Raw genomic sequence first — 57,671 nt, 5'->3', positions numbered from 1 at the left:
TAGAATCAGGTCTCGTACTTGAAGTAAATCGTGGGAAAAGAAAAAACTATATAGCAGCTCATCCACACACTATTCAAGATATTCATAGTGCTCAAAACGCTGAGCAAGAATCGAATATAGAAAAACTCGTTGAACAATTTTCTACTCAGGACAACAAACCAAGAGTGATATATAGAGAATGAAAAAAATGAGTTGCTGCTGTATTTTCTGATATAGTACATACTCTTGAGGCTTGAGAAGTATTTTATAGAGTAAGTTCTGAAAAAGACGTCGCTATTGCAAGTTCATATCTCCCAAAAGATTATCGTAGTAAAAGAGACGCAAAACAACTTGAGAGATATGTTATCATGTCAGATTCGGGAGCAAAGCAAAAACTTCCACGTCTTGAGAGAGAGCTCATCACTATTCCACCAGAATTTGACGACTTCGCAGATAATGTATCACTTACATTATATGGAAACAAAATAGCATATATCGATTTCACTACTGAAACTAGTATCATCATCGAACACAAAGCCCTTGCAGATTTTCACCAAAAAATGTTTCGAATGTTGTATGTAAGTTTACGAAATTAAAAATTAGCTCTTTTATATAAATCATGTTAAAGTAGAAGTAATATTTTCATAAATAAATAGTAATGAACAAAACTCCAGAGAATCAAAATTCAAGTGAAACATTATTGACCAATCAAGTTGCCAGAACTGCGGTTCAAATACTTTCAAATTTACTACTTATCAGAGGAGTTTCAGAAGAAAAGTACGAGTTAATATCAGGACATCTCTCTGATGATCAAATAGAAGTACTCTGAGAAGATATACTAGCTTCTGAAAAAATGACTACTGATAAAATTATGCTTGTGGCTTTTGATATGACCGTTGAAGAAATAAATCTTTACACTCCAAAAGTTATAGAAAGCTCAAGTGATGTTGAGCTTTCTAGACTCTGTGGGTTAGGTCAACAAGTGCAAAATAGGGATTCTAATGGAAAATTAAGTGAAATTACTCTCTGAAAAATGTGACCATTTTCTAATGATTTTTTAAGAAATGAGACAAAATTACAGGAAAGACAATTTTAATTTAATAAAATATCAAATACATGAATTTTAGTTTAGAAGGTTTTGATTATACCGATATTAATTCATACTATGAACTCCTTATTGGTGCATCTCTCTCAATTCTTCCAAAAATAATCTGAGCTATTCTCGTATTTTGGATAGGATTTAAAGTAGCACACGGAATATCACAGTGACTCAGAAAAATATTTAATAATCAAGGTTTTGATCCTACAGTAGAAAATTTTCTCGTAAATTTATTGAGGTATATACTGAGAGCCTTGGTTATACTTGCGGTCATTTGAATACTCTGAGTACAAACTTCAAGTTTTGTCGCTCTAATTGCTGCTGCTGGTTTTGCTCTTGGTTGAGCTCTATCTGGAACGCTAGGTCATTTTGCAAGTTGAATCGTTATACTCATATTTCGACCTTACAAAATTTGAGATATTGTAGAAATAGATAATTATACTGGGAGTGTTATTGACATAACGGTATTTAGCACAAAATTACAAACCGTTGATACTCGAATTATAATAATCCCAAACAATGACGCTATTTGATGAAGTATTGTAAATTACTCTCTCACAGAAGAACGACAAATAGATATGGATATTTGAATAGCCTATACAGACAACATTGATACAGGGAGAAAGGTACTCACTGAAATAGCACATAGTAATATGAAGTGTATTATTGACGAAGGAACACATCCTGTAAAGGTTGTTGTGAAAGAGCTCTGAGATAATGCAGTAATAGTTGCTCTCAGAGTATGGTGTAAAACCGAAGATTACTTTGCAGTATCCTTTGAATTGCGAGAGACTATTAAAAAAGAGTTTGATCAAAATAATCTACACTTTCCATTTCCTCAGAGTGATGTACATATGTATCAAGAAAAGAGTTAATATTATAAATAATATTATTCTTGTTTCTCAATATATTTTTTTTGCTTTCTCTTTTCTAAAAATACATAAAACCTCAGTACAAATACTAATACTGGCAATAATATATAAAACCAATCAATTCGAGCTAGAAACCATACATGTAGTACGGTAAAAATATATGCTGGATAGACGAGTTTATGAAGTAATTTCCAAGTTTTTCAACCAATTAACTTCATAGAAATATTATTAGATGTTATTCCTAATAAAACAATTATAAGTCCTCAAATAGCCCCACTCCAAATGACTGGATATCAAATTTGACCTCTAAAATATATAAAATAATCAACAAAACCATCACCATTTGGATAATGACTTTGGAAAAAATCTATAAAATGTCTCAGAAAAATAACAAAAACGAGTATTCAAAGGATTTTTCTAAATTTTATTAAATACTGTTTCACTTGTATATTTGAAACGAAATATACAAGTGGAGATATAAATAATCAAAGAGATAAAAATAAAAATCACAGATTTCCAGATAACTGAGTTTCACTGACTCATACTCTGGACCCCGCTTCAAAAGAACGTAGGATATATTCTTGAGAAATAAAAAAACCAAGAATCATGAAAATATAAATATATACTAAACTTGAACTCGTGTATATAAGTTCTCTTTGCAGAGCACTGTTTTTGAAGAGAAATATTTTTGCTAGTATCCAAGTAGCAACTACTATAATAAAATTAGCTACAAACAGTATAAACATAGGACTTACCCAAACTTGTTGATACACCACAATTATTTCAATGAATAAAAAAATTGTTAATACCCAAGCGTAAAATAAACTTAAAAATATTTTTAAAACCTTCATAATTATTGAAACTTTATTTCTACAGTATCATTTTCATTCAAAATATAGTTTCTATACTCTGTATTTTCAACACCATTGACCAACACGCTTAATTTTCAAGGATTATCTGATCATTCACACCTCGTTCCATTTTGATATTCTCAAATTTGATTTTCATTAAAGGTAATATTTGCAGCATCAAAATATCCTCCAAGTGTTTCATTTCTATTTTCCATATCGACAATTCACTCAACGTGGATTTGATCATCATCATGTCCGTGTAGTATTCCATGTTGCCCACTATCAGGGATCATTTTAGTATCTCAACATAAGTTATAACTCAGTGGAAGATGCCAGTGAACTTGTTTAGAATCACCACTCACTGGTTCCCTAAAAACTATCATCAGTATTATCCATATAATTGGAATAATCACGAGAGCTAAAAGTATTCAATAATCTTTTATAAACGTGATATATTTTTTCATTTGTTGTATTTATTGATTAAATTATCATAACTTTGTTGCAAATTTTGTAACACACTACACTTTTAGTGTAATAGCAAAGTAAGAGCTAATAGATTAATAATGTTCTACAACATTTGCTCTTTTAAATGAACGAGTGAGTTTCCCAACCCAATTCATTTTTCAGATTTTTAAATATGAATATATATAAATATTTGTAACAAGTGCTGCTAGTGATTCTATAATTATATCATTCATAGTATCCGTCACTCAATTTCCCTGGTCTGTTCTCTGCATATTTCCATCCATAAATGTATCATAGGAATATTCATATATTTCCCAAAGTGCTCAAAAAGCCATAGAAAAACAAAACGAAAAAAGGCAGATGAGTAATACATCATTTGAGACTCATCGTTTATCAGATAAATACTGAATAAGGAGATATCATAGAAAGGCAAATGCACCACCGTAAATAGCATGTAACAGGTCATCCCACCAGAGATATTTTTCATAAAAATTAAAATAGCTTCAAAGTACGAGTGTTAAAATAATAAATATTACAAACATAAATGACATTACAGCAGGTATTTTTATTTGTAGGTATCTCTCAAAAATCAGTACGAGTCCTAGTCATGCTGAAATTGCTATAAGGGATACTGAACTTAAAAATACCCCCAATATTGCACTGAGAACAAAAAATGTGATTTTAGAAAATTGAATCCGTGTGAAAATTGGAACCATAATTTTAGTGCTAAAAAATATATAGAGCGATTATAATGAGCTTAGGAAATATAAAAATTATTTATTTTTATCATTTATATCAATCTCTCAAACAACCGCTAAATGATCAGAAAATATATCTGAAATAACTCTCGTTTTTATATCAATATATTTTGAAACTAAAAATATATCAACATGAAGTTTGGGTTTATGAGATGGAAATGTTGCAGAATTTTTGGATATTTTTAATTGAGCTATTTCACTTAACTCTGTCAGTTCTCTATATCCAGAAAATATATTAAAGTCTCAACAAACGATATTATTTTCACTTGGATTAATCATACGAGCTAGTTCTAAAAATTGTTTTTTACGAATATATTTCCTCAAAGAAAAATGTCAGAAATATAAAAAACTATTATTTCAAAGATGTAATTTATAGATAAGTTTTTTATTCCCATGAGAGAGATATTTATATTCAATTTTATAATCTTCTTTTGAAAGAACAGCATTGAATCGATGATGTCAGAGTATGTATTTTCAGAGTTTATCTTTTGGATCATACTTGAGCCATCCATCAATTTTATAAGGTATGTTTAAAAACACATTTGATTGAATCTGAGTTTTTTTTACTTCACACACACACACTATATCAGGATTATGCTGTGCAATAATATCTCAAAATTTATTGAGTGATATTTCCACTTTTTTTCGTGAGTGCATATAGTTCCAAATATAGTTTCTATATTTTCCATCTCAGGCTGATCAATATCAAAAATTAGAAAGCAGAATTTTCATGAGTGCACTCGATTTTAAATTTAAAAATTGTGATTTATATATTATATTAGAACACTGATTTTTTAATAGATGCTTTATATATGTCTCACAGTGCAATACTAAAAGCTATAATAGTAGGACCAATGATAAAACCAGATATTCAGAAGAATGCGATTCATCATAGCGTTGAAATCAAAACCAATATTTCATGCATCCCTACATCTTTTCACACAAGTCTTGGTCGTAACAGGTTATCAATATTTCAAACTATTACTCCACAATAGAGTCAGAGAACTCAGGCAGTAACATAATCTCATGTAAGAGCTAAATATAAACATACGGGGATCCAAACAATTGGAGCTCATGCCATTGGTATTGCTGAGAGTAAAATCATGATTACTCACCAAAACACAGCTCCAGGGATTCCTGCAATAAAGAATCAGATTCCAGCCAGTGTCCCCTGAATGATACCAATAATAAATGTTCATTTAAGCGTTGCAAACGTCGTTTTCTTAAGAGTATCTATAATACAATGTGTATCTTTTGTTTTTAGTGGAATATAAGAAATGAGATACTCCATCATATATTTTCAGTCTTTTAAAAAGAAATATATACAATAAAAAAATATAAAAATTTTTAGTACCGCACTCAGGGTCATAGATCCAAGTGAGCCAATTCATCACAGTACTACTCATCAAATTTTTCCTATACTTTCACTGAGTTTCCCAATAATATCATAGCTCGTAAGGTATTGGAGTCATTGTTGTAACATGAGTGGAGTTTCCTCTGGATTTTCAACATAGTATTCAACTCCAGTACGGATATTTTTTCAAACAAGTATTGCTTCCTCAGCAGCAATTGAGATAAGTAATATACTCGGAGCAAGGATAGCAATTATAAAAAATAATATAGTGAGTCCTGATGCCATAGATGGACTCGATTTATATGTATGTCTCAGTATATAATTATAAACCGGACGGAGTAAATTAGCAACTATGATAGCTATAATTATAGAAATAATATAGGGTTGAAGTACGAAAAATGATAATATAAGTGAAAGAGTGAAAAAAATGACTATATAGGGATTTCTTTGCTGTAATAAATTCATAAAAAATATTTAATATATATGGATAAGTATATTAAAAAACACTTCTATTGCTAGAAGTGTTACATTTTTTTCAAATGGTATAATTTTAAAAAATTATGAGAAGTAAAACAATTAGTATAAACTCTTTTTAATTTAATAAACAATATTATAAAACAGCCGAAAATAATCGTGCTATTTTCTGAGAAAATATATGCCAATGAGATTGGTTTCCCCAATCTTTTTTATCTATTTTATGAGAATCATGTATATCTTTATGAAATATATCAGTCATTTCCTGAGATACATTTTCATCATACATGGTCACAATATTTTCAAAATTGAGATCAAAACTCCGTATATCTAAGTTTGCCGTTCATAATAATGATACTTTTTGATCTATTACCATAGTCTTGGAGTGAATAATTCATTTGGTGTATTGATATATTTCAACACCCGCAGTCAAAAGCTCGTTGTAGTATGACTGTCCTGCCCTATCTACAAACTTGCTATCAGATTTTTCAGGTACAACTATCTTAACCTGTACTCAGCTATGAGCAGCAATAATCAGTGCCGTTAATAACTCTTGATTAGGAATAAAATAAGGAGTCGTGATATAAATACTCTCCTTTGCGCTTGAAATAAGAGATAAAAACACATGTAGGATGGTAGGAGTTTTGGAATCTGGACCACTTTGAGCCATTTGAATAATAGTATTTCCGTATTTCTTTTCCTCGCTAATTTTAAAGTACTGATCCAATACTTCGAGTTTTTGCTCTGCACAATAGTTCCAGTCACTTAAAAAAATATATTGCAAGTGATGTACTGCTCATCATTCAATTTTTAGATGCAAATCTCTCCAGTAACAACTACTTGGATATTTTGGATTATTTATATAATCGTTTGAAACATTGAGTCCCCCAGTAAATCCAATACTTCCATCTATAATTATTATTTTTCTATGATTACGAAAGTTTAGTTTTGTAGCAAAAGAAAATATATTCATTTTCTGAAATGCATGTATTTCAGCTCCTGCATCTTTTAATTCTTGAATGATCGAATCATCTTTAAAATTTGTCCCAATGTTATCATAAATAAATCTAATTTTTACTCACTCTTTTGCTTTTATGAGTAGGATTCAAAGAATTTCTTTTCAGAGCGTATCATCCTTGACTGTATAGTACATGATATGTATATGAAACTGAGCTTTGAGTAATGCTTCTTTAATTGATGGAAAGGTTTCTTCTCAATTTTCTAAAATTGTTACATTATTATTATTGGTTAATGCAGCATGAATTTCATGAAGAGATAGTTGAATAGTTTTTTTATATGAAAAAAGTTGGTTCTCATTTTCTTCAAACACCTTGTTTGATTTTTCGAGTATTTGTAATTCGATTTCTTTCTGGGTAGAATTAGCTTGTACAATTTTTTTAGTGTACATCAGTCTTTTTCTATGATTTACTCAAAGAGTATAATAAAAAATTACTCCAATGAGAGGAAATGCAAAGAGTAACAACAAGTATCAAAGTGTTTGAGTTGAGTTATTAGAATCGTAGAGAACTCTCATTGCAGCATTTATAACCAGAATGGTGAGTATTCCTATTAGTACGATTGTTACAATGCTTACATCGTTGATATATCAGAACATTTATTTCTTTATTTAATATTATGAACTTTTAATTTACATATTTGAGTAAATTACTACCACTAGTTATATTCTATCTTTTTTTTAAAAAATTCACCTTTTTAATAAAATCATTTATATTTATTCTTATTCTTACTTTTATCAACACAATAAAGAAGCCTGGCTAAGAGTGCTATCTTAGTCAGGCCTTTATTTCGTTTTGTAAATGGTGAGGCATCCGGGGCTCGAACCCAGGACCTTATCCTTAAAAGGGATCTGCTCTACCAACTGAGCTAATGCCTCATTTTCAAAACGCTCGGGTATTGTATAAAAAAAAGGGGAAAGCGCAAATATTTTTATGTAATTCTTTTTTTAGGATGCAATACTCCGTCTTTATATTCTACGACATATCGAATTATCCCATTCTTTTGTAGAAATATATCCCTATGTATGGGAAAATCGTATTCTCCACGCACTCTCTGTCCGTCCTGTAGTCTCTTATACACTACTTCATCCTCAAAGGTATAAATAGTATCCGGGAAGACTTTGGCAACACTGATAGTATCATCAAAACTCACTGAGTGCAAGTCTTGTAAGAAATCTTGTGTAAGATGTCAGACTGTAAGTCTGCGAAGCTCTGCAATGTATCCTCATGTTCACAGTTTTTCTCATAAATCTGCAGCGAGTGTTCTGATATACGTTCACGCTGTCACCTTGACCTCAAGCATGAGTTCTGGATACTGAAAAGATTGTATAGAAGTATAAATAATAGTCGCTTCACGTGACTTCATTTCTATTTCTTCACCTGCTAAAACTCGATCAAGAGCACGCTTACCATTTATTTTAAGAGCTGAGTATTTTGGTGGTATTTGTATAATGGTTCATGAAAAATGGTCTGCAAGTATTTTTTCTATTTTTGATTGTGTTATTTCATTTTTACATGTATTTTTTAGTTCGTCTGAAATATAATGAATCTCAGTATCTCTATCTAAAGAAGCTGAAGTTCCATCAAGCATAATAGTAGCTGCGTAGGTTTTTGAGTCTTTTTCAATATAAGAAATAAGTTTGGTATAATTACCCGTTGCTACGAGCAATCCTCCAGTTGCAAGTGGGTCGAGAGTACCGGTGTGTCCAATTTTTTTAATTCATAAAATCCTTCGCATATCACGAAGGACATCAAAACTGGTCATACCAGTCGGTTTATCTATGAAGAAAAATGCGTCCATTAATATTTGTGAGTTCATCAGTTATCAAAAAATCTTGGATGAGTATCAATTCAAAGATCAGGTTGCGTAAATGAGAAACTGCTGAAGTTAAAATATCCTAGATCTAAAAGCACTCTTCCAGTTATTTTTTTGGGAGTGATGTAGTTTTCACCAATGGAACAACTTTGAAAACACGTACGTCCGTCAGTTGAGTGATTTCTGTTATCTCCCATAACAAAATATTGACCATCTGGAACTTCGTAGATGTATTCTCATCTATCTCATCTCACAGTTGTATCTTTATTATTTTCTTCTGAAAGATATGCTCCCTCATTTATTTCATCAAATTCATTAGAAACCTGATTTAAGAGATACACTCTTCCGTTCTCAATTTTGAGAGTCTCTCCAGGAAGTCCAATAACACGTTTAATAAAGTATTTACGGTCTTCACTTACTTCTGGAGTAAATATAACCACGTCTCATCTTTCAACTTGTCTTGCTTGTCAGAGAAGTGGAATATCTAGATATGAAAGTCTATCTACAATAATAAACTCTTTATCATAATATGTTTCGTACATAGACTGCCCATTTATCTGAAATGGCATGACTAAAAAGCTCCTGATAAAAAGTACTATAACGAGTATAATAATAATATCTTTGAGGAAATCGAGTGCTTCGTTTTTAAATTGAGTCACAGGAGTGTGGTCAAGGTATAATATGACCCCTATTATAGGGGCAAGTAGGAAATATCAAAAAGATATCAAAAAAAATACTCTCATATTTCAGAGAGTATTTTTAAACTATTTTGAGTCATCTGACTTGAGCCAATCTGGTATTTTCATTCCGTCATCCCATAGCTCTTCTGACTTTTGAGTATCATCTTTTGAACTAGTATCTTTTGGTGCTCCGTCAGACTTTTTTATAGGAGTATCCGTCTTTTTAGGAGTTTCTGACTTTTTAGGAGTCTTTTTTAGTGCTTGTTCTGCTTTAGCTTCGATAGTCTTTGTATCATCTATCACATCTTCGTTTGTATCAAAGCTTGATTTCAACCAATCTGGCACCGATACATCAGATTCTAATGTAGATATTGTTGGCTCCGGTTCAGCATTTTTTGATGGAGCATCGTCTTCTATATTTTTAGAGACTGAATCACTCGAAACATTATGAGAGACTTCTCATTTGAGCTTACGTTCAAGTATACCATCATTTTTAGTATCAGAAACTGATGATTTTTTCGTGTCAGTTTTTTTGGAATCAGTTTGAGTATCTGAGCTCTCTTCAGTATCAAAACTTCCTTTCAACCAATCTGGTACTTGTGTATTACTCTCTAATTTTGTCTCTTTCTCTATATCAAATGAGTCTGCAGTCAAAGCATTATTTTGCTTTGACTCTTTAGGACTAAGAGTCTGAGTATTTGTATCAGTTTTTGCTTGAGATTGAGGAGCTGTAACACCTGATTGTTCTGGTTTCTTTGGTGTTGTGGATTGTTTTGATGGAGAAGTATCTGTTGCAGTAAAACTTCATTTCAGCCAATCTGGGACCTGTTCTTCTTCAGCTGTTTTTTGCACTGGTGGAGTTTTTGGTGTATCAGTAGATTCTTTTGTTTCTTTTTTCGGGCTTGCTTTGCTCTCTTGTTTTGTATCAGCAAGAGGATCTTCTTTTTTATTTGAAAATACATCAGATTTTGTTTCATCAGATTGAGATGAATCTCATAGGAGTTCTGATAGAATATCATCACGCTCTTCACTAGATGTAATATTTCAAGATTTTTTAGAACCTCCTGATGTTATTTTTGTAACATATCAAGAGAAACTTAAACTCTTGTCTTTATTAAATATTTTGTAAAATATAAATATTCAGAGAACCAGTACTATAAATACGAGTATAATATATCCTATAACTTTGAGTATCGTAAGCAAAACTCATAGAACTCACGAACTTGAACTCTCTCCTGTTGGTGTTTGATCGATAATTTCTTGTTTTTCAGAATCAGGAATCTCCCCGATATCACCGTACACAAGCATAGCAAGTACCGCTTTGAAATCGAGCTTTTGTTCATTAGAAAGTAGGTCGCTCGTCCCGATAACATCAAGTATTTCGCTTCACATTATTTTATTTGCTTCTACATCACTCGAAGCTTTAATAGCATCCAGTTTAGCTATGAGACTTTCATAACAGGTTCATGATTCTGTAGGACACACTATTTCTTTTGGTATAAGATTTACGAGTGCTTGATAGGTAATCTGATTGTTACTCTGGTCATCCTGTCCCTCTACGAGCAGAGATTCGAGTAATGTTATAATCTCATTTTCATTTGGAAGATTTAATTCAAATATATAATCCTCAAAATCTAGAATTGTTCGAGTTTTTTCTGTACTGTCGTTCCAATTTTCTTGAAGTTTTTGAATATAACTCAGTGATTTTAATCTCTGTTGTTGCGGAAGAACCATGAGAAGCTCTTTGAGAGATTCTATTTTTTCCTTTTCTGATTCAGTGACATCTTCGAAGATAATCATATCTGGATCAATGTTTTGCTCTTCGATATATTCTTTAATAATCGTGATATCTTGCGATCCTAGGATTGCACCACTTTCATCAGTAATATATGCTCGAACAACTTGTGTTTTGTATGGGCTCATTGGTATTTCTACTACTGAACCAGAAACATAACTCGAAGTCCCCTTGTTGTTTTCATCATCATCAGCACCACCATTGAGATCACTGTCTTGTTCTATATCATAATCAATAATGTAGTTTACAGCATCTGGAGTACTCTCACCAAGGTAGATAAATACTTTTTCTGATTGATCTTTCAGAGTAATCGTGTCATTTTTATCAAGCTCTGGAGTAGTAAATACAACCAGGCCATTTCCACGACTCTTGAGAACATTTCTAAAGTTTTTAGAAACGTCTTTTGTCACTTCCTTCACGACTGTACCCTCAGAAACTTTTAGAGTAACGCTATGAGTAGATGCTTTGTCTGTATACGTATACTCAAATGATGTTCCCGTTTTTTTCGTTCCATCTCATAGTTCCCATTGTCTATCCTCTATTTGACCAAGTGAGCTATCAAAAAATATAAATTTATTTCAAATAGATATGTACTGAAAATCTGCTACCAGTTTATTACTCACGTTCATTGTGACGTTTCTCGTACTCGAGATCCCTTTATGTTTTACTTTTACTTTTGCGTAAAACTCTCCTGATTTTTTATAACTATAATTAACTATTGGTTCCTTTGTTTGAGTATCATAAAATCCATCACCGTCAAAGTCCCAACTATATTCTGAGTTTTTAGAAATATCTTGACCTAGTATATTGCTTACTTTTGCTTTGAATGTCACTTCTTCACCTATAATAGTTGAGTTGTCATTTACACTGAGTTCGATGATAGGAGTGTTTATATTGTCACCAGTAATAGTTGTGAAATATCGTGATCCTGTGATTTCTTCTGATGTGATTCTTGCTTCATTATTATCCTTGAGGATGGCCATAAAATAATAATTTCAGGTAACCTTAGGTATAACAAAAGTCGTAGATGCTGAAATGGTAGATCTAAAATCTTGAGGACTATTATCTATATCTGTATAATAATACCAAAGATATGATTGGATTACTCCATCTGGATCAGTCGCACCATTTGCATTGACTCGAATAACGAGCGGATCTGCTTCTGGATTTTCAATTTGTATCCCCAGTGACGTAAGAGTCGGGAGTACATTTCTCACTTCTACCATCGTACTTGAACTATGACTGGCTGCATTAGCCTTGCTCTTTACTGTGAGTTTTACAGGAAAACATCAGATTTCGTCGAATCTCTGAGTGACGGTTTGAGAAGTAGAATAGGTTGTCTGTCCAATCTTCCATGAATACTCGAGTCACGTCGTTTGTCCATCAATGTTAATAGATTCACTCGCGTCAAAGAGAACATTTTGTACTCTATTAATGACATATGCTCCATCTCAGCCACAAGCATCAGCTTCATATTCTGGTTGAGAGTTCGTATCGTATTTTACATCGAGAATTGAATATGGCTCATCTGAGTCACTGACATAGACCGTTCGTTTGAAAGTATTTGTCATATTATTTTTATCTGAAACTTTGAGTGTGACATCAAAGCTCCCACTTTTTTCGTAGGTATGTGTGACATTATCAAGTGTTCCACCCTGTGATTTTCCATCACCAAAATTCCACTCAAATATTTGAGCCTCTGGTGATTCTGCTATAAATTTAATAAATCCATTTCTCGGTATAACTCGTGGAAATGCGTAAAAATCTACAGAGAGAATTGATTTGATATCAATGGTTCATTTTTTTGTAGATGTGATTCCATCTAAATCTGTGACTTCTAGATTTATAGAATGATTTCCCACACTATCAAATACATAATATCCAATCGAACCGTTGGCAACTGAATCCTCAAGTATTACCTTGTTTCCATCGATAAACCAATCATATTTTAGGTTCCCATCATCTGAAATATCTGGATCAAAACTTCTACTCGCGTCGAGATAGACACGATTAGGCTTATTACTTGCAGGTATATTTGTTTCAAACTCAGCAATAGGACTTTGAGATGTTACATATACTACTCTATTATCTTGATCGATTTCTCCACTGGATTGTCGAACTCTCAGGCTTACGTTATATCTCCCTTTATCTTTGAAGTTATAGGTAAAGAGTTTGTCAGCATTTTGAAATACTACTTTATCAGTATCAATATTGGTTATCTCCCAATTATAGGTTAAATCTCTATATCTATCACCTGATTTTGCTGCAAAGGTGAAGCTATCTCCAATAAATCAATCCTCTCTATTCACTTCTATTTTTGCTATTGGATCGTGAACCTCAATAAGAAAATATTTTTCAATAACCTTTCCTTCATTGGTTGTCATACGCAGAAAGAGCTCATAATCTCCTTGCGTAGCATATCGAACACGTTCGACTTTTGGTCCTCCAGAGTAACTCTTGGTAATTCCATTCCCAAAATCCCACTCTGTTTTTGAAAACCTCGCTCCAGCTGTTGGAAGTGAGCTTGTGGCATCTATTAATAATCCATAATCGGCAGTATCTGGATTGAACTTAAGTACATTGTTATCAGTAACCGTACTACTATTTACTTTGATAACGAGGGTCGCAACTTTTTCATTTACGAGTACTTCAGCTCTTGATCGAAATGGGAGAACATCCGTAAATCCTGAGCTATTTTTATGAGTTGAAACTACATCTAGAAATACTGTAAACTTCCCTTCATTTCTAAAGGTATAGTTGATAGAGGGACCTCGACCTATTACTATTTTTTCTCCAGCATTATCAATAAACCAGGTATAGTTTCAGTTTGAAATTTGTGTTCCAGATGGATCCTCAACTTTGGCTCTCAGTGTTGTAGAAAGTGGAGCATTTCCTGACTTAGGAGATACATCAATCGTTCCATTAATAGCATTTATTTCTACTTTTTCAAGATAATCAGCAAGTGAAGCAATGATTTCATTGTAAATAATTTCATTATTAGGAGCCTTGATTCCTTTTTGAATATCTATAAGCAGCTCTCGCTTATAATTTTGATTTTGAAGATTATCAGGAAGATATTTATAAGCAGTATCTGCAAGTTTTGCAATATTTTGCATTATTGGGACACTTAATTCATTGTTTACCAAAAAATGTTCTCTTAAATTAAAGAACTGTTCTGTTATTCTATACCTGTACTCATTATAGGTTCACAGGTCAATTGATCTGAGCGTTGTATACACTGGTTGGTCTTCTTCTATAGCAAAAGCTTGTCACAATCAGGCTTGCTGAGTGATTCAAAGAAGTAAGATTCACAGGGTAATAAAGCGTAGGATTTGTTTCATACATATCTTTTAAAAGTACTTTCTCTTTAAAGATATCATAAAAGTCAGTCTCAAGCAAAATCATAGAACCCACAAAATACAAGTACGTCTTGACAATTATTGTATTTTAAACTCATAAAAATAACTCTACTGACTTGATTTCAAATCTTTCACGAGTATAAATATTCATAATACTCCTATAAAAAGTGTTCCCTATGTTACATATTGAAACTGGAAAAAATAATAAGGTCCTTCGTTCAGTCTGTGCCCCCATTAAAACAGATGAATGGAAAAAATATACGAAGCTTGGTCGTGAAATGGTTGCCTATATTAAAAATCCTGATCATGCAGGAGTAGGTCTCGCTGCACCTCAAGTCGGAGTAGAAAAGCGAATTATAGTTGTCAGCCTCCTCCATGACTGGGAGGATGAGAATTTTTCCACTGTTCTGATGATAAATCCTGAAATACTCGATGCTTCAGATGAAATAAATAAACAAGTAGAAGAAGGTTGCCTCTCTCTTCCTCGAACCAAAAAATGATACGTAGCTCGCCACGAACATATCAAACTCAGATACTTTGACGAAAAACAAAAGGAAAAAATCATCAAGCTTTCAGGTCTTGCAAGTGTCATTGTACAACACGAAATCGACCATTTAAATGGAGTACTGTATATAGATAAACTCGTGAAATAATTAATTATTTGACAAAATATACTTTTTATATTTAATATTAATAATTAATTTTTAAATCTTTTGTATGAATAATATAATTTCATCAAACACGAGAAATGACTTTCAAAATGAAACAGAAAATCTCGTTTCATGAAGAAGAATATCTGTTACTTCAACTTTGCAACTCCCTATAACGCAGGCTTGGGAAGAACTACAAAAGTGAGAATTACTTCGTTATGTGAGTCATGGTATGACTCTCTTTTGAGAACTTCCTGAAACTTGGGAAGTATGAGAAGAAGTACAAACACTTGTGAAAGCTAAATTATTTTGAATACTTCCTCTTCCTTGAAAAAATCCATACAACATTACGTTTGAATCGATAGATTCTGCAAATCATACTGCTTATACGCAAGAAAATGGATCAGGTATATCAGCTTGGAATCATTTAATGGAAATGAGAGAAATTGCTCCTGATATAACACAATACACTGATACTATAGACATATATGCAGAAAAACTCACTGGAATAATATCAGCGCATGCACACACACTTTATAAGCACAGACATAGTCGATGGGAAAATGTTGCAGAAATCTTGAATTCATGAAATACTATGGATGATGCATACAAAAAAATACCAGTACTCACTTAATCTCTGAAATAAAATACATAAAAAATGAGACCCTGAAAATTTAGGTGTATACAAAAATTATTTTATTTTTCTCGACAAAATTTTAACGTCAAAAAACACTTCTTTTTTACAAAAGAGGTGTTTTTTTTATACTTGGGGTATTAATTCCTCCTCTGAATTTCCTCCTTTAAGCTTAAAGGAGGATGGCTACAAAATAACCATCCTCATCTGCAGCCTCTTTCCTTTTTAATAAAAGGAAAGAATTCAAGATAGGAATATAATTCTATGCAAAAAAATATACTCATACTATGACTTGGAGCCTTTGGATTTGCGATTGCCAAACATTTGGGTGAAAATAATCCTAAAACAACTATTTTTGCCAGTGAAATAAATGCTGAAATTTTTAAAAATATTTCAGAAACAAGAAAGCATCCCTATTTTTTTGAAGGAGTTACGCTTCCAACAAATATAGAACTCATTTCTGATGCAAACGCTGAACTCTGAAATATTGATATTATTATTTCCATTATTCCCTGCCAATTCGTAGGGTGAGCATTTTCAGGAATGAAAGAATACTTAAAAGACTGAGTTACTATTCTTAATCTCTCAAAATGAATTGATAACCAAAGCTTACAAACCGTTAGCGAAAAACTCAGTGAAGTCCTTGATGGAATTAACTATAATTATGCCTATCTTGCAGGAGGAATGATAGCAGCTGAATTGGTCGAGTGAAAAAAACTCTGAGCTGATATTGTTACTCAAAATAATGAAACATGAGAAATATTAGAAAAAATATTTGAATCTGAGTCACTCCAAATAAATCTCAAAATTGGAAGCCCCAAAAATACTGAGCTCTACGCTGCACTGAAAAATATCATAGCACTCATACTTGGATACTACGAAGGAACTGGAGCTTGAGCAAGTACTCTGTGATATTATTTCTCAACTTTACTGTGAGAAATAAAGCAAATTATCAAACTTTTAGACTGAGATAGCAATCTTGAATTTACCGATTATGCCCTTTCTTGAGACCTTATAGCTACTTGTTTTGGAGCAAGTAGAAATAGACTCCTTGGAAATATGCTCTGAAAATGAACAAGTATTTCTGAAGCACTTTCAGAACTCAAAACTCAAAACAAAATAGCAGAAGGATATGAAACACTTAAATGAGTGTACACGATAACGAAGTGAAAAGAATGATTTGAAGAAATAAATAGCTTTGGAAGCAAGTACCTATAATTCTCCACAAACTTTTAACTAAAAAAATACAGATTTTATCTGTATTTTTTTTATGTTCGTTCTAACTGAGTAATCGTCGCTCCATTTTGTTCTACGAACTCTTGGATTTCATTTCCAGTATGATGTTTATATTTTTCAGTAAACACAATTTTTTTGAGTCATGCTGCAATAATCGCTCTTGTACAATCAAAACATGGTTCGTAGGTACAATAAATAGTTGCCCCTTCAACCGCAATTCATTCTCTGGCAGCCCAAACTATCGCGTTCATTTCAGCATGTATTTCGTATTTGTATGACCATTCATGATGTTCTTTGGTGTATTCACCATTCCAGTAATCACTACAGTTTACATATCATGCTGGAGTCCCATTATATCACGTAGAGACTATCCTCCCATCTCTCACAATCACTGCTCCCGTTTTCCTAGAAACACATTTTGAAGCGCTCGCTAATTCATAAGCAATGTTGAGAAAATTTATATCACGTAACATATTGACTAGTAAGAAATATTTATTGTATTGTAATTAAAAGCTCCATAATGTAAATATATCTTTTTCTTCACAATCTTTTAACATCAAAACACACTTCAAGTTGATGGCAGGTATATTTTTTTTATACTAGAATATATATTTTAATATACTTCTATGTTCATAGTAATTGACTGACTTGACGGATCTGGAAAAGGAACGCAAACGAAACGAGTAGTAGCTGAACTTGAGAAACAGGGTAAAAAAGTTCTTCTGCTTGATTATCCAAGGTATGGTGAAAACTCTGCGTATTTTGTTGAGAAATATCTCAACGGATGATATGGAAGTAATCTCAGCGCAAAAGCTGCAAGTTTATTTTTTGCACTCGATAGATTTGATGATAGCTTTAATTTTAAAGAGAACATGTGAGACTATGATTATATAATCTCTAATAGATACGTATCGGCATCTATGATGCATATGGCTTGAAAACTTACATCGTCACAAGAACGCAAAGATTTCGTCTACTGGCTTGCTGATGTAGAGTATAATATTTTTTGAATTCCGAAACCTGACAAGGTATTATTTCTTGATGTTCCACCAGAAGTCAGTCAAAAACTTGTGGAGACAAAAGAAAAACGAGACTATATTAAAGACGGAAAAACAAAAGACCTCCATGAAGCAGACGAAAATCATTTAAGAGACGCCTATAATGCAGCTCACGAAGTATTTGATGTATTTCCTGAATGGGAAAAAATTGAATGTTGTGAAAATGGAGATATACTAAGCAAAGAAATAATTACAAAAAAAATACTTACTAAAATAGTGTAAATGAACCAAGTTATACAAGATAAAATGAAACGTGAAGTGATGGTAATAGCGAATATTTCACTCTTCAAAAATTATCCTAGAGAAACTCTTGTGTATGGCTCAGATGAAGCTGATTTTGAGGCACAAATTTTAGAAAATTTTGAATTTATGGTTCGAGGAGAAGCAGAACAAAACTTTGATTACAAACAACCTATCACCTACGCAATAGTTCTCAATGAAAAAAATGAAATTTTTGTATATACGAGAGGAGATAAAAACTCTGCTGCCTGAGATGCCAGACTGCACGAAAAAGTTTCAATTTGAGTTGGATGACATTTAGAACGTGAAGAAGAACATTTAGAAAATCCAATCCGTGATTGTCTCACTCGAGAACTGGAAGAAGAAATAGATTTAAAACAAGAAAATATAAGTGAAATATTCCCAATTGGTTATATTAATGATGATAGTAATGAAGTAGGAAAAGTACATATAGGAATGGCTTATGTCGTTAAGACAAAAAACTTCGTTCCAAGTATGCAAGATGGAGAACTGGCTCATGGAGCATTTAAAAGTTTTGAGGAATTTATGACAATGATTAAAAATCCTGAATATAATATTGAGTCTTGGACTCGGCTCCTCGCTCCAGAGTTAGAAAAATATATGTAAATCCTAATAAAATAAGCACTATGAAACAATATCTCGACTTACTGAGAGAAATACAAAAGGACTGAGTTCACAAAGATGATAGAACAGGTACTTGAGTGACCAGTGTTTTCGGTATGCAGGCTAAATATAATTTAGCAGACTGATTTCCATTAGTGACAACAAAAAAAACATTTCTTAGAATTATCATCGTAGAACTTATATGGCTGATACGAGGAGAAACAAATATTAAATATCTTGTGGATAGAAACTGTCATATATGGGATGAATGGCCTTTTCAAAACTATATTGAAAAAAATCAACTCACAGAAGAATATCCTAAATACTCTGAAGCGTGGCTTGATGAAAAAAAAGTATTTATTTGAAAAATAGAATCTCTCGATGCAAATGATCCATTTGTAGTTAAATGGTGAGATCTCGGCCCAGTTTATTGACATCAATGGAGAAACTTTAATGGATGACATACTCACGCTTATAAATCTAGAAATATTGACCCAGCAGATACGTGAGTAGACCAACTAAAAAATGTGATTGAGACGATTAAAAATAATCCAACCGACAGACGAATCATAGTTTCTGCTTGGAATCCAGCGCAAAAAGAGGATATGCTCTTGCCTCCATGTCATGCATTTTATCAATTCAATGTTGATACAACGAACAATCTACTTAATCTCCAACTCTATCAAAGAAGTGCTGATATTTTTCTCTGAGTACCCTTTAATATTGCATCATACTCAGCTCTCCTCATGATGGTGGCAGAAATAACAGGTCTCAAAGCAGGTACTTTTGTTCATACACTTTGAGATGCTCATATTTATGATAATCATGTCGACCAAGTAAATGAACAACTTTCTCGTGATCCACTTCCACTTCCAAAACTCAAAATCAATAAAAAACTTGAAACACTTGAGGACTTAGAAAATCTTGAATGGGAAGATTTCGAACTTGTTGATTACAACTCACACCCAGCAATAAAAGCTCCTGTTGCAGTTTAAAAAAACTCTCCCAATTGGGAGAGTTTTTTTAATAATTACATAGTTATAATTTGCGAGTCTTGTCATCTTTTTTTGAGTTCATATCCTCAGAGCTCTAAAGTCTTTGGAGATAATACAATTCTATTTGGTATTCCCCAAAGTTCACAATCTCAAGCTTTTTGACCAAATCAATCTTTTCTTCCCATTCTATCATCTAATACAACAGATTCTCAGGATTTTTCTAATTCAAGTGCTAACTCTTTGGCTTTTTCAATATTCTCCTCTCACATAACAATAATATAGTAACTGTATGGAGCGATATTTTCTGGCCAATTTATGCCTGACTCTGTCATAAAATACTCTGCCATAACTCACATAAGTCTCGAAACTCCAATTCCGTAACATCACATTTCAACATCGCTGACCATTTTATTATTTTCATCAAGATATGAGAGTCCAAATGGTTTAGAGTACTTTGTACCCAAATGAAATATATTTCCTACTTCTGAAGCTTTTCTAAATGTAAGCTTCTCTCCATCAACATTTATAGATGTGAATCATAATTTTGGCTCATTAAAATCTCCAAATTCTATAATATCTAAATCCGAAATATTTACATTTTTCGTAGATTTTGCCACAGCATTTGCTCCTCAAAAAAAGTTTTTCACTGATTTAAGTGAGTCATCTCAATAAAACTCTACGTCCAATTTAGAATCTTTGAGTGGAGAAATAAATCCTCTTACGGTTCATAATTTTTGAATATCTTCTTCACTGGCAAGTGAAAAGGTATCATCATATTTTGACCGAATGAATTTTCCTAGTTTTATTTCATTGATATCAAGATCTCCTCGAATAGCAACTCAAATGAATTTTTCTGAATTATCGAGCTTATAAATGACAGTTTTTAGCATCTGCCAAGCTGGTGCCTTAAAATACTTCGTCATTTTTTCCATATTCACTATTTCCGCAACAGAATCAATATACTGCATTTCTTCTGCTTCTTGACTAACGTTTTTATCATCAGGAATCCCTGAAGCGAGTTCTAGATTATAACTATAACCAGAACTATCTTGAACTATAACATCTTCTCAAACCTCTAGAAATGTTTGAAATTCATGAGAATTTTTATCCGAAATTGCTCCCCCGTCAGCATCCGCTATAACCGTATCATTTCCAAGTCATAGACGTGAAAATACTCTCATATAAACATCTTTTATATCTTCATAAAAGACTTCAAAATCAGCTATATCTTTATGAAACGAATACGCATCTTTCATAATAAATTCTCTCCCTCTTAGTAGTCCTGATTTTGCTCTTTTTTCATTTCTAAATTTTTTCTGTATATGATAGACACAGGTTGGAAGATCTTTATACGATTGAATGAATTCTCAAAGAATTGGGGTTACGTTTTCTTCATTTGTTGGAGCAATTCTATACTCGGTTGTTCCATGTCCTGGTACTTTAAAATATTCAGGAATTTCCCATCTATTAGTTGTTTCCCAGTATTCCCGAGGAGTGAGTATTGTCATGAGCATCTCATTGTATCACGCATTATCCATCTCTTCTCGAATAACTTGCTCAATATTGCGAAGAACTCGAAACCCAATTGGGAGAAATTCATAGGCTCCAGCCATAGCTTGTCTGATATATCAACCTTGTAATAAAATACTGGTTGAACGGTTATCACTCACTTTTGGAGATGATTTCAAAGTATTAAATGGAAAATTTGAGAGTTGTAACATAGGTAGTGTATTAAAAATAATAGCAATAAAAAATCCCTTCCTATGCAGAAAGAGATTGTTTGTTTATTTATACTCGAAACAAAACCCCTTCTACGAAGAAAGGTTTAGGGGTTGCAGGTGCCAGTTCAATAGTTGTTTCATAATGTGTTGATTACATTATTAATATATCTTTAAAGATGTATGAGTCAATATGAATTACAAATAATAGGAGTATTAATTAAAAAATGGTGGTGGAGTTTGTTGTATTTTTGGGTTATACTCAACTATAAATGGGTACTTTTGATACTCAGGTTTTTGAGTAGGAGTATCAGTATTACTATTATTTCACATATATGATTCTGCAGCATTATATTGTGGTTCTTTTGGACCGTTTGGGAGTCAAGCAGCATCAGTTGGTTGCACGAGTATGTACCTTCTAAGATAGTTTAAGTCATATTTTTTTGCAATTTCAACACTACAAGTTCCTTGATTTACATAAAATGGGCAAAGCGGAATCACTGCAGATGAACCTCAAATAGTGTTCTCACTAAACACTGATCCATAGATATACAGCTGATTTGCTAACTGTGATGGTTGTGTTGTTCCATCAAGTTCAGCAGTACCATTATAACTAATGAGTGATCTATCAGCGTATAATATTGCATGTATATCCGTAACTGATGGATCAATATATATATTTCATCATTGTCCGTTCTTTTGAAGTGCAATAAATCAAAGCATACCAGATCAACGAATATTTCATGATATATATATATTTCCTCATTCAACAACCAATGTTTTATTTCAAGCTACTGTTGAAGTTCCATTAATTCGAACATTTGATCCTAGTCAAGCACCTGTAAATCATGCATACATTGCAGTATTATCTAAAACTCTTGATGTTCCAGTAGTACTAGACCATTGGGTTGCATTTAATTGAGAGCTATTTATAGTTATTCAGGCCGTTAATTCAGGAGAAAGTGAAGTAATTACTTTAAATACATTTTCTTGTAAATCTTTTCTAAAACTTGCTTTCGTAAGTTTTCATAATACTCGAACATCTGAGCTAAACTGATCAGCTAATTCACTTGAAACATTCGTAGAGGAACTTACAACACCATCAACTTTGACAAATCTTCATTCTGAGTCTTCATCAGCAATAGTAACCAGTACATCTGATACGATCCCATCAAAATTTTGAAAACCAGTATATTGACTATATGCATATCATCCAAAGTTCGTACTCAGTGATTTATCATTAAAATCATCAGGAACACAAATATATACAAATCTAGTAGTGTCATAGCCAAAATCAACAAATCAAAATTCTGGATTATAGGCAAAACCATCCATTTTGTACCCTGTCTTTCCAGGTGCACAAGAACCTCAAAGTGTAGAGGTGATTTTGACTCTATTGGCTACGCTTTCATCTACCGAGTATACTCCATATGCAGCATCATAATAATATCATTGTAAATAATCTCAAACCACATTACTATCATTATCTTGATTCATGAGAAGTAATCACTCGTTGGTAGCGCTTGCAGAACTCCCTGTCAGAGTGATAGTATTTTGTGAAGGATATGGGCTCGGTCAAGTTGAGCTCTGAGATCCGGGAATCCTATGAATAATTGTATTAGCTGCAAATATAACTCATACTCACACTATAAGAAATAAGAAAAAACTAATGATTTTTTGAGTGGTATTCATAGAATTTTTATAATATATATTGTATACAATATATATATAAAGCGTAAGCTATCAAGTTACAGACACAAAAAAAGCAAGCTATAGCTTGCTTTTTAATGTATAATAGTTCTAAAGACTATTGTGCAGTAGCGTTAGCGTCAACATCAACAGAAGCTTCATCTTCAGTATCAGCGTCGTTATCATCAACTCCATCCATTTCATCTTCTATAACATCATCATCATCGTCACCATCAACAAAATCCACAGCATCAGCTGTACCATCAACGATAGCTTCACCAGTAGCGTCAAGAGCGTCACCGATATCAGAACCAACTTCAACAGTAGCATCAACTGCTGCGTCATCAGCTTGACCTTCTTCATAGTCGTTAGAACATGAAGCGAGACCTGCAAGTGCAAGTACTAAGAACATTCCTAATAATTTTTTCATAGGGAATTTAATTACAAAATAAAGAGCCGGCAAATTATATAGAAAATATGCTGAGACCCAAATAATTACTCTTTACAATTTAATTTAGTATTTTATTGCTAATAAAAAAAGCTTTATTATAGGATTATATTTGTAATTTTAAGGAATTTTTATATAAATAATGTATAAATTATTTACTCAAAAACACTAAGATATGCCTAGAAATATAAGAAGAAATGTAGATATTCAAAGTACAATAAAAGACTATATAGTGCCGATTATTGGCTGAATAATAGTCCTTATTATCATAATAAGTTTTTTTAGATGATGAGATGATTCAGTTCAAATTGCTCAAAAAGAGAATCAAACTCCAACTTCTATTGCTTTTTCAAGTACTGAGACTGAAGCAATAATAAGATATCCTGGTGATAGCCAAGAAAATGCTAATGAAACAACTCCTTTATATAAATGAGAAACAATTATAGTAAAAGAGTGAAGTGTCAGTCTTACGAATCCAGGCTGAAGTATTATCGCTCTCAATAAGATAGCTGAGTTGAAATATAACGAAGATGGTTCATATGCACTCTACTCTTCAGATGCCTGGCTTACACTTGAAGAAGATACGAGCGTCTCTATGAGATATGCTAATGTTGCATGAAAAAGTTGATCTGTGATTTCCCTCACTCAAAATGAAGCGTGAAGTACAGTATATGTACTACTTTGAAGTGCAAAGGTAAGCAATATAGCATGAATATCAACAAATCTGGTTCAGGGGCAAAAAATAAGTATTTCTCGACTCAATGCCTCAAACGAAGATTTAGATATAGTAAGTGAAAAATCAACTATCGATAGTTACTTTAAAGGAAGTGATTGGTTTATTGAAAATAATTGATATCTTGCTATCCAGCAGGCAAATAAAGAAGAGGACTCAGAAACACTAACTTGAACAGGAGTAACAGAAGAAGTTTGAACATGAGATACAGGAACGTATATATCATTTAATAGATTAAGAGATGAAATGAATGTCGATTCAAATACCTTTAATATATCATGAACTATAAGTGACTCAAAGGTTTGAGCAATTACGATTGATAACAAGGCAGTAACACTCAATATTGAAAATAAGAGTTTTGCTATTCAAGAGCTTCCTCTCACTGCTAAAATAAATGATATCGTAGTAAAGATATACGACACTGATAAAAATATACTTGAAAAAAAGGTTTACACGGTCTATACATCAGCTGAATTAAAACAAGAAGAAACTCCAGAACCTGAAGTTCCTGCTCAAACTCCAAGTAGTGAAACTGAAAATACTGGACTTGGAGCAAGTGCTACAAACTATGAGATTGATGCAACAAAATTTGCATTTACTGAACCATCTACCACAAATAAATATACTACAACAGGATCTGAAATAACCATTCGTTGAAATACAACTGCAAAAGGAATATCAAAAGTAAAAATAAATTGATTTGAGCTCTCATCATTCAATGGTTCTACTTGGAGATACCACGCTTTTGAACGATTTGATACACTTGAAGAGTGAACAAACCAGTATAGAGTAGATTACTATGGTACGAGTGGTGCAATTGTGTATACAGATTACTATACGATTGTAAAGAAATCTACTACAGTGACTCCTAGCCCTGAGCCGGTAATACCTCAAGAAGAAACACTTTTTGAAGAATAAGTAAATACATAGAAAAAAAAGAGTATGAATCATCTTCATACTCTTTTTTTTAGCAACTACAGCCTGTACCACAGCTTCAAGTTTCATCCTTGGAGCCACAGCCTCCTCAAGCTGTTCCTCCTCATATGATTGATATAAACATAGAATGGAGTTCTTCATTTTCTGGAATCAATCCTTCAAATATCATATCCTTAAAATCAATACTCTCTTCCTCTATAATAAGAGCTGAGTCTTTTGTAATAGAGAGTTCATTTTTTAGATTCTCATCACTTGTATTCTCAATTTTAACAAAATCAGTGAGTCCAAGCTCTTCTATAACTCATCTAACTTTTGAAGTGAGCTCTTCTGACTTCTTATTATTTCAGTATATTATTACTTTCATTTTTTTATGTATTTAATTAAAAAATTCTTCTTCAAAGTATAATACCTTAAAGAAGAATGTAAACATTATAGTGTTTGAATTTTATTAATCTTTTGATTCTTCATCTGACCCTTCAGCTTCTTTCGCAGCGATATCTTCATCTGAACCAGTTACTACTTCATCTTCTTCATCTTCTTCTTCAACTGCAGCTCGTGGAAGACTTGCATTTGCAACAACATCATCATTATTCACAGATAATTCGTACTTAGTAGTATCAATACCTAGATCTGAAACTCTAATAGCATCACCTTCTTCTTTAAGCACAGAGAGATCAACATCAAAATGATCAACAAGATCAGATGGTAGACATTTCACATCAAGTCCTTTCATATGTTCTTCAACAATAGCACCTTCTTTTATTGCAGGAGCTTCACCGATAAAGTTAAAGTGGATGTGGGTATTCAATGCTTCACCTTGAGTGATAGCATAGAAATCAACATGTGTAAAATCTCCAGAAACAGGATGTTTTTGTGTCATATGAACCAGTACATCTAATTTTTTCTTACCAACAGAAATATTGATAATATTAGATTCTCCTGCTTTTCTATATAATCTAAGAAAATCTGAACTATCCATAACGATAGAGATAGGTTCTTGATGTCGTCCGTAAACAACTCCTGGAACTCTTTTTGATTGTCTGATGTGAGAAACTTTTTCATTCGTGTCTCTGATATCTGCAGATATAGTATGTTTAGCCATGGTGATAATTAGATATATTAAATATTTTGGTAACGCAAACGCCTCCCAAAATGAGCTCGCAAATTGTATACAAAAAGAGCAGACTTGCAAATTTTTTTTGATTTTTTTTATTTCAATCTATTCCTGTATATGTCAAAGTAATTGCGCGTGACTTTACAAAGTTATAAAAAAAATTACCATATAGGCAAGTAATAAATTTTAATACAAATTTTATGGGAAGAGGTCCAGTAGTCCAAGCTCGAAAAATGGCTGTTAATTCTGAAAAGTGAAAAGTGTTTTCTATTCACGCAAAACTCATTGCTCTGGCAGCTCAGAAATGATGAAATCCCGAAGATAATGCCAATCTTGCAACGCTTATTTACAAAGCTAAAAAAGATTGAGTTCCCAATGATACCATTGATAGAGCAATCAAGAAATGAACATGAGAAGATAAAGACGCAGCTCAACTCAGTGAAATTATTTATGAATGATATGCTCCTGGCTGAGTAGCACTTTTAGTATCTTGTATCAGTGACAATAAAAATCGAACCGTTTCAAATATTCGTCATATTTTTTCCAAGTATGGTGGAAATATGTGAGAAAGTGGAGCTGTTGCGTGGATGTTTGAAAAAAAGTGAATTATATTTGTGGATCCAAAGAAGCACTCAATGGAAAGTATAGAAGAAATAATTTTTGACACAAATGCTGAGAATCTCGAACTTGAAGAATGATATATAAAGATAGTATCCTCTTTAGATGATCACCACTCAGTAGAACAATTTCTAGAATGAAAGGAAATCGAGCTTTTAGAATCAAAAATTGATTTTATACCAAGTAATGAAATTGAAATCGATGATTTTGACAAAGCTTTAAAATTTAAAAAAATGATAGAAGCATTTGAAGAAGACGAGGATGTAAGTTTTATAGCATCTAATGAATTAATAAACTCGCAGCTTGATGATAAAGTTGAAGACTTTATCGAGAAGAATACTTTTCGAACATAGAAAATGAAAAAAAAAGAGCTTAGAAGCTCTTTTTTTTATATTTAAATATTTTATAACTAATCTAAAACAATCTTATTTTCAACAACACTAAATTCTACTTTATACACTCATAAGTTTCAAGCTATAAATATTTCTCCGTCATTATCAACATAGAAGTCTTCTATATTTGCATCCTTTCCTTCAATTTGCCCTAAATAAGCAAGTGATTTTACGTCTTGATATCGATCAGAACTTGGCTTAAATATAAGAACTTTATTTTTAAATAACATATACACATATTTCAAATCTGCCCGAGCTCTGATTGATGGGGCAAATTCAGAAGAAACCTCATCACTAAAATCATAGTTTTTTGGAAGTTTATTTAAAACTATATTTTCTAATCTATATTCTGGTTCTCGAAACAACTTCACAACTGTTCCGTCTGCTTTAAGAATATATATTCATCCATCAATAGCTATGGAAAATATTTTTCAAATACTTGTTGCATCAGCATCGCTCAGATAAGAAACTCACGCATCATACGTTGCTCCAGTTTGCTTGTGTCTAAGAATTTGAGTTTTTGAATCAGAGAGTAAATACAGATTGCTTGAATATGACTCTACTATTGGAGACATTTCCCAAGTTGCTTGATTCGTCACATCAACATAACTAAAGAAATTATTTTTCGCAAAATTTACAACTTTTCAAGCATGTGTTACTAAAACAATATCAGATCAATTCACGCTTGCATCAATGAAGTAATCATCAGCAGCAAGTTCCTTAAACCCATAATTTTCAGATCACTCTCCTTGTAGTATAGGTCATGTTATACTTTTAGGATGTACTACAAATATCTTATTTGAAACACTCACGATTTTAGTTATATCCATTGGAGTACTAAAATTATACATTGTATTTTCAGGGGTGACTTCAAATGGCTCAATCCCATTAAATTGTTTCTGCAAAACACTCATATTATCCTTGAGAATCGAGATATCCCCTAAAAATAACTCTTTATCTTCAAGTTCTTGAATCTTCGTTTCAGCACTTTCTATATTAAGTGAAAACATATCTGGATTATTGAGATTTTCACTCGCAGCTATTATACTATTTTGAGCTTCAATAAGTTTGATTTTTGCTTGTTCTGTTCCTTGAGTACTAGAAGCGATTTGAAAAAATCCTGACAAAACACTATAGAGAAAGAAAATAGCAACCAGAATACCTCAAGCAATAATATACTGTCTTGTTTTTTGACTCTTTTTTAGAAGTTTTTCTCGTAGATGCAAAATATATCCAAACAATTCTTTTGCGTATCTGTTATCAAATATTCTGTAAAAAAAGTAGATTAACTTATCAAGTACAGAGTTTTTCTCACCAATTGAGTCTACATTTTTATGCAGAGTAATGAGTCAAAGGTTTTTTCATTCAAATTCATGATATAAAATTTGCTCTATGTTTTCACCTGAACGTTTTACATTTTTAGCAGATAGTCCATCTCTTATATCATCTTTAGAAAGAACTTCTAAGAGCCTGAGATTTGATAAGATGAGGTATTCTCCATCAGCAACATCTCCACTAGAGATAAAACTAAAATTTTTAGGTTTTTCTCATTTATCTGTCACTTCTATTATATCGTGATGCGTGTTAAATAAATAACAAGAAGCTGATCACACTGTTGAAAATAGAAAGGTTTTTTTATGATATATTCAAATAATACCATGGAGTCATTTGATTTTATCTTGTGAGTTCCCCCAGGTACTTATGAATGAATTTATATTTTCAAGAGCATTTGAAAAGTCCTTGTAGACATTTTTAGGATGCAATTTATCAAGGAGTGAGTCTACAATTTTATGTATAAGCAAATCTGACAGCTTATCATCTTTCGATGAAATAAGCACTACACAATCTAAATCAGTATCGAGATTCACATGTTGTATTTTTATAGTATTTTCTGCTCAAAAATCTAATTTTCGTATATCGGTTTCTAACATGGAGTGATCGAGATAATAATGAAAATAAATATCAAAAATAATAGCCTCCTAAGGTTCTTTGTCAAAGAAAAAGCAAAAAGACGGCTTTTGTTTTGATATTTATAGATTCTCGCTATAATTTTTAAATAATTTTAATCCAATATTAATCATGTTTAAGGTCCAAGAATCCAGACAATTACAATGATCTGTCAGCATTGGGGGAAGTAAAAATGCTGCCCTACCACTTCTGGCTGCAGCATTGCTTATAAAATGAAAAATTCATCTCACAAATGTTCCAGATATTCTCGATATTCACGATTTTATACACTTCTATGAGAGCTTATGAGCTGAAGTATCATTTAAAAATCACGAACTATTTTTAGATACAGCGAATCTTGATGTCTCTGGAATGGATACAAGTAAAATAGCTAGAACCAGAGCATGAATTTATTTTATAGCGTGATTGCTCCATAGATTTTGAAACGCAAGTATTCCCTTTCCTTCATGAGATAAAATCTGAAAAAGACCTATTGATGAGCATATTAATGGCTACAAAGATATGTGATATACATTTTTCGAGCGTGATGATATGCTTCATTTTGAAGGACCATGATTTGATACAGATGTTACAATTACCGCATATTTTGCAGTCACAGCTACAGCAAATCTTATTATGTGATGAGTAGGTCGAAAATGAATTACAACGATTGAGTTAGCAGCTTTTGAGCCACATATCTTCAATTTAGTTGATATGCTTCGTCAAGCAGGAGTTGTAATAGATATTCGCTACGATCATACGATAATTATACACTGAGGTACTACACTTGCATCAGAAATATCTCAGGAAATTATCCCAGATTATTTACAATCTGGAACTTTTATAATTCTTTGAGCATTAGCAAGTGAAAAATATATAGATATTCATAGAGCAAGAATTTCTGACTTAGCATCTTTTCTTTATAAAATACATGAAACAGGTGTAAAAACACAAGATATGTGAAATGACACTTTGAGAGTCTATAGAGCTCATAAACTCAAAGCTGTGAATATTCAAACGAATATATTTCCATGATTTCCTACTGACCTTATGCCACTTTTTAGTGTACTGATGACACAATGTGAATGAACTTCACGGATTCATGAAATTCTGTATGAAGGCAGACTTAATTGGCTTGTAGAATATGAAAGACTTTGAGCAAGTCCAAGAATCATAAATCTCCATGAAGCAAAAATAACCTGACCTACTGCATTAGTATGAAATACCGTCAATAGTTGGGATTTGAGATCATGAGCTGCAATGGTTTTAGCAGGACTTATATCTAGCTGAGAAACTAAAATTGATAACATCTATTGGATTAATAGAGGATATGATGATTTTATATGAAAATTGAAACAACTTTGAGCCAACATAGAAGAACTTACTACTAATACATAAATATGAAGAATATCTGAATAATTTTTATACTCTTTGGAATACTTAATGTAGTTTTTCCTCAAATGATAGCATATTTAATAGGAGCTTTCTTTATACTCATATGAGTAAGTTTATTGCTTACTTGAGCTAAGTTTAGCTCTCAGAAAAAAAACGAAGAACAAGTCGTAAAGTTTGGAAAGTATAAAATATATAGATAATCATAATTTCCATTGTTTCTATTATTGGTACCTTTCTTCCATTTTTTCCTAGTAAACACTGGTTTTTTCGAGACTTTGATTATGTCAGATCTCATTTACTCGTAGTGAATCTCGCACTTTTTATGCTTTCATTTTTTTGAGAGCCTTGATTTTTCTTTATAGTTCTTCAAGCACTATTATTTATAAGTTTTTTGGTTCAATTCTATTTTATATATCCTTTTATAAATTTTTCGCTTACAAAAAAAGATTTTTCAACTAGTTCTGATACACTCTCGGTATTATCCATAAATGTACACCAAAATAATAATAAATATTCTGCTCTTGTAGATCTCATTAAAAAAACAGACTCCGATATAGTTTTTACTATGGAAACAAATAAAATTTGGGAAGAGAATATTTCAGAAATAGAATCTATATACCCGTATACTAAAAAAGTGGCTCTGGAAAATATGTATGGAATGCATGTATATAGCAAAAGAGAACTTCTACTCAGTGAAGTTCTCTTTCTTAAAAGTGACGAAAGACCGACCATGCATCTAAAAATTGAGATGCAAAAAGATAGAGTATTACACTTTTTTTGAGTACATCCACCTCCTCCAAGTCCTACTGAGGCTGATACTTCCAAACCTAAAGACACTGAACTCGCAATTCTTTGAAAAAAAATATCAAAAATCTCTAATGATGTCATTGTGACTTGAGATTTTAATAGTGTTGCTTGGTCTGAGTGAATTAAGAAATTTCAGGCACTCTCTCAACTCAAAGATGGGAGACGATGAAGATGACTTTACCCTAGTTGTCCAGCAAAATTTGGTTCATTTGCTTTTCCTATTGATCTATTATTTCACAGTAAGTGAGTAGAAGTCTCTAAGCTAGAAACACTCGAAAACATTGGATCTGATCACTTACCAATATACTTTGAAATTTGAGTGATACCTACTAAACACTCATAAAAAATTTATCCTTTTTAGATTTCCAGGACTCAGATTGTCTTGGAAGTCTTTTTTGTTCAGCTTGAGTTAATAAACATCACAGTGCTTCTTCTGTAAATATAGTATTTTGCGATCCTTTGAATAGGATTATATATTGAGTCTCGTGATTATCTTTAAGGTATTTTTTTACATTTTTTCATGTTTCTCTCGATGAGAGTCCTGACTTGAGATATCATTGATACTTTTGGATTTCAAGTTCAGGTTTTAAATATTCATACATTTGTGGTCACACAGTGAAAATTGCAGATGCGCTTAATATTTTCTTCGCAAGGCTCTTATGAGCTGATTCGCTTACTGTTCATAGCTCTCTCATATCTCATAATACAAAGATAATTTTATGATTTTCGTATAATTCATCTCTCAATACTTGAGTATTTTCAATCGCTAATTTTGTACTTTCTGGTGCCGCATTGTAAGTTGAATCTATAAATACATTTTGTCATTTATTAAAAATAGTGAATCTTCCTTCTTGAAGTTTAAAATTAAAATTATACTGATTTCTATCAAGATAGATTCATAGAAACTCTGCAATATCAATAGCTAGTTTCGTATAGTGCACATTCTCTTCTCCTATAAGATTAATAGAAAAGTTTTTATCTCTGTAGGTAAAACTCCTCACTATTTCTGACTCAGAGAGTTTTTGAAGTTTCAAATTTAGTTCATCAATATTTCAGAATAATTCAGAATATTCCTCAAGAAGATGTACTTTATCTTGTGAATATTCATCTTGTAGATTTACAAATATCTTATTTTTAGCAGAGAGAAGTAGAAGCCACTTTTCCTCCCAATACTGTTCTATTCATCCAGGATAATTTGCACTATGAACACTATCTAGTTTAGTAAGTATTGCTATATCAGGAACTGCAATTTTCAGAAGTTGCTCCATATCATTTGGAGAATCTATTCCATATTCAGCAACTAAAATATCATATTTTTTAGCTTCAAAAAATGCAATTGTGAGAATTTTAAGGCTTACTCATAATAAATTTTTAATACTTGGAGAATACTCTTCAATTCTAAAAACTGAAAAAACAAGTCAGAGTTCAGAATTATAATTCTTAGGGGAAGTATAAAACTTATATGAGCTTGGTATTTGTTGGAGAACTTGACTCACAAGCATTCGACAACTTGTTTTTCAAACACTTCCTGTAATACCTATTACTTTTATCTCTGTTCTTTTAATATAATGTCGAGCACATAATACCAGAAAGCTATAGATAAACTGTAATCAAAATTGTTTCATATTTATAGAGCGTGATAGATGTAGAAAATTCCAATGTATTTAAGAAATGATTCAAGTTCCATCATATTCAAAACAAGCGTATTGTCATTTTGAAGTGGATGGAATCAAACCTGTTTCTCTCTGAGATCAGCGTCAATGACAAGTTTAATGTCTTTATCAGTATTATGTATTAATGCAAAAGGACTCACACTTCCCGGTTTTAATCATATTTTTTCAAGCATTCTCTCGGGACTTGCAAAGCTCATTTTAGAATCTTCAAAAATAGCTCTAACAATATTTGTATCAAGCTGTTTATAATCTGGAATCACTACCATATAATAGTTATTTCATTTTTTGTTTCGCAAGAGAAGACTCTTCACTCTTACTCCAGGAATATCAACTCATTTCGCATCATCACATGAAAAGACTGCTTCATGTTCATAATTCATATAAGCTATGTTTAGTTGATTCAGGATATCAAAAATTATCTGCTTCATACAATTACTTTAAAAAACATCAATCTCATTTCTCCAAATTTCCTCAACTTGTTCTCTTTTTCGTATTTCTACTATCTCTCAATTTTCTCTCAGCAATAATTCTCCAGATTCGGGAAATGAGTTGTAGTTCTTGATTGCCATACCTGAATTATAGGCTCACACTCAATCAATTACTAAGGTATCTCAAATGAAAGCTTTTTTAAGTTTTCTCGGTTCAAGTATCTCAGCATCGTAGAGCTTTGGAGTGAGTATATCTGAACTTTCACAACAATGACCTACTACGACATATTCTTCGTACTCAGAAGTATCATTAATGATGAATAATGGTTCTTGAACTCAATACATTGCTACTCTCGGCATATCATTCATACCAGAGTTTATTTTTAAAAACTTATACCCCGATGTACCAGTATTTACAATATCCTGAATTTTAGTCACCATACTACAACTATTAATAGTTAGGTACTTCCCAGGTTCCATTTCAAGCTCTATTTTCCTCCCAGATTCTGTATAAAAATCTTCAAATTTTTTTTGTACAGCTTTTCAAATAGCTTGTAAGTCTGCTGATTTTTCATGAGGCATAATTGCCATCTTATGACCACCTCACATATCAAAAGTTGTGACCGATTGAATCTCTCTTATAATATCAAAGCCAAGTTCAGCAGAATCAACCCAACTACTTGGAGTATTTTCACTTCAAATATGAAAATGGAGTTTACAAATAGTTATATTATATTTGCTCGCAATAGTCTTGATTTCATCAATATATTCATGCCAGATTCAAAAACTGGAGCTTGGTCATCCAGTAGATATTTTTGCAAATCATCCAGAACTCACTCACGGGTTTACTCGAATACCACAACTTTGTTGTGGAAAGTTTTTTCAGAAATATTCTAATTGATGTAAACTTGTAGCCACAAAAAAAACTCAGCCCCCTATAAGTGAAACAATATTGTTTCATAATTCTTGACTTGAGATTTGAATTTTATGAGCATCTATTCAGGCAGCTAAAGCTCGAAGTGCTTCAAAGTCACTACTTGCATCTATATAGAGCCCCTCACTTTCAAATATTTTAAGTATAGTTTTATTAGGATTTGCTTTCATGGCGTAGCGAACTTTATGTCAAAAAGCACTTGGAAAAGTCATAAATTCTCTCGCTCTTTCCCGTAGTTCTTTTTCGCTATAAACATACACTGGGGTAATAAAATTGTTATTTATCTCAGAAGTTATTTCTGGAGTAATAAATCGTGGAGTTGGCATAGTAAATGTTATTTTTGTATATTTTTGCAGAATTCTAATGTTTCTGGAGTATTTAATGATAGGTGATTTTTAATACCCTTAAACTCTCCAGAATCATTTTTGGTATCATAGATATAAAACGTTGGCTTATCAAAATGTGTACCTGTGATTTCTCATGGATTCACACAAAGAGTTGTTCAGAATTTTACTTCTGAGGCTATATGATTATGACCTCAAAAACACACGTCAAATTCACCAGATTTAGCTACTATTTCAGCAAGTTCATAATAATGAGTTAAGAAAATATTTCTGCCATCAAGTTCAATCTTTTGGTACATTCCATTTGTTCTCACATGACCTCAAGCTGTATGCCTGAGTAACATTTTCATATTCTTGATCACATTTCCATCATGATTTCAAAATGTAAAATATACTGGTAATTGAAGGCTAAAAATAGCTTCAAACAAAATACTCCTTCCTACATCTCAAAGGCAAATTATTACATCACATTTTTCTTCTTCAATTATTTTTATAGCTTGAATAAGATTATGAGTATTTTCGTGAATGTCTGAAATAACAGCTATTTTCATATTTATATTTTATAAGTTTCCTCCTCCCCTGTCTTTAGATTTTTTATTTTCATAATTCAAGCAGTTTTTTCTTCTACTCAAAAAATAACTATGTGAGAATAATTTGATTTAGAAGCAGCTTGAATCGCTTTTCAAAGTTTTTTGGGACTTAGTCACAACAAAACATTTTTTCCTTGTTTTCTGAGGGTATTTGCAAGAATTTGCATATTTTCAAATAATTCTTCTTCTAAGAGTGGAAAGTAATACTTTTTTGAATGTTCATTTTGTATATCTGAGAGAAGATCATGTCACTCTAAAAATAACTTCATAGTTTCATCACCTGGTGCAAATCATACAGCAGAAATGCCTCATTTTACTCAAAATATATCAGCAAGACCATTATATCTTCCTCCACCAAAAAGTGCTCGAGGATTATCCGTGTTTGTATCAAACATTTCAAAAATCATACCATCGTAATAATCAAAACCACGAATGAGTGAACCTGAAAATTCTATTTCTTCTGCATAGCCAAGATTTCATAGGGTTTCTATTATTTCTTTGAACGCTACAAAACTTTCACTTCAAGATAGTTCTTTAAACGATTTTTGTAGATCAGTGATATTTTTAGCTTCCATGAAGTCTTCAACAGATTGCATATCAATGCTCTCGTTAATTTCAAGGAGCAGTTTTTTAAAATCATCTCGTTTAAGTTTCTCATATTTATCTAAGAGTCTTGTAATAGATTTTTGCTGTTCAATATCTGCTACTCATAAAACCTCGGATAAAAATCCTGATATAAGTTGTCTATGATTAATTTTAAGTTTGTAACTTCAGACTGGTGGATTAAATGCTCGAAGTAGTTCGAGTGAAAGTGTGAGTGCTTCTATATCTGCACGGAGACTTTCTTCTCCAAAAATATCAGCGTTAAGTTGCCAAAATTCTCGATTTCTTCCTTTTTGTGGTTTTTCATTTCTGTAAAAGTTCGCTATAGAAAACCATTTCACAGGTTTTTCTATTTCTTTCCATTTTCGACTTACCATACGTGTTACTGTAGGAGTCATTTCTGGTCGTATTGCAAGTCATGAGAGTTCCCCATTTCTATCTGTGATTTCAGTAAGCTCAGATCAACCAACATCTTCCCCAGATTTTGCCTTCCAAATATCTATAGACTCTACCATTGGTCCTAAATATTCTTCAAATCAGTAACTGAGACAAACTTGTCTCCATGTATCAAAAATGTGTTTTCTCACTTTAAATTCCTCTGGAAACCAATCACTTGTTCATTTTGGTGGAGTATTTGGCAGTTGTTGCATTGCGTATAGTAAGTTCTAAAAATATATTCCCTTAGTATATCTATGATTGGCTTTCTGGAAAAATATTTTTCAAGAGTAAAGTGAGTGGCTGATTTATATTTGTTTTTTTAAGTTTATTAACTCCGTATATTGCTCCATGTTGCAGCATAAATATATTTTTATCAGGACATGTTGAAAAAGAAACAATTATACTTCCCTGAAATTTTTCTACAATATCAAGAGCTGTCTTATTATCTTTATCAAGATAGTAATCAAGAAACACAAGGTAATAATCATCTGGAACTATATCCTCTATTCTTTGCACATAGATTAACTCATAATCAATATATTCAGGTATTGCCTTAATAAGTTGAGGAATTGCGAATGACATATCATCGATGTAGAAAATTTTATATTTTTTCATAGTTTATTATTTAATCATAATTCCGCAGGCATTGTTTCATTTATACTCGTCTCAGGTTTGAGTATATCTCCTATAACTATTAAAATTTTCTTTGTCTTGATACGTACAATACTTTGAAACTTCTACATTTTTTTCTTGTATATTGATTTGTACAAGTTGCTTGAGAGCAATGTGTCTTATGTCTAAATTATATGTTCAACTCAACTTATTAGTAGATAGAGAATGTGGATATATATCTGAGAATTTTTGAATAAACTCAGGTCATACCTCATAATTTATTCAAGAGATGCATGGTCAAATATATATTTGTAGTAGAGCAGGATTTGTTCAGAATACTTGCTCCATTTTCGTTATGGTTTTCTTAATTATACCGTTCTCGAGGCCTTTCCATCCTGCATGTACCACTCAGATGGATTTCTCAATTGGATCAAACAGGAGTATTGGAATACAATCTGAAGCAAGTGTGATAAGTAAAATATTACTCAAATTTGTGATTGCAGCATCAGCGTAATGTTGTTGACCGAAATTATTCAGAGTAATATGAATTATGGCATCTGAATGTGTTTGATTCAAAATAACTATATTATCTCATTGTATTTTATAATACTGAGAAAGAGCTATCAGGTTTTCTGCAGATTGATTTCTAAATTCTCAATCATATTGAGGACTTCGAAGAAAAAAAGGTTTACAAGATATAAAGTGTCCAATGCTTGAATACTTGCTTAGTAATTTTGAATTTAATAGGGAACTTTTAATTTTCATCTTTTTTTCTATAACTCAGTGCTTCTAAGATATGAGCGAGTAAAATGGTATCTGATTTTTCTAAATCTGCAATAGTTCTTGATAGCTTGAGTATCCTATAATAAGCCCTTGCAGAAAGATTCATAGTTTTTATAGCTCCTGCAAGTACGCCTTCGGACTCAGAGTTTAACACACAGTACAGTTTAATTTCTTTAGTACTCATCTCAGCATTGGAACTTGCCTGGGTTTGAGTAAATCTCAAAGTTTGTATATCACGTGCATCTTGAACTCGAACAGCTATAGTTTCAGAATTTTCTGCACTTGTTCTTTTAGAAGTCTTGAAATCATCAGTTGGGACTTTTGGAACCTCAATAAACATATCTATTCTATCAATCAGTGGACCAGATAATCGAGATCTATAATTCGATATTTGATTTGGAGAACATATGCACTCCTTGTCAGGGTCAGTCATATATCCACAGGGACAAGGATTCATAGCTCAAAGGAGAGAAAATTTTGCAGGATAATTATAACTAGCATTCACCCGAGTGACTGTTATTTCACCATCTTCTAATGGTTGACGTAATACTTCGAGTACTGTTTTAGGGAATTCAAGAATTTCATCTAAGAATAATACTCATTTATGAGCAAGTGAGATTTCTCAAGGACGAGCATTTCTCCCTCACCCTATAATCGAAGTGCTACTTGCTGTATGATGGATTCCTCTAAACGGTCTGCGTGAGATCATTGGGTTATCCTCAGTAAGAAGTCAAGAAACAGAATAAATTTTTGATATTTCTATTGCTTCCTCTATTGAGAGTTTAGGAAGTATTCATGAAAAGCTTTTAGCAAGCATAGTTTTTCCAGATCCTGGAGGTCATTCCATCAATATATTGTGACCTCAAGCTGCAGCAATTTCTAATGCTCTTTTTGCAAATTGTTGACCTATGACTTGAGAAAAATCATGATGATTAAACCTTGAGGAATCTGAATCTAAACTAGCTAAATCAAGTACTTTCTCAGCTATATATGGAACTTCTTTGTTGAGTATTTGGATAAGATCTTGTAAATTATGTACTCAAATAACTTCTATATCTGGAATGATAGATGCTTCTTTCGTATTTGAAGCTGGTACAAAGATTCTTTTAAATCATTTTTCTTTTGCTCAAATGGTAGCAGGTAAAACTCACGAGATCATTCTGAGTCTTCCATCGAGAGATAATTCTCAAAGAAAAATACTATCTTTTACTATTTCATCATTTTCTATATTTCATTGATCAAGCAAAATACCTATCGCAATTGCGAGATCAAAACTCGGTCATGACTTTTTAATATTAGCTGGAGCGAGATTCACTGTAATACGACTGGGTGGAATACGTGCTCAGGATGATTTCAAAGCACTTCTCAGACGTTCTTTACTCTCTTGAACTCATTGATCAGGAAGACCTACTATCGTGAAAGCAGGAAGTCATTGATTAATATCTACTTCAATATCTACTACAGTAGAATCTAGACCATTTACAGTTATTGCGTGAACAAATGATATCATCTCAAATTAAGTTAAGTGCTAATATTACGTATATATCATATAAGTTATTTGAGTATATTAAGTATATACATTATTGCAAGATAATTTATATTTTGAAGTTTTTATTTGATACTTATAATATATGGAATATTTATTAATTATGAGCTATGGCAAAATGGTGAAAATTATGACAAAGATGAAATGTAGACGATAGAAGATGAATATCTATGAGTAAAGGATCACTGTGAGTATGAGGAATTGTAGCTATTCTTGCTATATGATTCTTTGCAGGACCAGAAACGGCTCTTCAGGTATTTAATACTGTTCAAAATAGTGGGATATGACAACAACAAGTACGATCCCCTGATGCAGCGCAATTTGAATGAAGTGATTCATATGAACAGTTTGCATCAACGGTCTTATGATCAAATGATGCCTTTTGGAGTGACTTGCTTGCTCAATGAAGTATTCCCTACCAAAAACCAACGCTGGTTTTATTTCGGGACTACACGAATTCTGCATGTGGTTGAGCAAGTTCAGCAATTTGACCGCACTATTGCCCAACAGATCAAACAATCTATTTAGACGAAACATTCTTTGAAGAACTTACAAAAAGATATTGAGCTGAGGGATGAGATGTGGCGGAAGCCTATGTACTGTCTCATGAAGTTGGACACCATGTTCAAAATATACTATGACTCGAGAAATGAGTGGCTCGAACAAATGAAAACTCTATAAAAACAGAGTTACAAGCTGATTGCTTTGCTTGATTCTGGGCTTGAAGCTTGAAAGACCAGGGTGTATTTGAACCAGGAGAGATAGGAGAAGCAATAGATGCAGCTGAAGCAGTTTGAGATGATAGAATCCAAGAGGCTGCAACTTGAAGAGTTAATCCAGAGTCTTGGACACACGGTTCATCAGATGATAGAAAGAAATGGTTTACAATTTGATATGACACAACTGACTTATCAACTTGTGATACTTTTGCATCATAAGTAAACTCAAAAAAAAGTTAGCATTACTGCTAACTTTTTTTTTGTATAAATGCAACTATTTATATTTTGAATAATCAAACATTTTCATTTCACCATCTATTCTTCTAATAATATCGAGTATTACTGAAACAATAATGATAAGTCCAGCACCAGAGATAATAAGATCGATAGATTGCCCCATAAATTTTCATAGTACATATGGAAGTACGGCAATAGCAGCGAGAAATGAACCACCAAAGAGATTTAGGTGATTAGAAACTTTTTGAAGATACGTTGCTGTTTCTTGACCTGGCCTAATACCTGGTATATACCCACCTCTCTTTTGAATACTTTCTGCTACTGTTTCTGTATTAAATGTAATTGAAACATAGAAGAAAGAAAAAGCGAGAACTAGAGCGAAATATACAGCTATAAAATACCAAGAGGGATTTTGAAAACTAAAGTACTCAACCATGAAATTTCAAACCGTAGATGCAGCACCTCAATTTGAATTTGCCAATACTTGACCAATAATTGAAGGAAATGTAACAATAGAGATTGAGAATATAATAGGTATCATCCCAGCTTGATTTACTTTGATAGGAAAATATGACTTTTCTTCACCACCAGTTTTAGCGTAAATAAGAGGAATTCGTCTATGACCTTCTGTAAACTTTATAATTATATAAATAATTAAGAGAGTAGCTACAAGTAATCATGCAAAAAGTGCATATTGAGAAGCAGCAAAGTATCAAATTATATTTGCTGGAACTGCAGAGAGAACTCAAGCCATAATAATTATAGAAATACCATTAGATATTCCATACTCTGTCATAACTTCACCAAGCCACATAAGGAAAATAGTACCTGCAGTAGCTATAAGCATAGCAGATAGAATTATTTGTGGGTTTGTTACATCAATGATACTTCCGTTAGCAAGAGAGTTCAAAAGAACAATCATACCGTAACTCTGAAGAAATGCGATAGGAAGTGTCAACAGTCGAGTATACTTTGTAATCTTTTTTTGACCTTGTTCTCCTTCTTTTTGAAGATCACCAATTTTTGGAATAATAACTCAAAGGAGTTGAATGATGATTACTGCATTGATATATGGAGAAAGTCCCATAAGAATTACAGAAAAGTTTTCAAGACCTCAACCTAAAAGTGATGAGAAAAATGATAAACCTCTTTGACCTTGAACAAGTGCAGAAATACCTTCAGTATTTACACCTGGAATTGGAATAACAGAGAGAAACTTATAGACTAGCACTAATAAAAGTGTTGCTATAATTTTTTTTCTGAGGTCTTTGATGTTAGCAATACGCTTTATAATATCAAGTATCATGAAAAATATATTAAAAATAAGATTAAAATTATTATAGCTCACAGAATAAAAAAGTCCAAACTAAGTTGGACTATTTTTTATTCTGATTCTACAGTACTCAGATTGAGAGTCCCTCCAGCATTCTTAAATGCTTCTTGAGCTGAGTTAGAGGCTGAATCTACAGTTAATGTAACTTTAGAAGTAAGCTCTCCTGCTCCAAGAAGTTTTACAGGAAGATTCTTTTTAGAAACAATATTATGTTTAATAAGAGTTTCAAGAGTTATATCAGTAACACCTGATTTTGCAATTGTTTCTATTTGAGAAAGATTCACAACATTAAAATGTTTTTTAAATCTTGCATTAGAGAAACCTCTCATTTTAGGCATTCTTCTAAAAAGTGGAGTTTGTCCACCTTCAAACCAATCAGGAACTCATCCACCAGAACGAGAATTTTGACCATTCATCCCTCTTCCAGAGAAAGTACCTTTTCCTGAACCGTTTCATCTCCCAACTCTCTTCGAAGATTTTTTAGAACCTGAATTTGGTGATATTGTATTTGTAGTAAGCATAATCTAATTTTTCTCGTTATATTATTTAAAAGAAGTGAGTGCCTTCAAAGTAGCTTTTGCATTATTTAGGAGATTTGAAGAACCATATCTCTTTGCAAGTATATCAGTATATCAAGCAACTGCAAGTACTTTACGAGCAGAACCACCAGCGATAATACCAGTACCTTTTGTAGCAGGATGAACCATTATTTTAGCTGCTTTAAATTTAGCAGTAATTTCATAAGGAACCGTTCATTCAACAAGTTTTACTTGAATCATGTTCTTTTTAGCATCAGCTATTGCTTTAGCAATCGCGTCAACTACTTCCCAACTTTTCCCTGTTCAAAGTCCAACCTTACCTTTACCATCACCTAAAACCATAACGGCTCTAAATCGTAGTTGTCTTCAACCAGCAGTAACTCTAGTTACTCTGTCTATAGCAAGAAGTTCTTCTTTAAACTCTTTTCTTGGTTTAAAATTATCTCTTCCTCCTTTTGAATTTCTTTTTCCATCAAGTGCCATAAATGCAAAAATGTAATATAATTAAAATTGTAATCCAGATTCTCGTGCAGCATCAGCAAGAGCCTTTACTCTACCGTGATATCGAAATCCACCTCTATCAAACACTACGTTTTTTATTTTCATCTCTTGTGCCTTTTTACCAATATCTTGTCCAACTTGGATAGCAAGTTCAGTTTTTGAAGCTTTAGAATCAATTTTTAGATCTGAGCTAGAAGCAAGAGTTTTACCTGTAACATCATCAATAATTTGAGCATATATATGAGTAGTTGTCCGAAATATACTCAGTCTTGGTCTTTCTGATGTACCTGAAATCAAAGAACGAACTCTTGCTTTTCTTCGTAGTCTATTTTGTAGTTTTTGTAACATACCGTAGTACTTATTAAATAATTATTATTTTTATTTAGAACCTGTTTTACCAGCTTTTCTTCGTATTTGTTCTCCTTGATATTTAATACCTTTTCCTTTATATGGTTCTGGCTTCTTTTGAGATTTTACTTTAGAGGCAAATTGACCAACTTTTTGTTTATCAATACCACTAACGTGAATAACATTCTTCAGTTTATCGTCTGGAGTGACTGTTAGTTCAGGAGCAATTTCTAATTCTACTTTATGAGAAAACCCAATTGATAGAATAAGCTTTTGACCTTGAACTTCAAATTTGTACCCTACACCATTTATTTCTAAAGACTTTTTATACCCTACTGATACACCTTCTACCATATTAGAAATAACAGATCTAGTTGTCCCCCATAATGCTTTGGCATCATCTCATACAGGAGTAACAATTACTTTTCCTTCCTCTATTTTCACAGAAACTTGTGGAGAGTGAGTAAATGTAAGACTTCCTTTTTCACCCTTCACTTCAATATTTCTTCCATTTATTTTTACCTCTACCTTTTCTGGTATAGTAACTGGAAGTTTTCCTATTCTAGACATAATAATTGTTTTGTAAGTAAATTACGATCAAGCGTGAGCTTGTCTGCATTTTTTGAAATTAGTACACTTCACAAAGAAGTTCTCCTCAAACATTTAGAGTTCGAGCTTCATATCCAGTTACGACTCCTTTTGGAGTAGAAACTATATATATACCTTTTCCATTTCTAGATTTTTTGATATCTTTTGATCCAAGGTAAATTCTTTGACCTGGTCGAGAAATTCTTCTAAAATTTGGCACAACTAAAGTTTTTCTGACATTATTCAAATGTACAAGAAGCTCTTTTTTTGCTCATTCTAACTCAACTACTTCGTAGTCAGTTATGTATTTATTTTTCTTTAAGATTTTAAGGATGTCTTGTTTAATCTTAGAATATGGTACTGTCATATCTTCTTTTCGTGCAAGATATGCATTTCTTATTCTTGTGAGTAAATCTCCAATCGGATCCATTATCATATAACCAATAATTATGAAACTAAAACGTGTGTATTATATTTATTTTACCAACTTGATTTTCGAACTCCTGGAAGTTCACCTGCGTTTGCTTTTTCTCTAAAACAAATTCTACATAAATCGAAGTTACCTAGGTATCCTCTTGTTCTCCCACATACACTACAAGTATTAAATACTTTTGTAGCATTCGTAGGTTTTCTTCCATCAGCTATTGCTTGAAGGAATTTCTTTTTCAGTTTTTGAGATTTTGCAATCTTTGATTTTCTAGCCACTTGTATTGTTTTTAAAAAAGTATTGTATTACTTCGCAAATGGGAATCCCATTTGTGAGAGAAGCTCTTTTCCAGCTTCTTTAGATTTAGCTGTAGTCTTTACAGTAATTTGTATACCGTGGTTTTTTACAACATCATCTTGTGGTACTTCTGGAAAAATTGTATGTTCTCGTATACCAAAGTTATAATTCCCCTCTTTATCAAACGACTTTGGACTTACTCAACGGAAATCACGTACTCTTGGTAAAACTACATTTATAAGTTTATCAAGAAAAGTGTACATTGCATCGCCTCGAAGTGTTACTGTTAAACCAACTGGCATTCCAGCTCTTAGTTTAAAGTTTGATATTGCTTTTTTAGCATGTTTCACAATAGGAGCTTGACCAGCTATAAGAGCTAAATGTTCTTGAAGAACACTGTAGTCTTTATTTCCAGTTCTAATATATGTACCAATACCCATATTAAGAACAACTTTTTCAAGTTTTGGAACCTCCATTATATTTTCGCATTTAAGAGATTCTTTTAATTTTGGAACAATCTCTTTAGTGTATGTTTCTTTTAAAGTCATCTGACAGGAAGTTATTATTTAATAATACAATCTTTTGGATCTTTGTTGTTTGTTTTTGCTGCTATTTTAGAAAATCTGAATTTTTTTTGAACTCCTTTTTCTTCTATCATTACGTATCCTACTCTTGTAGGTTTTTTTGTAATTGGACATTCTAGCATAACGTTAGAAGCATCGATTGCTTTTTCCATTTTCATTATTTGCCCAGCTGTAGTTCCTTGTTTTTTTATATGTTTTGTTGCAATATTCACTCATTCTACGATTACCTTTCCAGTAACTGGGAAAACTTTTAATACTTTTCCTGTTTTTCCTTTATTTTTTCGTGTTCCTGATATAACAACAACGTTGTCTCATGATCGAATTTTCATACTATCCCAATTAAATAAAAATAATTATAATACTTCTGGTGCAAGAGATACTATTTTATTGTATCCTTTCGCTTTTAATTCACGTGCAACTGGACCGAATATACGAGTTGCTCTTGGATTTCCATCATCTCAAATAATAACACAAGCGTTATCATCAAATCGAACATAACTTCCATCTGGTCTTTTAATTTCTTTTGCTGTTCTTACAACTACTGCTTTAACAACTTTTTTCTTTTTGATTGTACCGTCTGGTGCAGCTTTTTTTACTGAACATACAATGATATCACCGATAGAAGCATATCTTCTATGAGATCCTCAGAGTACTTTTATACAAAGAACTTCTTTTGCTCCAGAGTTATCTGTTACAACGAGTCTTGATTCTGTTTGTATCATAATAATTTAACTTTAATTTTTGAAAATATTTATACACTTGTTGCTACCGTCCATCTCTTTAGTCGAGATAGTGGTCGTGACTCTTGAATAGTTACAGTATCACCTACTTGACTTGCGTTTGCTTCGTCGTGTGCGTAGAATCTTTTTGTAACTTTGTATTTTTTGTGGTACTTAGGATGAGTTTTAAAAGTATCAACTGACACAACTATTGTCTTATCCATTTTATTACTAACCACAGTTCCTGTTATCGTTCTCATAGGTATTACCAATTTTATCTATAAAATACTCACTATACTTTTCCTTGAAGTGTCATGACACTTGCTACATATCTTCTTAGAGGTTTAATAAGATGAGTTTGTTTTTGTTCTCCTACAACATTTTTCATCTTCATTACATAAAGGTTTTTTTGAGCAGTATGGAGTTCCTCTTTCAGTTTATCAGCTGAGAGTTTATTCAGAGCATCTTTTGATTTTAAATTCAAATCTTTTAATTCTTTCATTTTTTGAAGTTGAGTATTAATCTAGTATAATTTTAGTCTTGACTGGCAGTTTATATGAAGCCAGCGTAAAAGCTTCTCGTGCAATTTCTGGAGTAACACCTGTCATTTCAAACAAGATTCTACCAGGTTTTACAGGAGCTCTATACATTTCTACAGATCATTTCCCTCATCCCATCGGAACTTCAAGTGGTTTAGCTGTATATGCTTTATCAGGGAAGATTCTGATCCAAATCTTTCCACCTCTTTTTACATATCGAACCATAGCTCTACGAGCAGATTCTATTTGTCTTGAAGTGATGTACCCTCGAGTCGTTGCCTTCATAGCAAATTCTCCGAAAGCAATTTCAGCACCTCGACTTGCTGACCCTTTTAGTCTCCCTCGGTGAGGTTTTCTATATTTAGTTTTTCTTGGCTGCAACATTGTAAGCTTGAGTTAGTATATAAATATTTTTTATGAGTCAAGTTTTTTTGACTTTTTGTAAATGTCTCCCTTATATATCCAAACCTTGAGACCAATGGTTCCATATACTGTCTCAGCTCGCATTGTTGAATAATCAATATTTGATCTGATAGTTTGAGTTGGTATATTTCATTCTTTAAAGGTTTCTTTACGAGCAATTTCAGCACCGTTCAATCTTCAACCTACTTTAACCTTGATACCTTGAGCTCCTTTTTCCATAGCTTTTTGAATAGCTTGTTTGATAGCTCTTTTATATGGCATTCTTTTTTCAACTTGATTTGCGATAGAAAATGCTACTATTTTTGCATTTACATCAGGCTGCTTAATTTCTTTTACATTGATGATAAATTTTCCACCAATTTTATTTTGAAGTTTTGTTTTTATGTTTTCAACGTTTTCTCCAGTTTTTCAAAGAATAAGTGAAGCTTTTGCTGTAAATATATCAACGATAACATTTTCTTGATCTCTTGATATAAGAATATCACCTATTGGAATTCATGTAAGTTCTCTTGCAAGAAGTTCTCTTGTTTTGATATCTTGTCCAAGTGACTCTTTATAGTTTTTAGTATCACCATACCATGATGATTTCCAGTTAACGATATATGGGAGTCTAAATGCTATTGGGCTGACTTTATGTCACATAGTGTATAAATTATAGTTTATAAATCTTTATAGAGGTCTAGGAGTAATTCCCGGGTAACTCTCTGCTATTATTTCTAGTAACTACTTAACTTGAAGTTCTAATCTAATATTTGAAGTTCTTTTCAAAATTGGATGCATTCTTCCTCTAGAAACTGGTCTTCCTCTCTTATATACAATACCTTTTGTAATAACAAGAGTATTGAGGTAAAGATCAGCACTATTTTGATTATCATTATGTTGTGCATTATGTACAGCAGAATGAACAACTTTATAGAGGATATCAGCTCCTTTTTTAGGGGCAAATTTCAAGAATTTTAGTGCTTCTTCTGCATTCATTCCTCTGATAATCTCTGCTACTACAGCAAGTTTCTTAGGAGAAATACGAATATTTTGTGCAAGTGCTTTCATGATGAAATTGTATCGGTAAGTAAAAATTATTTTCTGTTTCCAGCGTGTCCTCTGAATGTTCTTGTGTGAGAGAATTCACCAAGTTTATGACCAACCATATCTTCAGTTACGAAAACTGGAGTATGTGCTCTACCATTATGAACCCCAAAAGTGTGACCCACAAATTCTGGAATTACTGTACAGTTACGAGCCCATGTTTTAATCACGGTCTTTTTTCCTGATTCGTTCAATTTTTCAACCTTTTGTACGAGTCTATCGTATATATAAGGTCATTTTTTTAGACTTCTTGTCATAAAGTGATATCTATTAAATTAAAAGTAATTACATCATTAGTTTTCCTTTTCGAGTTTTTAGAATCCAACGACCAGTTGTTTTCTTTCGACTTCGAGTTTTCTTCCCAAGAGCCACCATACCCCAAGGAGTTTTAGGAGCCTTCATACCGATAGGAGATCGACCTTCTCAACCACCATGTGGATGATCAACTGGATTCATAGCCTTACCTCGAACAGTAGGTCTCTTTCACATCCATCTACTTCGTCCAGCTTTACCAATAACCACTTGATTATGATCAGGGTTAGAAACTTGTCCAACAGTAGCAAAACATTTTTTATGTACGAGTCTAATTTCTCCTGAAGGCATTTTAACTTGAGTGTATTCCCCTTCTTGTGAATTGATAGTACCATAGGTACCTGCTGATCTAATGGATGATGCACCTTGACCTACAATGAGCTCAAGATTGAATACCTTGATACCAACTGGGATATTTCAGATTTCCATTCTATTTCCATCAGTAAGTTGAGCTGAATCATTAGTAATGATTGAATCACCTACTTTAATAGTATTATGAGCAAGGATATATCTTCTTTCACCATCAGCATAACAAATAAGAGCAATAAATCCAGATCTATATGGATCATATTCAACCGTTTCTACTTTCGCAGGAATAGTTTTCTTATCTGTCATAAAGAAGTCTACAAGTCTATATTTCTTAGCATGTCCACTCCCTTTATGTCTAATAGTGATTCGTCAAGTATTATTTCTCCCGGCACTTCTCTTGAGTGAAGTCGTAAGAGCTTTATTTGGAGTACTTACCGTAAGGTCTGAATAGTCGATTCCCGTCATTCATCTTCGACCCGGAGTAGTTGGTTTGAATTTCTTAAGTCCCATTGGTATAAAGTTTAAATATAAGTTGTTCTCTCAAATAAAATTACTTGAGTATAGTTACATCAATAACATCTTTTGCATTTTTCAAAGTAACGTATGCTTTTTTAGCACTTCTTTTTCGTAATTGCATTGTTCGTTTTTTTCCAAACTTGAATTTTTCTCTCGTGTTTAGAATATTTACGCTTGCAACATCTACTCCATAGAGTTCTTTAATTGCTTTCTTTACATCAATCTTTGTAGCAGAAGGAGCAATTTCAAATGCGTATCTTGATTGACCTCCAAGATTTTGGTTTGAAGTCTTTTCTGTAACGATTGGTTTTTGTAATATGGTATACAGTCTCATAATAGAGGAGTAAATTAATAGAGTAGTAAATTATGCAGCAAGTTCGTTTAATTGTTTCACTGCGTCTTCAGGAAGAATAAGTGTCTCATATTTGAGAAGATCTGCTATATTTAAGTATGAAGCATGTATAGTTTTGATTGTCTTCAGATTAGCTGATGATTTTTCAACATTAACATTTCTAGAAGCAAGAGCTATAAGAGCAGTCTTTCCAAGTGGAAGAGATTTCATAACAGCATCCATTGCTTGAGTCTTCACTTCTTTCATATCAAGAGTCTTCACGACTATGAGAGCATTGTTTTGCACTTTTGCAGAAAGGAGACAGAAGAGAGCTCTTTGTCTTTCTTTTTTATTCATACCAAGTGTAAAGTTTCGGTTGTTTCTTGGACCAAATACGATTCAACCACCTTTTCTTATAGGAGATCGGTTTGCACCAGCTCGAGCGTTACCTGTACCTTTTTGTCTGAATATTTTTCGAGTAGAACCTCTTCGTTCTCATCGAGTCTTAGTATGAGCAATCGCAACTCGTGCATTTGCTAATTGTAAAACCAAAGCTCTATGTACTAAGCCTTCGTTTAACTCTAAACCAAAAACTTTTTCATTAAGTTTCACTGATCCAGATTCTTTTCATGTTTGATCGTATACTTTTGTTTCCATGTTTTCTTGATCTGCTTAGTATTAAAGATAGATATTTACAAGTGAATTTCTTGCACCTGGAACTGGTCCTCGAACTGCGATGATTCCAGCTTGTTTATTAATAATTTCTAGTTTCACGTCTCGGAGAGTTACTGTATCAACCCCGTAATGACCATGCATCTTCTTTCCTTTATGTGTTCGTACTGGCTTTCTGTTTCAGATTGAACCAAGTGCTCTATGAAACTTAGAACCATGACTTCCTGGACCCCCAGAAAAATTATGTCTCTTCATTGCACCTGAGAACCCGTGTCCTTTTGAGATAGAAGTTATAGTAACAACCTCAACTCAGTCTAAGTCATCAAACCCAACTTCGCTTCCAATTTCTTTTACCCCCTCATTTGATTGCTCAATTGGGAATTCTTTAATTATTGAGAAGCTTTTAGCATTGAGTCCTTTTTTATCAGAAGCAAGTTCTGCTTTTTCTTTTTTAACTATACCAACAATTACAGCAGAATATCCGTCTTTTTCAGCCGTTTTGTATCCTACTACTTGCATTTGTGGTACCTCTAGAAGAGTAACAGGTATAAATCTATCATCCTTTATTACTCGTGTCATCTCGATTTTTCGAGCTAGCAATCCAGCCATGTGTCGTATTTTTTATAAAAATAAAGCCAGAGGTTAAACTGATTCTTTTTGTTTACTGTAAGCAAAAGAGTAGTATTTAACATTCACTGTTTTTCCCCGTTTTTCTGATGGGAATTTCGTAAAGCTCCGGTATTGTATGAAATACTCATACATTGTCAAAAGTTTTTTTTACAGTTTTTATATAAAACTTATATATCAAAAACACATAAAGTACAAGAATAGAAAAACCTTGCTTTTTACGTGAGGCTGCTTATTATCAAATCCATATATTTATATTATAGTATGTGTCACAATGACTGAAAAATTAAAGCAATTAGAAAGTGATTTTAAGAAGTCACTTACATCAGTTCAAACTCAAGACGAATTAAAAGCTCTTGAATCTGAGTATCTTGGGAAAAAATGAAAACTTAAATCAATACTTGCCTGAGTAAAAGATCTCAGTATAGATGATAAAAAAACTATTTGAGTGACAGCCAATACTCTTAAAAACGAGTTCGCAGATTTACTAACTCAAAAGGGTTTAGATATAGAAAATGCGTATTTTTCTCATATAGAAGAAAAAGAAGCGCTTGATGTATCAATAGGATTTGAATCAGAAAATCTCGGTCATAAGCATCCTATTTCCCATGCAACTGAACTGTTAGAAGATATATTCATTTCACTTTGATTCAAAATAGAGGATGGGCCTCAAATCGAAGATGAGAAACACAACTTTGACATGCTCAACATCCCTGATAATCACCCAGCAAGAGATGTTTGGGATACTTTCTGGATAACTGATACCATCAATAAACATAAAAAAGCCTGAGAGAAATATTTACTACGTACCCACACATCTCCTGTTCAAGTGAGAACTATGCTTAAGGGTGAGCTTCCGATTAAAATCATCGTTCCTGGGAGAGTATTTCGGTATGAACAAGAAGATGCACGTCATACCTCAAACTTTTATCAACTTGAGTGACTGGTCGTTGGTGAAGGAGTAACATTTGGAGATCTCAAATGGACACTTGATACCGTTATGAAACAACTACTCTGAGAAAAAACAGAACTCAGGTTTAGACCTAGTATTTTCCCATTTACTGAACCGAGTGCTGAAGTAGATGTCAGTTGTCAAATATGTTCAGGAACTGGTAATAAATCAGCTAAAAAATGTTCTATGTGTTCGGGCACTGGTTGGGTTGAATTACTCGGAGCATGAATGGTACATCCAACAGTTCTGGAAGGGTGTGGAATAGATCCTATGAAATACTCATGATTCGCATTCGGGATGTGAATTGATAGAATCGCAGCACAGAGATACGGAGTATCAAGCTCTAGAATGTTCTATCAAAGCAAGCTCAAGTTAAACGAACAGTTCTAATACGGACATCTTTTAATTAATATTTTTTCCTAAAAATGAATAAAAAAATTATTGCTCTTTTTGTAAGTCTTATGGTATTTACAGCTTGTAATTCCAATGTCACTGATACAGAAGTTAAAATTTCAGAAGACTTAAAAACTGGGAGTGACACACAAGATATGCAAGAAAATATTGATGACTCAAATGCAGAAATAGAAGCCTCAATTATTTCTCCTGATACTGAATCTCCAATGAAAGAAATTATGCGTAATAATGATTCTGAACTTGAATCCATTGAAATATCTGAGTAATAATAAAAATTGCAAAATAAAAGAACAGAATTAATTCTGTTCTTTTTTATAAAAATAACACATTTCTCCTCCATTATAAAGTTTACGTTTTTTATATTTTGTATTACTGTAGGTTTCAAAATCAGTATGAGCTGTGATAATTCATCCTTTTAAATTTGAGTTTTTCTTTAATAGTTCAGAGATATCTTCATGTATTTTTGGAACATTTGCATCTTCTAAACGTAGACCATATGGAGGATTTGAAACCAACCATCATTGTAGTTCTCGCCTTAAGTAGGTCACATAATCCTGTGTTCAAAAATTAATGTTTTTATCCACACCAGCAAACTTCGCGTTTCTCTTCGCAAGCTCTATAATATCATGACGTATATCTGTTGAATAGATTTTGTATTCTCATTCAAATTCTTTCGTTTTTGCTAATTTTATTTCTTGTTCTAATAAATTTTCTTGAATCCAAGACCATTTTTCAAAAGCAAAATGTCGCTTCATTCAAGGAGCCATATTTCTAGCAATCATTGCTGCTTCAATCGCAATAGTTCCTGAACCACAAAATATATCATAGAGAGGTTCTCTAAACTTCCATCCAGATAAAATAACGAGCCCTGCTGCAATATTTTCCTTGAGTGGAGCATCTCAGGTCATCTCTCTGTACCCTCTCTTATGGAGTCAAATTCCTGAAGTATTAAGTAAGATTCTGAGAGTATTATTTTCCATGAGAATACGTATTTCTATTTTTCCAAGTCTATCGTCTTCGTCAAGATATTTTTCTCATACTATTTTTTTAGCGATAGCTTTTTTTGCAAGTGCTTGAAGTGTAGAAGTTGCTCAGAGATCTGACTTTATTGACGTAGCCTTAATCATAACAGCAAAACCTCTTGGAATATATTTCTTCCAATCTTGCGCAAATACTATATCAAAATAGGTATCAAAATCTGTTAATTGACTCTCAGTATCTAAAACATAATACAAGATATTTCAAAAACGTGACCAGATATTCATTCGAGCCATCATTTCAATTTCTCCATTGAAATAAATTGCCTTGTCTTGTACCTCAGTGATAGTTCAGCCTTGTTTATTTACTTCGTGTTTGGTTAATGACTCAAGTCACAGTGAAGTAGTAAGTAAAAAATTATGCATGTTTTGAGTTAATATTTATAGTGTGGAGTATACACGTGAAAATTATTATTGAAAGTTTAGGTTTGATTTTAAAAATTGATTTCTGTTCATAAAATCAGATAATAAAACATTATCATTTTAATCAAAATCCTTATGACAAACTACGTATGAGTCTTTAAGATGAAAGCAACAAAATGAAATGCTTGAAAAATAGCGGAAATTTTGAAACAAGTTCCAGCTCTAAATATGCCTTGATGTATAAAGTACAATATGGCAATACATTGAGATTATATTTGTGGATATGAGGAATGGAAAAATAAAGAAGCTCATACACAAAGTATGCAAATTCCTGAAGTTAAAGCTTTGGTTTCACAAGCATTTCCTTATATGGATTGAATGCCTGAAATGTTGTTTGAATGAGAGAATATTATCTAAATAATTTTTATACCCAATGTAATGTATAGTAAAACCAATTATACTTTTAATAATATTTGATGCGTAAATATTCTATCTCTATTCTGCTATGATTTCTAATAGTATTTATAATTTCCTGCACAAGGGTTTTGCCAGATAATTCTGGTGCATTAACTCGCTCTTGAAGTGAACTTGTCATTATAAAAAGTAACGAAATAGAAAATCTTAAGCCACACAAAAATATCACTCGTACATCAAATCAAGAAGATAATGATTATCTCAACTATATTGCTGATGGACGTGACTTTACATTTGAAAACATTTTATCTCAAGCCCCTCTCTATACTCGCTATCAAATCAGTTATATAAGTGAAGGACGTTCTATATCTGGTATAATGAATATACCAAAGAATATTGAGAATGCCCCTTTGATTATTCTTAATCATTGATATATAGATACCAGTATTTATACCCTATGAAGAGGTTTAAAAAGAGAACAAGACTATTTTGCAAGTAACTGATTTGCAGTAATTCATAGTGATTATAGAAATCATGGCTTTTCTGATACTGATCAAAGTCTTTCAAGTACATGAATGATTCTCAGAATTAAAAAATATGGTACAGATGTTATTAATGCTATATTGGCTGTACAAAAATCTCAGGAGGATTGAGAAGAAATATTAGCCACTATAGATACTCAATCTATTTGAATGCTTTGACACTCTATGGGTGGCTGAGTAACAATGTATAGTTTAGTGGCTGCTCCTGAACTTATTGATGCAGCAATATTATATGCCCCAGTTCACAGTAATGAATACTACAATTATCAGAGATGGAGTAGTAGCAGGTTAAATTCTCGAGAAAAAGAAAAACTAACAAATGATATCTGAAATCTACAAAATCCTGATACTTTTGCAAGTATATCTCCACAGTGATATTTTAAAAATGTACAGGCTCCTGTTCAGATATATTTTTGATCACAAGACGAGAGTTGCCCTGTAAGTTGGGGAAAAGAAATTAAAGAAAGCTTTAACAATGTAGATAAACAAGTAGATCTTGTTATTTATGAAGGAGAAAGACATGAATTTGTACCCCAATGGACAGAATTTATGGAATGAAGTACGGCCTTTTTTAAAAAAAATTTGAATAATAAAAAAGACTGAAAATAAATCCAGATTTAATAGACACTTATTCAGCTAAAGATTTAAATAGCTGTGTAGTCAGAAGAGATTTACTTTCTGAAAAAAAATTTCTTACTCAGAAATGAGAAATCATTCCCCTAAAAGAGCTCCTCACAGAATCAGAGCTGCTATAATATTATTATTCTTACAATATTTTAATATAGTATAGAAGATTATTCACTAATAAAAATTATGAAAGAATTTGAAGTTATTATCATATGAGGAAGCTTTGCAGGTAGCTCAGCAGCCTTAACCTTATGACGTTCCATCAGAAAAACACTCATAATTGACGCAGGAAAACCTGCTAATAGATTTGCAGTAAAAGCACATAATCTAATAAGCCATGATCATAAAAAACCAGAAGAAATACTTCAGGATTGTAAGGCTGATCTTGAAAAATATACATGTGTTTCAAGAGTTACTGATACCGTATCACAGATAGAAAAAATAGACTGAGAAAAAAAAGGTTTCCAAGTTTTTACGACATCTTGAAAAAAATATACAACTCAAAAAATCATGTTTACAACTGGACTCCTAGATTTACTCCCACCAATTCCTTGATTTGCTGAATGCTGGGGAAAAAGTGTCATTCATTGCCCTTATTGTGATTGATACGAACATAGAGATTGTAAGACTGCTCTAATTGCAGACGGAGAATTAGCTTTGGAAATGATCCCACTTATCTCTAGCTGGACTAAAAATCTTACCCTCATTACAAACTGAACATCGAGTCTGAAAGATTCTAAAATCTTTACTATTGAAAACCATAATATTCCAGTCATAGAAAAGAAAATTATAGAAATTGAACACCAAGATGGAATAGTTCAAAAACTAATTTTTGAGGACTGAAAAAGTAAAAGATTTTCATTCATTTATGCTCGACCACCTCATTCCCTTCATGATACTTTAGCTTCAGATATTGAATGTAAAATAACGAGTGAAGGAAGAATTTATATTGATGAAAATCATAAAACTTCTGTAGAAGGAATTTACGCAGCAGGAGATAATTCATACAGTGGTAGAAGTCTAGCGCAAGCAATAGCAAATGGATCAAGTGCTGCGATGTCAGTAAATGGAGATTTACTGAAAGAAGAATATGAAGAAAGAATTTCAAAAAAGAAATAAATAATTATAATATTAATAATATATATATTATGTTATTCATATGAAAGATACTGCAATACTTATCTGAGTCCATATTCACTCTGATATAGATACTGTTTGGGAAGCCTATATTCTCCCAGAACATATAACACAATGGAATCATGCGAATGAAGAATGGCATTGTTCTAAAGCTAGTAACGATTTTCAGGATTGATGAGAGTTTCACTATATTATGGCAGCAAAAGACGAATCCGTAGAATTTGATTTTTGTGGAACATACACTGAAATCATTCCTAAAAAACTCATATCATATACCATGTGAGATGGAAGAAAGGCAGAAGTGGAATTTCAGTCAGAGAGTCACTGTGTTAATGTCTTAATTGAATTTGAAATAGAAGAAGAAAATACTGCTGAGTTACAACAACAATGATGGCAAGCAATTTTGAATAATTTCAAAGATTATGTCGAAGATCTTTAGATTTTATCATAATCGACATAGTTCTTATTAAAATAAAGACATAAAAAAACTATCTTATTTCTAAGATAGTTTTTAATTTTTTATAATATGGTGGGTTATGTAGGACTCGAACCTACGACCCTCTGCTTGTAAGGCAGATGCTCTCGCCATCTGAGCTAATAACCCATTTTTGTAATCCAAGGGAAGAATAATGGTACACGAGACAGGGCTCGAACCTGTGACCTTCGCCTTAGAAGGGCGCTGCTCTTCCAACTGAGCTACTCGTGCATAGAGATTTTCTCAAGCACCACAGTGTAAAAACAATATTTTCAAAATTTAATATCAATGTCTTGGCAGCTACCTACTCTCACACATCTACGAGATGCACTACCATCGGCACAAGTTGACTTAACTGCTGTGTTCGAAATGGGAACAGGTGTACCCCAACCGTTATAACCACCAAGACATTAACATCAAATTTTCTAAGAGCGTGTTTTTTTGTCAATAATCTGACCTGTCAAAGTTAACTAAAAGAGAAACAATAATAAATACTAGTAAAAAAATATTAAAATCCATTCGTCCGATTAGTATTGCTCAGCTGAGTGTATCGCTACACTTACACTTACAACCTATCAACCATGTAGTCTCCATGGGGACTTATTAGCTCAAGGCTAGAGGAATCTAATCTTGAAGTAGGCTTCCCACTTAGATGCTTTCAGTGGTTATCCCTTCCGAACTTAGCTACTCGGCAGTGCCATTAGACATGACAACCGATACACCAGAGGTTCGTCCACTCCGGTCCTCTCGTACTAGGAGCAGATCTTCTCAAATTCCTAAACGCCTACAGCAGATAGGGGCCAAACTGTCTCACGACGTTCTGAACCCAGCTCGCGTACCGCTTTAAATGGCGAACAGCCATACCCTTGGGACCTTCTCCAGCCCCAGGATGCGACGAGC

General features: G+C 32.6%; 65 protein-coding genes, 3 tRNA genes and 2 rRNA genes (1 of these 70 running past the window's edge). 20 read left to right on the top strand and 50 right to left on the bottom strand.

Features of this window, described 5'->3' with window-relative positions; genetic code table 25:
• From GW846_00535 to GW846_00525, 3 genes are all read left to right on the top strand, one after another.
• A protein-coding gene (locus tag GW846_00535) for a hypothetical protein (GenBank protein ID NDK09250.1) crosses the window boundary here: on the top strand, nucleotides 1-575 show its 3' portion. It extends 160 nt beyond the left edge of the window; 575 of the gene's 735 nt are visible here — the last part of the coding sequence; its start codon lies off the left edge, out of view; it ends in the stop codon at nucleotides 573-575.
• A gap of 62 nt (nucleotides 576-637) precedes the next feature.
• Entirely contained in the window at nucleotides 638-1,075 is a 438-nt protein-coding gene (locus tag GW846_00530) for a hypothetical protein (GenBank protein ID NDK09249.1), read from the top strand.
• Between the two features lie 20 nt (nucleotides 1,076-1,095).
• Nucleotides 1,096-1,953, top strand: a complete 858-nt coding sequence (locus GW846_00525; protein ID NDK09248.1) for a mechanosensitive ion channel — start codon at nucleotides 1,096-1,098, stop codon at nucleotides 1,951-1,953.
• Between the two features lie 14 nt (nucleotides 1,954-1,967).
• Here GW846_00525 and GW846_00520 read toward each other — a convergent pair whose 3' ends face one another.
• The 10 genes from GW846_00520 to GW846_00475 form a co-directional block, all read right to left on the bottom strand.
• Complete coding sequence (locus tag GW846_00520) at nucleotides 1,968-2,801, bottom strand: hypothetical protein (GenBank protein ID NDK09247.1); 834 nt, start codon at nucleotides 2,799-2,801, stop codon at nucleotides 1,968-1,970.
• A 2-nt stretch (nucleotides 2,802-2,803) separates the two neighbouring features.
• Entirely contained in the window at nucleotides 2,804-3,265 is a 462-nt protein-coding gene (locus tag GW846_00515) for a hypothetical protein (protein NDK09246.1), read from the bottom strand.
• A gap of 93 nt (nucleotides 3,266-3,358) precedes the next feature.
• Nucleotides 3,359-3,982 carry a hypothetical protein gene (locus tag GW846_00510; GenBank protein NDK09245.1) on the bottom strand — a complete coding sequence of 208 codons (624 nt, stop codon included), beginning with the start codon at nucleotides 3,980-3,982 and terminating at the stop codon, nucleotides 3,359-3,361.
• Between the two features lie 57 nt (nucleotides 3,983-4,039).
• Nucleotides 4,040-4,756 carry an endonuclease/exonuclease/phosphatase family protein gene (locus GW846_00505; GenBank protein NDK09244.1) on the bottom strand — a complete coding sequence of 239 codons (717 nt, stop codon included), beginning with the start codon at nucleotides 4,754-4,756 and terminating at the stop codon, nucleotides 4,040-4,042.
• Between the two features lie 46 nt (nucleotides 4,757-4,802).
• Entirely contained in the window at nucleotides 4,803-5,843 is a 1,041-nt protein-coding gene (locus tag GW846_00500; protein NDK09243.1) for an AI-2E family transporter, read from the bottom strand.
• A gap of 145 nt (nucleotides 5,844-5,988) precedes the next feature.
• Entirely contained in the window at nucleotides 5,989-7,467 is a 1,479-nt protein-coding gene (gene cls / locus GW846_00495; protein NDK09242.1) for a cardiolipin synthase, read from the bottom strand.
• A 203-nt stretch (nucleotides 7,468-7,670) separates the two neighbouring features.
• A tRNA-Lys gene (locus GW846_00490) sits at nucleotides 7,671-7,746 on the bottom strand.
• A gap of 53 nt (nucleotides 7,747-7,799) precedes the next feature.
• On the bottom strand, nucleotides 7,800-8,687 hold the full coding sequence (gene truB, locus GW846_00485; GenBank protein NDK09241.1) for a tRNA pseudouridine(55) synthase TruB: 888 nt from the start codon (nucleotides 8,685-8,687) through the stop codon (nucleotides 7,800-7,802).
• Nucleotides 8,669-9,343, bottom strand: coding sequence for a signal peptidase I (gene lepB, locus GW846_00480; GenBank protein ID NDK09240.1), 675 nt, complete (start codon nucleotides 9,341-9,343; stop codon nucleotides 8,669-8,671). The genes truB and lepB overlap by 19 nt, the downstream gene beginning before the upstream one ends.
• Nucleotides 9,344-9,448: 105 nt before the next feature.
• Nucleotides 9,449-14,500 carry a PKD domain-containing protein gene (locus tag GW846_00475; GenBank protein NDK09239.1) on the bottom strand — a complete coding sequence of 1,684 codons (5,052 nt, stop codon included), beginning with the start codon at nucleotides 14,498-14,500 and terminating at the stop codon, nucleotides 9,449-9,451.
• Nucleotides 14,501-14,694: 194 nt separating this feature from the next.
• Between GW846_00475 and def the strand changes: the two genes are divergently transcribed.
• The 3 genes from def (at nucleotide 14,695) to GW846_00460 (ending at nucleotide 17,020) form a co-directional block, all read left to right on the top strand.
• On the top strand, nucleotides 14,695-15,171 hold the full coding sequence (def, locus tag GW846_00470) for a peptide deformylase (GenBank protein ID NDK09238.1): 477 nt from the start codon (nucleotides 14,695-14,697) through the stop codon (nucleotides 15,169-15,171).
• A gap of 64 nt (nucleotides 15,172-15,235) precedes the next feature.
• A complete protein-coding gene (locus tag GW846_00465) occupies nucleotides 15,236-15,802 on the top strand; it encodes a hypothetical protein (GenBank protein ID NDK09237.1) in 567 nt (188 codons plus the stop codon).
• Nucleotides 15,803-16,066: 264 nt separating this feature from the next.
• Nucleotides 16,067-17,020, top strand: coding sequence for a hypothetical protein (locus tag GW846_00460; GenBank protein NDK09236.1), 954 nt, complete (start codon nucleotides 16,067-16,069; stop codon nucleotides 17,018-17,020).
• Nucleotides 17,021-17,070: 50 nt separating this feature from the next.
• Here GW846_00460 and GW846_00455 read toward each other — a convergent pair whose 3' ends face one another.
• Nucleotides 17,071-17,511: a dCMP deaminase gene (locus tag GW846_00455; protein NDK09235.1), complete on the bottom strand. Its 441-nt coding sequence runs from the start codon at nucleotides 17,509-17,511 to the stop codon at nucleotides 17,071-17,073.
• A gap of 153 nt (nucleotides 17,512-17,664) precedes the next feature.
• Here GW846_00455 and GW846_00450 point away from each other — a divergent pair, with 153 nt between their 5' ends.
• From GW846_00450 to GW846_00440, 3 genes are read left to right on the top strand one after another with little or no spacing between them, the layout of a single operon-like run.
• Nucleotides 17,665-18,318 carry a thymidylate kinase gene (locus GW846_00450; protein NDK09234.1) on the top strand — a complete coding sequence of 218 codons (654 nt, stop codon included), beginning with the start codon at nucleotides 17,665-17,667 and terminating at the stop codon, nucleotides 18,316-18,318.
• Entirely contained in the window at nucleotides 18,319-18,963 is a 645-nt protein-coding gene (locus GW846_00445; protein NDK09233.1) for an NUDIX domain-containing protein, read from the top strand.
• 20 nt (nucleotides 18,964-18,983) lie between these two features.
• Entirely contained in the window at nucleotides 18,984-19,955 is a 972-nt protein-coding gene (locus GW846_00440; protein NDK09232.1) for a thymidylate synthase, read from the top strand.
• Between the two features lie 35 nt (nucleotides 19,956-19,990).
• Here the strand turns inward: GW846_00440 and proS are convergent, their stop codons facing one another.
• The 3 genes from proS to GW846_00425 form a co-directional block, all read right to left on the bottom strand.
• Nucleotides 19,991-21,676 carry a proline--tRNA ligase gene (proS, locus tag GW846_00435; protein NDK09231.1) on the bottom strand — a complete coding sequence of 562 codons (1,686 nt, stop codon included), beginning with the start codon at nucleotides 21,674-21,676 and terminating at the stop codon, nucleotides 19,991-19,993.
• Nucleotides 21,677-21,889: 213 nt separating this feature from the next.
• Entirely contained in the window at nucleotides 21,890-23,365 is a 1,476-nt protein-coding gene (locus GW846_00430; GenBank protein NDK09230.1) for a hypothetical protein, read from the bottom strand.
• Between the two features lie 115 nt (nucleotides 23,366-23,480).
• A complete protein-coding gene (locus GW846_00425) occupies nucleotides 23,481-23,792 on the bottom strand; it encodes a hypothetical protein (protein NDK09229.1) in 312 nt (103 codons plus the stop codon).
• 193 nt (nucleotides 23,793-23,985) lie between these two features.
• On the opposite strand from GW846_00425, the gene GW846_00420 reads away from it, so the two are divergent.
• On the top strand, nucleotides 23,986-25,461 hold the full coding sequence (locus GW846_00420; GenBank protein ID NDK09228.1) for a hypothetical protein: 1,476 nt from the start codon (nucleotides 23,986-23,988) through the stop codon (nucleotides 25,459-25,461).
• A gap of 49 nt (nucleotides 25,462-25,510) precedes the next feature.
• Here GW846_00420 and GW846_00415 read toward each other — a convergent pair whose 3' ends face one another.
• Together GW846_00415 and GW846_00410 are read right to left on the bottom strand one after the other, a co-directional pair.
• Entirely contained in the window at nucleotides 25,511-25,843 is a 333-nt protein-coding gene (locus tag GW846_00415) for a hypothetical protein (protein ID NDK09227.1), read from the bottom strand.
• A gap of 84 nt (nucleotides 25,844-25,927) precedes the next feature.
• Nucleotides 25,928-26,581 carry a 50S ribosomal protein L25 gene (locus GW846_00410; protein ID NDK09226.1) on the bottom strand — a complete coding sequence of 218 codons (654 nt, stop codon included), beginning with the start codon at nucleotides 26,579-26,581 and terminating at the stop codon, nucleotides 25,928-25,930.
• A gap of 212 nt (nucleotides 26,582-26,793) precedes the next feature.
• Here GW846_00410 and GW846_00405 point away from each other — a divergent pair, with 212 nt between their 5' ends.
• Nucleotides 26,794-27,564: a YebC/PmpR family DNA-binding transcriptional regulator gene (locus tag GW846_00405; GenBank protein NDK09225.1), complete on the top strand. Its 771-nt coding sequence runs from the start codon at nucleotides 26,794-26,796 to the stop codon at nucleotides 27,562-27,564.
• Nucleotides 27,565-27,620: 56 nt separating this feature from the next.
• Here GW846_00405 and GW846_00400 read toward each other — a convergent pair whose 3' ends face one another.
• A complete protein-coding gene (locus GW846_00400) occupies nucleotides 27,621-29,534 on the bottom strand; it encodes a hypothetical protein (protein ID NDK09224.1) in 1,914 nt (637 codons plus the stop codon).
• A gap of 148 nt (nucleotides 29,535-29,682) precedes the next feature.
• Here GW846_00400 and GW846_00395 point away from each other — a divergent pair, with 148 nt between their 5' ends.
• Together GW846_00395 and GW846_00390 are read left to right on the top strand one after the other, a co-directional pair.
• Complete coding sequence (locus tag GW846_00395) at nucleotides 29,683-30,948, top strand: UDP-N-acetylglucosamine 1-carboxyvinyltransferase (protein NDK09223.1); 1,266 nt, start codon at nucleotides 29,683-29,685, stop codon at nucleotides 30,946-30,948.
• Nucleotides 30,949-31,510: 562 nt separating this feature from the next.
• Nucleotides 31,511-32,095, top strand: a complete 585-nt coding sequence (locus tag GW846_00390; protein ID NDK09222.1) for a hypothetical protein — start codon at nucleotides 31,511-31,513, stop codon at nucleotides 32,093-32,095.
• On the opposite strand, the gene GW846_00385 is transcribed toward GW846_00390, so the two are convergent.
• Genes GW846_00385 through GW846_00350 form a run of 8 tightly spaced genes read right to left on the bottom strand, consistent with a single transcriptional unit; the run spans nucleotide 32,082 to nucleotide 39,667 of the window.
• A complete protein-coding gene (locus tag GW846_00385; protein ID NDK09221.1) occupies nucleotides 32,082-33,377 on the bottom strand; it encodes a hypothetical protein in 1,296 nt (431 codons plus the stop codon). The two genes, GW846_00390 and GW846_00385, sit on opposite strands and share 14 nt — an antisense overlap.
• A 2-nt stretch (nucleotides 33,378-33,379) precedes the next feature.
• On the bottom strand, nucleotides 33,380-33,853 hold the full coding sequence (locus tag GW846_00380; protein NDK09220.1) for a prolyl-tRNA synthetase associated domain-containing protein: 474 nt from the start codon (nucleotides 33,851-33,853) through the stop codon (nucleotides 33,380-33,382).
• A 9-nt stretch (nucleotides 33,854-33,862) separates the two neighbouring features.
• A complete protein-coding gene (locus tag GW846_00375; protein NDK09219.1) occupies nucleotides 33,863-35,113 on the bottom strand; it encodes a diaminopimelate decarboxylase in 1,251 nt (416 codons plus the stop codon).
• Nucleotides 35,114-35,121: 8 nt separating this feature from the next.
• Entirely contained in the window at nucleotides 35,122-35,682 is a 561-nt protein-coding gene (locus GW846_00370) for a metallophosphoesterase family protein (GenBank protein NDK09218.1), read from the bottom strand.
• Between the two features lie 2 nt (nucleotides 35,683-35,684).
• Nucleotides 35,685-36,974 carry a histidine--tRNA ligase gene (gene hisS / locus GW846_00365; protein ID NDK09217.1) on the bottom strand — a complete coding sequence of 430 codons (1,290 nt, stop codon included), beginning with the start codon at nucleotides 36,972-36,974 and terminating at the stop codon, nucleotides 35,685-35,687.
• A gap of 40 nt (nucleotides 36,975-37,014) precedes the next feature.
• Nucleotides 37,015-37,377: a hypothetical protein gene (locus GW846_00360; GenBank protein ID NDK09216.1), complete on the bottom strand. Its 363-nt coding sequence runs from the start codon at nucleotides 37,375-37,377 to the stop codon at nucleotides 37,015-37,017.
• Nucleotides 37,378-37,383: 6 nt separating this feature from the next.
• On the bottom strand, nucleotides 37,384-38,139 hold the full coding sequence (pgeF, locus tag GW846_00355) for a peptidoglycan editing factor PgeF (protein ID NDK09215.1): 756 nt from the start codon (nucleotides 38,137-38,139) through the stop codon (nucleotides 37,384-37,386).
• The gene (locus tag GW846_00350) at nucleotides 38,129-39,667 is read right to left on the bottom strand and encodes a YifB family Mg chelatase-like AAA ATPase (protein ID NDK09214.1); all 1,539 of its coding nucleotides are present in this window, start codon (nucleotides 39,665-39,667) and stop codon (nucleotides 38,129-38,131) included. The genes pgeF and GW846_00350 overlap by 11 nt, the downstream gene beginning before the upstream one ends.
• A gap of 146 nt (nucleotides 39,668-39,813) precedes the next feature.
• Between GW846_00350 and GW846_00345 the strand changes: the two genes are divergently transcribed.
• Complete coding sequence (locus tag GW846_00345) at nucleotides 39,814-40,641, top strand: hypothetical protein (GenBank protein NDK09213.1); 828 nt, start codon at nucleotides 39,814-39,816, stop codon at nucleotides 40,639-40,641.
• 55 nt (nucleotides 40,642-40,696) lie between these two features.
• Here GW846_00345 and secY read toward each other — a convergent pair whose 3' ends face one another.
• The 20 genes from secY to rplC all read right to left on the bottom strand — a co-directional run bounded on the left by secY (nucleotide 40,697) and on the right by rplC (nucleotide 50,792).
• The gene (gene secY, locus GW846_00340) at nucleotides 40,697-41,965 is read right to left on the bottom strand and encodes a preprotein translocase subunit SecY (GenBank protein NDK09212.1); all 1,269 of its coding nucleotides are present in this window, start codon (nucleotides 41,963-41,965) and stop codon (nucleotides 40,697-40,699) included.
• 77 nt (nucleotides 41,966-42,042) lie between these two features.
• On the bottom strand, nucleotides 42,043-42,513 hold the full coding sequence (rplO, locus tag GW846_00335) for a 50S ribosomal protein L15 (GenBank protein ID NDK09211.1): 471 nt from the start codon (nucleotides 42,511-42,513) through the stop codon (nucleotides 42,043-42,045).
• 21 nt (nucleotides 42,514-42,534) lie between these two features.
• Nucleotides 42,535-43,014, bottom strand: a complete 480-nt coding sequence (gene rpsE, locus GW846_00330) for a 30S ribosomal protein S5 (GenBank protein ID NDK09210.1) — start codon at nucleotides 43,012-43,014, stop codon at nucleotides 42,535-42,537.
• 21 nt (nucleotides 43,015-43,035) lie between these two features.
• On the bottom strand, nucleotides 43,036-43,380 hold the full coding sequence (locus tag GW846_00325; protein NDK09209.1) for a 50S ribosomal protein L18: 345 nt from the start codon (nucleotides 43,378-43,380) through the stop codon (nucleotides 43,036-43,038).
• Nucleotides 43,381-43,410: 30 nt separating this feature from the next.
• Nucleotides 43,411-43,950, bottom strand: coding sequence for a 50S ribosomal protein L6 (rplF, locus tag GW846_00320; GenBank protein NDK09208.1), 540 nt, complete (start codon nucleotides 43,948-43,950; stop codon nucleotides 43,411-43,413).
• Between the two features lie 58 nt (nucleotides 43,951-44,008).
• The gene (gene rpsH / locus GW846_00315; GenBank protein NDK09207.1) at nucleotides 44,009-44,404 is read right to left on the bottom strand and encodes a 30S ribosomal protein S8; all 396 of its coding nucleotides are present in this window, start codon (nucleotides 44,402-44,404) and stop codon (nucleotides 44,009-44,011) included.
• Between the two features lie 44 nt (nucleotides 44,405-44,448).
• Nucleotides 44,449-44,673, bottom strand: a complete 225-nt coding sequence (locus GW846_00310) for a type Z 30S ribosomal protein S14 (protein ID NDK09206.1) — start codon at nucleotides 44,671-44,673, stop codon at nucleotides 44,449-44,451.
• A 27-nt stretch (nucleotides 44,674-44,700) separates the two neighbouring features.
• The gene (gene rplE, locus GW846_00305) at nucleotides 44,701-45,240 is read right to left on the bottom strand and encodes a 50S ribosomal protein L5 (protein ID NDK09205.1); all 540 of its coding nucleotides are present in this window, start codon (nucleotides 45,238-45,240) and stop codon (nucleotides 44,701-44,703) included.
• Between the two features lie 14 nt (nucleotides 45,241-45,254).
• Nucleotides 45,255-45,605 carry a 50S ribosomal protein L24 gene (gene rplX, locus GW846_00300; GenBank protein NDK09204.1) on the bottom strand — a complete coding sequence of 117 codons (351 nt, stop codon included), beginning with the start codon at nucleotides 45,603-45,605 and terminating at the stop codon, nucleotides 45,255-45,257.
• A 24-nt stretch (nucleotides 45,606-45,629) separates the two neighbouring features.
• A complete protein-coding gene (gene rplN / locus GW846_00295; GenBank protein ID NDK09203.1) occupies nucleotides 45,630-45,998 on the bottom strand; it encodes a 50S ribosomal protein L14 in 369 nt (122 codons plus the stop codon).
• Between the two features lie 29 nt (nucleotides 45,999-46,027).
• Nucleotides 46,028-46,255 (bottom strand): 30S ribosomal protein S17, encoded by a 228-nt coding sequence (rpsQ, locus tag GW846_00290; protein ID NDK09202.1) that lies wholly within the window; start codon nucleotides 46,253-46,255, stop codon nucleotides 46,028-46,030.
• Between the two features lie 32 nt (nucleotides 46,256-46,287).
• The gene (gene rpmC, locus GW846_00285; protein NDK09201.1) at nucleotides 46,288-46,497 is read right to left on the bottom strand and encodes a 50S ribosomal protein L29; all 210 of its coding nucleotides are present in this window, start codon (nucleotides 46,495-46,497) and stop codon (nucleotides 46,288-46,290) included.
• A 16-nt stretch (nucleotides 46,498-46,513) separates the two neighbouring features.
• On the bottom strand, nucleotides 46,514-46,918 hold the full coding sequence (gene rplP, locus GW846_00280; GenBank protein NDK09200.1) for a 50S ribosomal protein L16: 405 nt from the start codon (nucleotides 46,916-46,918) through the stop codon (nucleotides 46,514-46,516).
• Between the two features lie 30 nt (nucleotides 46,919-46,948).
• A complete protein-coding gene (rpsC, locus tag GW846_00275; protein ID NDK09199.1) occupies nucleotides 46,949-47,599 on the bottom strand; it encodes a 30S ribosomal protein S3 in 651 nt (216 codons plus the stop codon).
• A gap of 81 nt (nucleotides 47,600-47,680) precedes the next feature.
• Entirely contained in the window at nucleotides 47,681-48,007 is a 327-nt protein-coding gene (rplV, locus tag GW846_00270) for a 50S ribosomal protein L22 (protein ID NDK09198.1), read from the bottom strand.
• Between the two features lie 26 nt (nucleotides 48,008-48,033).
• A complete protein-coding gene (gene rpsS, locus GW846_00265) occupies nucleotides 48,034-48,300 on the bottom strand; it encodes a 30S ribosomal protein S19 (GenBank protein NDK09197.1) in 267 nt (88 codons plus the stop codon).
• Nucleotides 48,301-48,328: 28 nt separating this feature from the next.
• Entirely contained in the window at nucleotides 48,329-49,174 is an 846-nt protein-coding gene (gene rplB, locus GW846_00260; protein ID NDK09196.1) for a 50S ribosomal protein L2, read from the bottom strand.
• A 40-nt stretch (nucleotides 49,175-49,214) separates the two neighbouring features.
• Nucleotides 49,215-49,514, bottom strand: coding sequence for a 50S ribosomal protein L23 (gene rplW, locus GW846_00255; protein ID NDK09195.1), 300 nt, complete (start codon nucleotides 49,512-49,514; stop codon nucleotides 49,215-49,217).
• A gap of 30 nt (nucleotides 49,515-49,544) precedes the next feature.
• Nucleotides 49,545-50,168, bottom strand: a complete 624-nt coding sequence (gene rplD, locus GW846_00250; protein NDK09194.1) for a 50S ribosomal protein L4 — start codon at nucleotides 50,166-50,168, stop codon at nucleotides 49,545-49,547.
• 21 nt (nucleotides 50,169-50,189) lie between these two features.
• Nucleotides 50,190-50,792: a 50S ribosomal protein L3 gene (gene rplC, locus GW846_00245; GenBank protein NDK09193.1), complete on the bottom strand. Its 603-nt coding sequence runs from the start codon at nucleotides 50,790-50,792 to the stop codon at nucleotides 50,190-50,192.
• Nucleotides 50,793-51,084: 292 nt separating this feature from the next.
• Between rplC and pheS the strand changes: the two genes are divergently transcribed.
• Together pheS and GW846_00235 are read left to right on the top strand one after the other, a co-directional pair.
• Nucleotides 51,085-52,152, top strand: coding sequence for a phenylalanine--tRNA ligase subunit alpha (gene pheS, locus GW846_00240; protein NDK09192.1), 1,068 nt, complete (start codon nucleotides 51,085-51,087; stop codon nucleotides 52,150-52,152).
• Nucleotides 52,153-52,187: 35 nt separating this feature from the next.
• A complete protein-coding gene (locus GW846_00235) occupies nucleotides 52,188-52,442 on the top strand; it encodes a hypothetical protein (GenBank protein NDK09191.1) in 255 nt (84 codons plus the stop codon).
• Between the two features lie 30 nt (nucleotides 52,443-52,472).
• Here the strand turns inward: GW846_00235 and GW846_00230 are convergent, their stop codons facing one another.
• A complete protein-coding gene (locus tag GW846_00230; protein NDK09190.1) occupies nucleotides 52,473-53,579 on the bottom strand; it encodes a hypothetical protein in 1,107 nt (368 codons plus the stop codon).
• 132 nt (nucleotides 53,580-53,711) lie between these two features.
• Between GW846_00230 and GW846_00225 the strand changes: the two genes are divergently transcribed.
• The 4 genes from GW846_00225 (at nucleotide 53,712) to GW846_00210 (ending at nucleotide 56,735) form a co-directional block, all read left to right on the top strand.
• Nucleotides 53,712-53,993, top strand: coding sequence for a hypothetical protein (locus GW846_00225; GenBank protein ID NDK09189.1), 282 nt, complete (start codon nucleotides 53,712-53,714; stop codon nucleotides 53,991-53,993).
• Nucleotides 53,994-54,121: 128 nt separating this feature from the next.
• The gene (locus GW846_00220; GenBank protein ID NDK09188.1) at nucleotides 54,122-55,141 is read left to right on the top strand and encodes an alpha/beta fold hydrolase; all 1,020 of its coding nucleotides are present in this window, start codon (nucleotides 54,122-54,124) and stop codon (nucleotides 55,139-55,141) included.
• Nucleotides 55,142-55,345: 204 nt separating this feature from the next.
• On the top strand, nucleotides 55,346-56,278 hold the full coding sequence (locus GW846_00215) for an NAD(P)/FAD-dependent oxidoreductase (GenBank protein ID NDK09187.1): 933 nt from the start codon (nucleotides 55,346-55,348) through the stop codon (nucleotides 56,276-56,278).
• A 40-nt stretch (nucleotides 56,279-56,318) separates the two neighbouring features.
• Nucleotides 56,319-56,735: a hypothetical protein gene (locus GW846_00210; GenBank protein NDK09186.1), complete on the top strand. Its 417-nt coding sequence runs from the start codon at nucleotides 56,319-56,321 to the stop codon at nucleotides 56,733-56,735.
• Nucleotides 56,736-56,823: 88 nt separating this feature from the next.
• Here the strand turns inward: GW846_00210 and GW846_00205 are convergent.
• From GW846_00205 to GW846_00190, 4 genes are all read right to left on the bottom strand, one after another.
• A tRNA-Val gene (locus tag GW846_00205) sits at nucleotides 56,824-56,900 on the bottom strand.
• Nucleotides 56,901-56,926: 26 nt separating this feature from the next.
• Nucleotides 56,927-57,002 (bottom strand) — tRNA-Arg (locus tag GW846_00200).
• 60 nt (nucleotides 57,003-57,062) lie between these two features.
• Nucleotides 57,063-57,178 (bottom strand): 5S ribosomal RNA (gene rrf / locus GW846_00195).
• 92 nt (nucleotides 57,179-57,270) lie between these two features.
• A 23S ribosomal RNA gene (locus GW846_00190) occupies nucleotides 57,271-57,671 on the bottom strand; the annotation flags it as partial.

This window comes from Candidatus Gracilibacteria bacterium, assembly GCA_010119145.1.
GTDB lineage: Bacteria > Patescibacteriota > Gracilibacteria > BD1-5 > UBA6164 > JAACSU01.
This window is presented reverse-complemented; position numbering and strand designations above follow the sequence as displayed.